The organism is Shewanella sp. N2AIL, from assembly GCF_022690845.1.
GTDB classification, from domain to species: Bacteria; Pseudomonadota; Gammaproteobacteria; order Enterobacterales; family Shewanellaceae; genus Shewanella; species Shewanella baltica.
This window is the reverse complement of sequence record NZ_JALBYT010000001.1, coordinates 1-57671: the sequence shown is the minus strand read 5'-3', so window position 1 is coordinate 57671 and position 57671 is coordinate 1. Positions and strand designations below refer to the sequence as shown.

The 57671-nt window shown below is 46.3% G+C and carries 54 protein-coding genes and 1 tRNA gene (1 of these 55 running past the window's edge); 28 read left to right on the top strand and 27 right to left on the bottom strand.

Features of this window, described 5'->3' with window-relative positions; genetic code table 11:
• The 3 genes in view from MO387_RS00275 to rpoE are tightly spaced (at most 41 nt apart) and all read right to left on the bottom strand, a layout consistent with a single transcriptional unit that may run on beyond the window.
• Positions 1-675, bottom strand: partial view of a MucB/RseB C-terminal domain-containing protein gene (locus tag MO387_RS00275; RefSeq protein WP_107946834.1) — the 5' portion only. It extends 258 nt beyond the left edge of the window; only the first 675 of its 933 coding nucleotides appear in the window; its start codon is at positions 673-675; its stop codon lies beyond the left edge, outside the window.
• A 12-nt stretch (positions 676-687) separates the two neighbouring features.
• Entirely contained in the window at positions 688-1302 is a 615-nt protein-coding gene (locus tag MO387_RS00270; RefSeq protein ID WP_107946833.1) for an RseA family anti-sigma factor, read from the bottom strand.
• Between the two features lie 41 nt (positions 1303-1343).
• Positions 1344-1922, bottom strand: coding sequence for an RNA polymerase sigma factor RpoE (gene rpoE / locus MO387_RS00265; protein ID WP_107946832.1), 579 nt, complete (start codon positions 1920-1922; stop codon positions 1344-1346).
• A 190-nt stretch (positions 1923-2112) separates the two neighbouring features.
• Between rpoE and nadB the strand changes: the two genes are divergently transcribed.
• On the top strand, positions 2113-3726 hold the full coding sequence (gene nadB, locus MO387_RS00260) for an L-aspartate oxidase (RefSeq protein ID WP_107946831.1): 1614 nt from the start codon (positions 2113-2115) through the stop codon (positions 3724-3726).
• A gap of 68 nt (positions 3727-3794) precedes the next feature.
• Here nadB and MO387_RS00255 read toward each other — a convergent pair whose 3' ends face one another.
• From MO387_RS00255 to rppH, 10 genes are all read right to left on the bottom strand, one after another.
• Positions 3795-4235, bottom strand: coding sequence for a protein YgfX (locus tag MO387_RS00255; protein WP_107946830.1), 441 nt, complete (start codon positions 4233-4235; stop codon positions 3795-3797).
• The gene (locus tag MO387_RS00250; RefSeq protein WP_006080770.1) at positions 4216-4464 is read right to left on the bottom strand and encodes a succinate dehydrogenase assembly factor 2; all 249 of its coding nucleotides are present in this window, start codon (positions 4462-4464) and stop codon (positions 4216-4218) included. Before MO387_RS00250 ends, MO387_RS00255 begins: the two co-directional genes overlap by 20 nt.
• Before the next feature lie 85 nt (positions 4465-4549).
• The gene (gene nhaR, locus MO387_RS00245; RefSeq protein ID WP_063884532.1) at positions 4550-5458 is read right to left on the bottom strand and encodes a transcriptional activator NhaR; all 909 of its coding nucleotides are present in this window, start codon (positions 5456-5458) and stop codon (positions 4550-4552) included.
• Between the two features lie 72 nt (positions 5459-5530).
• Complete coding sequence (locus MO387_RS00240) at positions 5531-5917, bottom strand: hypothetical protein (protein ID WP_063884531.1); 387 nt, start codon at positions 5915-5917, stop codon at positions 5531-5533.
• A 2-nt stretch (positions 5918-5919) separates the two neighbouring features.
• Positions 5920-7089, bottom strand: coding sequence for a Na+/H+ antiporter NhaA (nhaA, locus tag MO387_RS00235; RefSeq protein ID WP_006080767.1), 1170 nt, complete (start codon positions 7087-7089; stop codon positions 5920-5922).
• A 117-nt stretch (positions 7090-7206) separates the two neighbouring features.
• Positions 7207-8001 carry a thymidylate synthase gene (gene thyA / locus MO387_RS00230; protein ID WP_107946829.1) on the bottom strand — a complete coding sequence of 265 codons (795 nt, stop codon included), beginning with the start codon at positions 7999-8001 and terminating at the stop codon, positions 7207-7209.
• The gene (gene lgt / locus MO387_RS00225) at positions 7998-8807 is read right to left on the bottom strand and encodes a prolipoprotein diacylglyceryl transferase (RefSeq protein ID WP_107946828.1); all 810 of its coding nucleotides are present in this window, start codon (positions 8805-8807) and stop codon (positions 7998-8000) included. The genes thyA and lgt overlap by 4 nt, the downstream gene beginning before the upstream one ends.
• Before the next feature lie 42 nt (positions 8808-8849).
• Positions 8850-9650, bottom strand: coding sequence for a sulfite exporter TauE/SafE family protein (locus MO387_RS00220; protein ID WP_012588262.1), 801 nt, complete (start codon positions 9648-9650; stop codon positions 8850-8852).
• Positions 9651-9709: 59 nt separating this feature from the next.
• A complete protein-coding gene (gene ptsP / locus MO387_RS00215; RefSeq protein ID WP_107946827.1) occupies positions 9710-11944 on the bottom strand; it encodes a phosphoenolpyruvate--protein phosphotransferase in 2235 nt (744 codons plus the stop codon).
• A 23-nt stretch (positions 11945-11967) separates the two neighbouring features.
• Positions 11968-12492, bottom strand: coding sequence for an RNA pyrophosphohydrolase (gene rppH, locus MO387_RS00210; RefSeq protein WP_006080762.1), 525 nt, complete (start codon positions 12490-12492; stop codon positions 11968-11970).
• 689 nt (positions 12493-13181) lie between these two features.
• Between rppH and mutH the strand changes: the two genes are divergently transcribed.
• Together mutH and MO387_RS00200 are read left to right on the top strand one after the other, a co-directional pair.
• Entirely contained in the window at positions 13182-13853 is a 672-nt protein-coding gene (gene mutH / locus MO387_RS00205) for a DNA mismatch repair endonuclease MutH (RefSeq protein WP_107946826.1), read from the top strand.
• 122 nt (positions 13854-13975) lie between these two features.
• Positions 13976-15043 carry an adenylate/guanylate cyclase domain-containing protein gene (locus MO387_RS00200; protein WP_006080760.1) on the top strand — a complete coding sequence of 356 codons (1068 nt, stop codon included), beginning with the start codon at positions 13976-13978 and terminating at the stop codon, positions 15041-15043.
• 72 nt (positions 15044-15115) lie between these two features.
• On the opposite strand, the gene oxyR is transcribed toward MO387_RS00200, so the two are convergent.
• From oxyR to MO387_RS00185, 3 genes are all read right to left on the bottom strand, one after another.
• Positions 15116-16027: a hydrogen peroxide-inducible genes transcriptional activator OxyR gene (gene oxyR / locus MO387_RS00195; protein ID WP_087486463.1), complete on the bottom strand. Its 912-nt coding sequence runs from the start codon at positions 16025-16027 to the stop codon at positions 15116-15118.
• A 308-nt stretch (positions 16028-16335) separates the two neighbouring features.
• A complete protein-coding gene (locus MO387_RS00190) occupies positions 16336-16701 on the bottom strand; it encodes an Hpt domain-containing protein (protein ID WP_028760840.1) in 366 nt (121 codons plus the stop codon).
• Positions 16702-16905: 204 nt separating this feature from the next.
• On the bottom strand, positions 16906-17835 hold the full coding sequence (locus MO387_RS00185; protein ID WP_107946825.1) for a TIGR01212 family radical SAM protein: 930 nt from the start codon (positions 17833-17835) through the stop codon (positions 16906-16908).
• A gap of 587 nt (positions 17836-18422) precedes the next feature.
• Between MO387_RS00185 and gltB the strand changes: the two genes are divergently transcribed.
• From gltB to MO387_RS00145, 8 genes are all read left to right on the top strand, one after another.
• Positions 18423-22871, top strand: coding sequence for a glutamate synthase large subunit (gltB, locus tag MO387_RS00180; RefSeq protein WP_107946824.1), 4449 nt, complete (start codon positions 18423-18425; stop codon positions 22869-22871).
• A 6-nt stretch (positions 22872-22877) separates the two neighbouring features.
• Positions 22878-24284 (top strand): FAD-dependent oxidoreductase, encoded by a 1407-nt coding sequence (locus tag MO387_RS00175; protein WP_126492502.1) that lies wholly within the window; start codon positions 22878-22880, stop codon positions 24282-24284.
• Positions 24285-24631: 347 nt separating this feature from the next.
• On the top strand, positions 24632-25342 hold the full coding sequence (locus MO387_RS00170) for a 5'-methylthioadenosine/adenosylhomocysteine nucleosidase (RefSeq protein ID WP_006080754.1): 711 nt from the start codon (positions 24632-24634) through the stop codon (positions 25340-25342).
• A 23-nt stretch (positions 25343-25365) separates the two neighbouring features.
• The gene (locus MO387_RS00165) at positions 25366-26355 is read left to right on the top strand and encodes a cobalamin biosynthesis protein (RefSeq protein WP_242325930.1); all 990 of its coding nucleotides are present in this window, start codon (positions 25366-25368) and stop codon (positions 26353-26355) included.
• Between the two features lie 55 nt (positions 26356-26410).
• A complete protein-coding gene (locus MO387_RS00160) occupies positions 26411-26788 on the top strand; it encodes a DUF2721 domain-containing protein (RefSeq protein WP_006085052.1) in 378 nt (125 codons plus the stop codon).
• A complete protein-coding gene (locus MO387_RS00155; RefSeq protein WP_006080751.1) occupies positions 26785-27411 on the top strand; it encodes a trimeric intracellular cation channel family protein in 627 nt (208 codons plus the stop codon). The genes MO387_RS00160 and MO387_RS00155 overlap by 4 nt, the downstream gene beginning before the upstream one ends.
• A 1-nt stretch (position 27412) precedes the next feature.
• Positions 27413-27904, top strand: coding sequence for a nuclear transport factor 2 family protein (locus MO387_RS00150; RefSeq protein ID WP_006080750.1), 492 nt, complete (start codon positions 27413-27415; stop codon positions 27902-27904).
• Positions 27905-28030: 126 nt separating this feature from the next.
• The gene (locus MO387_RS00145) at positions 28031-28459 is read left to right on the top strand and encodes a hypothetical protein (protein ID WP_006085051.1); all 429 of its coding nucleotides are present in this window, start codon (positions 28031-28033) and stop codon (positions 28457-28459) included.
• A 195-nt stretch (positions 28460-28654) separates the two neighbouring features.
• Here MO387_RS00145 and tyrS read toward each other — a convergent pair whose 3' ends face one another.
• Entirely contained in the window at positions 28655-29848 is a 1194-nt protein-coding gene (gene tyrS / locus MO387_RS00140) for a tyrosine--tRNA ligase (protein WP_242325929.1), read from the bottom strand.
• Positions 29849-29974: 126 nt separating this feature from the next.
• Here tyrS and MO387_RS00135 point away from each other — a divergent pair, with 126 nt between their 5' ends.
• From MO387_RS00135 to MO387_RS00115, 5 genes are all read left to right on the top strand, one after another.
• Complete coding sequence (locus tag MO387_RS00135; protein ID WP_242325927.1) at positions 29975-31381, top strand: peptidoglycan DD-metalloendopeptidase family protein; 1407 nt, start codon at positions 29975-29977, stop codon at positions 31379-31381.
• 20 nt (positions 31382-31401) lie between these two features.
• Positions 31402-32511, top strand: coding sequence for an anhydro-N-acetylmuramic acid kinase (locus tag MO387_RS00130; protein WP_242325926.1), 1110 nt, complete (start codon positions 31402-31404; stop codon positions 32509-32511).
• 429 nt (positions 32512-32940) lie between these two features.
• A complete protein-coding gene (aqpZ, locus tag MO387_RS00125) occupies positions 32941-33636 on the top strand; it encodes an aquaporin Z (protein WP_242325925.1) in 696 nt (231 codons plus the stop codon).
• 164 nt (positions 33637-33800) lie between these two features.
• Positions 33801-34181 carry a DUF2750 domain-containing protein gene (locus MO387_RS00120; RefSeq protein ID WP_006080744.1) on the top strand — a complete coding sequence of 127 codons (381 nt, stop codon included), beginning with the start codon at positions 33801-33803 and terminating at the stop codon, positions 34179-34181.
• 25 nt (positions 34182-34206) lie between these two features.
• Entirely contained in the window at positions 34207-34656 is a 450-nt protein-coding gene (locus MO387_RS00115; protein WP_006080743.1) for a hypothetical protein, read from the top strand.
• A gap of 128 nt (positions 34657-34784) precedes the next feature.
• Here the strand turns inward: MO387_RS00115 and erpA are convergent, their stop codons facing one another.
• Both erpA and MO387_RS00105 read right to left on the bottom strand, forming a co-directional pair.
• A complete protein-coding gene (erpA, locus tag MO387_RS00110) occupies positions 34785-35135 on the bottom strand; it encodes an iron-sulfur cluster insertion protein ErpA (RefSeq protein ID WP_006080742.1) in 351 nt (116 codons plus the stop codon).
• Complete coding sequence (locus tag MO387_RS00105) at positions 35128-35931, bottom strand: DUF6776 family protein (protein ID WP_107946817.1); 804 nt, start codon at positions 35929-35931, stop codon at positions 35128-35130. The genes erpA and MO387_RS00105 overlap by 8 nt, the downstream gene beginning before the upstream one ends.
• A 74-nt stretch (positions 35932-36005) precedes the next feature.
• Between MO387_RS00105 and MO387_RS00100 the strand changes: the two genes are divergently transcribed.
• The 3 genes from MO387_RS00100 to hemL all read left to right on the top strand — a co-directional run bounded on the left by MO387_RS00100 (position 36006) and on the right by hemL (position 40345).
• Positions 36006-37730, top strand: coding sequence for a chloride channel protein (locus MO387_RS00100; RefSeq protein WP_006080740.1), 1725 nt, complete (start codon positions 36006-36008; stop codon positions 37728-37730).
• Between the two features lie 276 nt (positions 37731-38006).
• Positions 38007-39026, top strand: a complete 1020-nt coding sequence (locus MO387_RS00095) for an aspartate carbamoyltransferase (RefSeq protein ID WP_006080739.1) — start codon at positions 38007-38009, stop codon at positions 39024-39026.
• 26 nt (positions 39027-39052) lie between these two features.
• Complete coding sequence (hemL, locus tag MO387_RS00090; protein WP_006080738.1) at positions 39053-40345, top strand: glutamate-1-semialdehyde 2,1-aminomutase; 1293 nt, start codon at positions 39053-39055, stop codon at positions 40343-40345.
• 113 nt (positions 40346-40458) lie between these two features.
• On the opposite strand, the gene MO387_RS00085 is transcribed toward hemL, so the two are convergent.
• Positions 40459-40656 carry a hypothetical protein gene (locus MO387_RS00085; protein WP_107946816.1) on the bottom strand — a complete coding sequence of 66 codons (198 nt, stop codon included), beginning with the start codon at positions 40654-40656 and terminating at the stop codon, positions 40459-40461.
• Between the two features lie 551 nt (positions 40657-41207).
• On the opposite strand from MO387_RS00085, the gene nhaD reads away from it, so the two are divergent.
• The gene (nhaD, locus tag MO387_RS00080) at positions 41208-42455 is read left to right on the top strand and encodes a sodium:proton antiporter NhaD (RefSeq protein ID WP_107946815.1); all 1248 of its coding nucleotides are present in this window, start codon (positions 41208-41210) and stop codon (positions 42453-42455) included.
• Positions 42456-42563: 108 nt separating this feature from the next.
• Here nhaD and MO387_RS00075 read toward each other — a convergent pair whose 3' ends face one another.
• Complete coding sequence (locus tag MO387_RS00075; protein WP_107946814.1) at positions 42564-43682, bottom strand: general secretion pathway protein GspB; 1119 nt, start codon at positions 43680-43682, stop codon at positions 42564-42566.
• Positions 43682-45355: an ExeA family protein gene (locus MO387_RS00070; protein WP_107946813.1), complete on the bottom strand. Its 1674-nt coding sequence runs from the start codon at positions 45353-45355 to the stop codon at positions 43682-43684. The genes MO387_RS00075 and MO387_RS00070 overlap by 1 nt, the downstream gene beginning before the upstream one ends.
• Positions 45356-45533: 178 nt before the next feature.
• Here MO387_RS00070 and MO387_RS00065 point away from each other — a divergent pair, with 178 nt between their 5' ends.
• Positions 45534-46784 (top strand): multifunctional CCA addition/repair protein, encoded by a 1251-nt coding sequence (locus MO387_RS00065; RefSeq protein ID WP_107950152.1) that lies wholly within the window; start codon positions 45534-45536, stop codon positions 46782-46784.
• A 233-nt stretch (positions 46785-47017) separates the two neighbouring features.
• Complete coding sequence (locus MO387_RS00060) at positions 47018-47284, top strand: Lpp/OprI family alanine-zipper lipoprotein (RefSeq protein WP_006080732.1); 267 nt, start codon at positions 47018-47020, stop codon at positions 47282-47284.
• 621 nt (positions 47285-47905) lie between these two features.
• Here the strand turns inward: MO387_RS00060 and MO387_RS00055 are convergent.
• From MO387_RS00055 to folB, 4 genes are all read right to left on the bottom strand, one after another.
• On the bottom strand, positions 47906-48748 hold the full coding sequence (locus MO387_RS00055; RefSeq protein ID WP_107946812.1) for a putative RNA methyltransferase: 843 nt from the start codon (positions 48746-48748) through the stop codon (positions 47906-47908).
• 117 nt (positions 48749-48865) lie between these two features.
• Positions 48866-49666, bottom strand: coding sequence for an undecaprenyl-diphosphate phosphatase (locus tag MO387_RS00050; RefSeq protein ID WP_006080730.1), 801 nt, complete (start codon positions 49664-49666; stop codon positions 48866-48868).
• Between the two features lie 18 nt (positions 49667-49684).
• Positions 49685-50188 (bottom strand): 2-amino-4-hydroxy-6-hydroxymethyldihydropteridine diphosphokinase, encoded by a 504-nt coding sequence (folK, locus tag MO387_RS00045; RefSeq protein WP_107946811.1) that lies wholly within the window; start codon positions 50186-50188, stop codon positions 49685-49687.
• Between the two features lie 69 nt (positions 50189-50257).
• Positions 50258-50608: a dihydroneopterin aldolase gene (gene folB, locus MO387_RS00040; RefSeq protein ID WP_006085037.1), complete on the bottom strand. Its 351-nt coding sequence runs from the start codon at positions 50606-50608 to the stop codon at positions 50258-50260.
• Between the two features lie 268 nt (positions 50609-50876).
• On the opposite strand from folB, the gene plsY reads away from it, so the two are divergent.
• The gene (gene plsY, locus MO387_RS00035; protein WP_006080727.1) at positions 50877-51488 is read left to right on the top strand and encodes a glycerol-3-phosphate 1-O-acyltransferase PlsY; all 612 of its coding nucleotides are present in this window, start codon (positions 50877-50879) and stop codon (positions 51486-51488) included.
• Between the two features lie 93 nt (positions 51489-51581).
• On the opposite strand, the gene tsaD is transcribed toward plsY, so the two are convergent.
• Positions 51582-52598 carry a tRNA (adenosine(37)-N6)-threonylcarbamoyltransferase complex transferase subunit TsaD gene (gene tsaD, locus MO387_RS00030; RefSeq protein ID WP_106649813.1) on the bottom strand — a complete coding sequence of 339 codons (1017 nt, stop codon included), beginning with the start codon at positions 52596-52598 and terminating at the stop codon, positions 51582-51584.
• 215 nt (positions 52599-52813) lie between these two features.
• Between tsaD and rpsU the strand changes: the two genes are divergently transcribed.
• The 5 genes from rpsU to MO387_RS00005 all read left to right on the top strand — a co-directional run bounded on the left by rpsU (position 52814) and on the right by MO387_RS00005 (position 57590).
• Positions 52814-53029 carry a 30S ribosomal protein S21 gene (gene rpsU / locus MO387_RS00025; protein WP_006080725.1) on the top strand — a complete coding sequence of 72 codons (216 nt, stop codon included), beginning with the start codon at positions 52814-52816 and terminating at the stop codon, positions 53027-53029.
• A 6-nt stretch (positions 53030-53035) separates the two neighbouring features.
• The gene (locus MO387_RS00020; protein ID WP_006080724.1) at positions 53036-53479 is read left to right on the top strand and encodes a GatB/YqeY domain-containing protein; all 444 of its coding nucleotides are present in this window, start codon (positions 53036-53038) and stop codon (positions 53477-53479) included.
• An 83-nt stretch (positions 53480-53562) separates the two neighbouring features.
• Complete coding sequence (gene dnaG, locus MO387_RS00015) at positions 53563-55284, top strand: DNA primase (RefSeq protein ID WP_107946810.1); 1722 nt, start codon at positions 53563-53565, stop codon at positions 55282-55284.
• 135 nt (positions 55285-55419) lie between these two features.
• Positions 55420-57258 (top strand): RNA polymerase sigma factor RpoD, encoded by a 1839-nt coding sequence (gene rpoD / locus MO387_RS00010; protein WP_106649811.1) that lies wholly within the window; start codon positions 55420-55422, stop codon positions 57256-57258.
• A gap of 255 nt (positions 57259-57513) precedes the next feature.
• Positions 57514-57590: transfer RNA gene (locus MO387_RS00005), tRNA-Ile, on the top strand.
• The last annotated feature ends 81 nt before the right edge of the window (positions 57591-57671 follow it).

Sequence of the window (57671 nt, the reverse complement as noted above, 5' to 3'; positions counted from 1 at the left end):
ACCTGCAGGTAACCAAGCAAATTGCCAGTTTTGACCGTCTTGGCGCTCGGCTTGATCGATAACTGCCGGCCATTCTTGCTTATAGGCTTCTTGCAAGATAGCTGGCGGCTCGCTGAATTCGATGAGTTCAATCACCATGATCTGCTCAAGCAATTGCTTATCTTGAGTCAGCATGTCGTATCGCAGCGGCAGATAAGTTTCCATATCGAGCCAAATTTGAAAGCCATAACGGAATTCATCATTGGGCAACAGGCGGATCATTTGCCCCGGACGACCAGCAATACGGGTGCGACCACCAAGCACAAACTGATAACCCACTTCTAAATCCGCCATATTGGCAGAAAAAGCGGCAGGCCAAACACCTTGGATATGATTAGAAACAATACTGTATGCAGGTTCGTCGTGCTCAATAAAAGTGACACGATTGCCGACACGCACAGCATTTTTAGGTGGACCGTTAAGGTATTCTAGAAAGGCAACTTCTTGATTATTCACCTTACCGTGCAGGTAAACCAAAGGCCGAATATGATCGGCCTGAAGTTGAATAATCGATGCTTTAAACTCTTTCTCTCGTAAGGCCTGACTCATTTTCTCGAGCCAGACTTTGGCAGGCATATCTTCCTGCGCCATCGCAGGGAAGACCAAGGCTAATAAAGCCAACAGGATTAGACGCAAGCTAACTCCTCGTTATTGATTGACCGGAACGGGTACGACCTCGGTATTGTCCTCTACAACCGCACCGGTATTCAATCGTTGTTGCAACATATGATCTTGGATATAAGTATTAATTCGGCGACGCTGCTCGTTCACCTGATCATTGGTATAACCTTGATTCTGTTGAACTGGACCCGTTTGTAGACTCACAGGTGATGCGCTACCAATTAGCGGTCTGGTAATCAATACGGGCGATGGTGACGCAGCATCATCGGCGCTCTGATTGTAATTCTGCACACCGACAATCGCAAACATGGCAACTGTCGCAGCAATAGCATATTGACCAAATTGCTTAAACAAAGGTACGACGCGGCTTTGCTGCGCATTGGCGGCAATTTGCGGCGTAACAGGTGACGCCTGATGCTTAGGTGCAACTATCGCAGGCTCAAGCTCAATAGCGGCAGCAATGCTAGCAGAGAGATCTAACACAATATTCTGTGGCAATTCGCCACGCATGGCATCGCCTATCATATGATAGTTATGCCATTTATCATGTGAATGTGTATCAGCAGATAACTCCGCCATGGTCTGCGCATCAGTCTCTCCATCGACTGCGGCAGATACCCATTCTTGACCTAATTTATCCATTTTTCACCTGTCTAAATATAAGGGTTTCTTAAAATAAGAATTTAGGCTTCCAGCAACGGCTGGAGCTTTTTATCGATTGCTTCTCGAGCTCGGAAGATACGCGATCTTACGGTCCCTACGGGGCAATCCATGACTATGGCGATATCTTCGTAACTCATACCATCGAGTTCACGCAACGAGATAGCCATTCGTAATTCTTCAGGCAGTGTCTCTAAGGTATCGAAAATCACTTTTTTGATTTCATCCGATAACAATAGCCTTTCTGGGGAGGCGAACTCCTTCAGCGCATCACTACCTTCATAATATTCGGCATCTTCTGCATCAACATCATTAGCGGGCGTTCTGCGCCCCTGTGATACGAGATAATTCTTCGCAGTGTTTACTGCGATGCGGTACAACCAAGTATAAAATGCACTTTCACCGCGAAAGTTTGGCAAAGCTCGATAAGCTTTGATAAACGCTTCCTGTGCGACATCGGCAACGTCCGCTTGGTTCCGTACATAACGGGATATCAAGCTAATGACTTTACTTTGATATTTAAGCACTAACAGGTTAAAAGCGTTTTTATCACCTTGTTGTACGCGCTCAACTAATTGTTGATCACTTAATTGTCCACTCATCCGAGCCGACTTCTCCTAAATCTAAAATGCTGATTTCTCAGTCGCTCGAATCATATTCACTTATGTAGACTCGCGTACTTTGAAAAAGTTCTAAAAAATATACAAAAAAAGTAAGGTTAAAAGGAAAGTACCCATAATCCGTGAGTTGGTTTACCATAGTTGGCACTCTTTAGTCACATCATGATACCCGATGAAACAAGTAGTTGAACACCAATCTGACATATTAGTCATAGGTAGCGGTGCCGCAGGTCTGACACTAGCTTTGCATCTTGCTGAAAAAGCAAAAGTAATTCTGCTTTCAAAAGGCCCACTCTCGGAAGGGTCGACTTACTACGCCCAAGGCGGTATCGCGTCCGTCTTCGACGAAAGTGACACTATCGAATCCCATGTTGCAGACACATTAATCGCAGGTGCGGGTTTATGCGACAAAGACGTCGTCACTTTTACCGCTGAAAATGCTAAGAGTGCGATGCAATGGCTTATCGAATGTGGCGTTGCCTTCGATAAAGAAGAAACCACTGACGGTAATGCAAAAGACGCACCTTACCATTTAACCCGTGAAGGCGGCCATAGCCACAGACGTATTCTGCACGCTGCCGATGCCACAGGCAAAGAAGTGCAAACCACCTTACAGGAACGCGCACTCGCCCACCCCAATATTCAAGTTTTAGAACGCTATAACGCCATCGACCTCATCACCACCCGTAAGTTAAATCGCCCAGGTAATCGTGTGTTAGGCGCTTATGTGTGGAATCGCAACGAAGAACACGTCGAAACCGTTAAGGCCAAGTTTGTTGCGTTAGCGACCGGTGGTAGCTCTAAGGTTTATCAATATACTTCAAACCCCGATGTTGCTAGCGGCGATGGTATTGCAATGGCATGGCGTGCAGGTTGCCGCGTGGCGAATATGGAGTTCAACCAATTCCATCCGACATGTTTGTACCATGCCGATGCGCGCAACTTCTTACTCACCGAAGCCCTGCGTGGTGAAGGTGCTTATCTGCGTCGTCCAGACGGCAGCCGTTTTATGCCGGACTTTGATGAACGCGCTGAACTCGCACCCCGTGATATCGTTGCCCGCGCCATCGACTATGAGATGAAACGACTCGGTGCCGATTGCGTGTATCTGGATATCAGCCATAAAGATGCTGACTTTGTTATGAAGCATTTCCCGACCATCTATAGCCGTTGCTTAGAGCTGGGAATTGATATCACTAAAGATGCAATCCCTGTGGTCCCTGCCGCGCACTATACCTGTGGTGGTGTGATGACTGATATGCACGGTCAAACTGATCTCAATGGCCTCTATGCCATTGGCGAAGTGGCCTATACGGGCTTACATGGCGCGAATCGTCTGGCGAGTAACTCGCTACTCGAATGTTTAGTGTTTGCCCGTGCGGCGTCACAGGATATAGAGAGCCAGCTGTATAAAATTCAAATGCCGGGACAAATTCCCGCATGGGATGAAAGCAAAGTCTCTAACTCGGACGAAGAAGTGGTCATCGCCCATAACTGGCACGAACTGCGGTTATTCATGTGGGACTACGTCGGGATTGTGCGCTCGGATAAACGTCTGGAGCGTGCACTGCGCCGCTGCCTGATGTTACAGCAAGAAATTCAGGAATATTACAGTAACTTCAGAGTCAGCAATAACTTGCTCGAATTACGTAACTTAGTGCAAGTGGCCGAGTTGATTATTCGCTGTGCCATGGAACGTAAAGAAAGCCGTGGTCTGCATTTTAATATTGACCATCCAGAGAAATTAGACGCGCCGCGCCCGACTATATTACTACCAGAAAAGTAACCGCTTAAGTTCTTATGTGCTTAGGCTCTTATATACTTAAGTTCTTATGTGACTTAATGATAAACAGACTAAATCTCAGTATGAGGTTTAGTCTGTTGTATTTTAGCCCGCAGCAACAGCCGACATAAATGCCGATAGTCAGTATCGTCTAGCATATCCGCCCAAACCATCAAGAGCCGCAACTGAGTATCCACTTTGATATACATCAAGCAAACAAAGGGGGTCACCCAAGTTCGCTTTAATACCTGAAAGTGCTCCCCCGTTGACAAACGTCCCTCGCCTTTATCACTAAGCACAAAATCTAAACGCCAATGCTGCAGTCGCCACAACTGTGATAGCAAGAAAATACAAACTAGCAGGATAAACAGATATTTAAGCAGGGATAAGACGAGATTGTCGCTTTGAGGCCAGAGCAAAAATGAGCTAGAACAGACACAAATAAAAACGACCAACGAGAGTCGTTGGTCGAAGGAGGCTTTTACACTGAAACTATGGTGCCGGTCTTCCACGGACTTTCACTACCATGCGCGCAAGCTCAGCATCAGGGCACACTTCATGGCCCATAAACCAAGCAAACAATTCGGGATCTTCACATTCCAACAAACGGATAAACACGGTTTTATCTTCATCGGACATTTCTTGATAGAAATTTTCAACAAAAGGTTGAAACAAAACGTCTAATTCCAGCATCCCGCGGCGACATGCCCAGCGAACCCTTGCGATGTTCATTAATTCCAAGGTATTTCTCCCAACACAGATTTGGCATTAGTCTATCAGTTCAGTGACTAAAGTGTCGATTAACCCTTCACATTGGCTCACAAAATTAGCATTGTTTTACTTGCATATCGCGTCCCGCAAAGAGATCGCTGAAATCTGTATCTAACAAGCGCTTTACCGCAGGATGTTGGATCATACGTTCGGCAAACATCACATGGTATTCCTCTTTCACATCCGTGGTTTCACCGAGCAAATTCATCCCATGGGAAATCACTTCTTGGCGATAAATCGACGGCGTGACAAAAATCCCCCGTTTAAGGTAACCAAAGGCCTTCATCATCGCCGCATCGTCGAACTCACCCAAGATACTGACTTTAAGATTTTGTTCGTCAAACCAGCGATATAACTGCTGTCCAAGTGAGGTTCTGCGGCCGGGGATTAATAGCTGGCCTTGCTCTAAACAGGCGGGGAAATCAGCACTATAAGTATCAGCGGAGAAAAAACTCACACCACACTCACCCAACTTTTTAGATAAGATTTCGGGATACTTCAGTGATTCACCGGCGCAATCGGAGAGGATCATATCCAGTTTATGCTCACGCAAACGCGCCATCAGGCTTTCGTGGGTCGCCTCATAACAAGCTAAATGCATAGAACTGTCATTGGGGACGACGGATAACAAGACACGGCTAACTAAGGCTTTAGACAAGGCATCAGCAATGCCCACTTCAAAAAGCATGGCATCATCTTTTTGATAGTTAAGTAAATCGAGCATTTCATAGCTAAGACTAAACATCTTATCTGCGTAGCGAAATACCAACTCACCTAACTCAGTGGCTTCCAGTGTCCGCCCTACTCGCTTGAATAAACTGCCATTCAACCTGTCTTCTAGGGCACGAATTTGCCCCGTTATCGTTTGCGGCGTTAAACAGAGGGCTTCGGCAGCCTTAGCAACCGAGCCCTTTTTCTTAATCATCCAAAAATAATACAGGTGGTTGTAATTCAAGTGCAGCATGCTCATCCGTTGTGAATCGTCCCTCATACGCCCAAGGCGCAGAGGGATTAAAACCTATTGTTATAAATCAGTTTATTGCAAACGCTGGCAATCAAGCAAGTTAGTGACTATGCCTTGTAATTGCTCCAAATCAGTCGCATTACCCAGACTTACCGCTTCAGTGACACCTGACACTAAAACATGACGTTCAGGGATACGTTCAGCGCAATAGGTCCGATTCGCCTCTTGGAAACGTTTACCGCCGCGATATTTAAGCGCCCTTGATTCATAACCATTGGTTTCTAATCTCGCCCCTAAGGAATCAGATTTAAACATCAGAGCGCCATCGACTATCCCTTCAAGATAGCTTTGGCAAGTCTTCGAGTTCGCATCCTGATTACAGGCCGATATTTGCGATGCCGTCGCGGTTGTCGATAGACATAAGAGTGTTGCCATTCCCATTAATTTCAAATTTATCATAGTTATACTCCTTTATTAGGTAACACTTTTGATAACCAGAAATACCCGACTAATGCCGCCATAATCGAACCGATTAAGGTTCCTAGGCGCGCTAAGTCACCGTACATAGGGTCTGCATGTTCAAAGGCTAACGACGCAATAAACATAGACATAGTAAAACCAATGCCGCACATGGCCGCGACTGGGGCAATTTGCTTCCAACCTACGCCATCGGGTAACTGAGCCAATTTAAGTTTCACCGCAATATAGCTAAACACCATTACACCAATGGGCTTGCCTAACATCAGGCCCAGTGCAATACCGACAGGTACCGGAGAAATTAACGTCTCCAAATTCATATTGCCGACATAAACACCCGCATTGGCGAAAGCGAACACTGGCAGAATGAAGAAGGTGCTCCAAGGGTGCAAACTGTGCTCTAAGCCTTCCGAGGGTGAGCTGCCATCCTTTGCCCGTAATGGAATGCAGAAAGCGATGATGACGCCAGCCAGAGTCGCATGCACTCCAGACTTAAGTACGGCGACCCAAAGGATTAATCCTAAGATGCCATAGGGTAAAAGTGAGGTGACCCCTTTGCGGTTTAACCCAACTAGTCCCGCAATCGCTAAACTGGCAATCACTAAACTGATGGTTGATAGGTCGGTGCTGTAGAACAGCGCGATAATCACTATGACGCCTAAGTCATCGATAATCGCTAAAGCAAGTAAGAAGACTTTCAGTGAAACGGGAACGCGGCTCCCAAGCAGCGCCATAATACCTAAAGCAAACGCAATATCCGTCGCGGCAGGAATCGCCCAGCCCGCTTGTGTGACCGGATCGCCATAGTTAAACAGTAAGTACACCCCAGCAGGGACTAACATGCCGCCAATGGCCGCAAAGGTAGGCAGAGAGGCTTGAGCGACACTCGATAAGGCGCCTTCGAGTAACTCACGTTTAACTTCTAAACCAATAAGCAAAAAGAATACGGCCATCAGGCCATCGTTGATCCACAGAATTAACGGCTTATGAATATCGAGCTCGCCAATTTTAACTTGTACGTCAGTGCCTAAAAAGCCTTGATAAAGTCCAGATAAAGGGGAATTGGCCATCAGCATAGCTAAGGCAACAGCAACCAATAATAGGATACCGCCAGCCGATTCTTGGCTCAGAAAATTCCTAATTGCTTTTTCCATCGTGCACTCCTAAAAATCATAATGAATTGAGTGTAGACGAATTGTAACAACAAATATAATCGTAAGTTTCGACCTAACACCTCGGCTATTCCGAGGTATTGGTCGAAAAAATGCATGTTACACGGCGACAGGTGCTTTGATATGGGGATGTGGAGCGTAGTTTGTTAGCTCGAAATCGTCGAATTGATAATCAAAAATTGATTCAGGTTTACGTAAAATCGTCATGGTTGGCAATGGCATTGGCTCACGACTTAACTGCAATGCCGTTTGTTCCATATGGTTTGAATATAAATGGGTATCACCACCCGTCCACACGAAATCACCTAAGGCCAAGTCACATTGCTGGGCCACCATCATAGTTAACAAAGCATAACTGGCGATGTTAAATGGCAAACCTAGAAACACATCACAGCTGCGCTGATAAAGCTGACAAGATAATTTGCCATCAGCCACATAGAACTGGAAAAACGCATGGCACGGCGCCAAGGCCATTTTATCCAGCTCGCCCACGTTCCACGCAGAAACGATAAGGCGGCGAGAATCAGGCTGAGATTTTATCAGGGCAATCACTTGTGAAATCTGATCGATAGAATCGCCACTCTGGGTTGGCCAGCTACGCCACTGGGCACCATAAACCGGCCCTAAATCGCCATTTTCATCGGCCCATTCATCCCAAATACTGACCTTGTTTTCACGTAAATAGGCAACGTTAGTTTCACCCTTCAGGAACCACAGCAATTCGTGGATGATAGAGCGCATGTGGCATTTCTTGGTGCTTACCAAAGGAAAACCTTTGCTCAAATCGAAGCGCATTTGATAGCCAAATACTGAGCGAGTCCCCGTACCTGTGCGATCCGATTTATCCACACCTTCGGCTAAGATGTGCTTCATTAAGTCTAAATACTGTTTCATTGCTGCTTACCTTGCTTACGAAAAATCAAGTACAAACCGATTAACACCATAGGGATAGACAGTATCTGCCCCATAGTCATCAATCCCCAGTAGAGTCCCAACTGTGCATCGGGTTGTCTCACCGTTTCAACCATAATACGGAAAATACCGTAACCGACTAAGAACATACCAGAGACGGCACCGACTTTATCGGTACGTTTACTAAACCAGTAAAGCAATAGGAATAGCGCCACACCTTCAAGTGCAAATTGGTACAACTGGGAAGGATGACGCGGTTCGGGTCCTCCTGTTGGAAACACCATGCCCCATGGCACGTCTGTGGTTCTGCCCCAGAGTTCACCATTAATAAAGTTACCAATACGCCCTGCGCCTAAACCGATAGGCACCACAGGTGCCACCATATCGGCGACCGCAAAGAAGGTGCGCTTTTGTTTCCAGGCGATATAAATCATCGCCGTAATTACGCCCATCAAACCGCCGTGGAAGGACATGCCGCCTTCGGAGATTTTAAACAAATACATAGGGCTGGCGAGGAAATAATCGAAATGATAAAAAAGCACATAACCGACACGCCCGCCCAATATCACCCCAAGAAAACCATAAAAGAGTAAATCTGAAACTTGCTCCCGCGACCATACTCCCTTTGAGCGGTCGGCTTGTCGATTGAGCAACCACATTGCCGCGACAAATCCGACTAAATACGTAAAACCATACCAACGCAGCGCAGGTTCAAAGGTTTGTCCAAACAGATTAAACGGTCCAAATGATACGATCACGGGATCGATATTGGGGAAACTCAACGCCATAACACATCCATTAGCAGCCTCAAACAGAGGTAAACATAAAAACTAGGTCAGAATTAACTTAAGGCCGACACACAGAAGTAACAGTGCAAATATCTTTTTAAGTACCGATGTTGGCCAAGTGCTCGCCGCTTTAACACCCACAGGCGCCATCAAGACAGATGTGATCACTAAACCAAACAAGGCGGGTAAATAGATAAAACCTAAGGTGCCGTAGGGCAACTCGGGCGCATTAAAGCCCGCGATGATATAACCTAAACTGCCCGAGAGGGAGATCAACAAACCCGTCGCCGCCGAAAACCCAACGGCGTAACGCATCTGCAGACCAAAGAAGGTTAAAAACGGCACTAACAATACCCCGCCGCCGATGCCCATCAGTCCTGCGACCATCGCAACTAACGCGGCCACAACAAATAATATCGGCGCGCTGGGTAGCTCACGATTCGATTCAGCTTTAAAGGGATACGCCATCTGAATCGACATCAACACCACAAATATCGCAAAGCCCTGCTGCAAAGCGGCAGCGGAGATACGTTCGGCAATAAAACCTGAGGTTAATGCTCCAAGAATAATCCCAGGCAACATCGTCTTAAATAAATCCCAAGGAATATTTCCACGCTTATGGTGCGCTCGCGTCGATGAGATAGAAGTGAGAATAATGGCCGCCAGCGAAGTGGCAATCGCAATATGGGGTAACTGAGCAGAACTAATACCGACCGAGGGCAGAATATAGAGCAGTGCAGGCACTACAATCAAGCCGCCACCGATACCTAATAACCCTGCCATAAAGCCGACAAATGCGCCTAATGCTAAGCAAATAAAAAACACCGACAACAAACTATCCACACGAGTACCTACAGCGTGATAAATTGAGGGCCTTAGCTTAAAGCAAAAGACGACATTAGTTAATTAAGAATTGTTGAGAGACCTTGCAGGTTCAAATATTCTTTAACCAGCTCGCGCACTTGGAAGCCATTTGATAGGCTCAAGGCTTTAGCGAGCAATTGATCTAAATCGGCCCGTGCGACACGGCGCAATAGATAATTGATCCGCGCTAAACTGCCCTGATTCATACTCAATTGATCGTATCCCATGGCCACCAACAAAATGGCGCCCATAGGCTCGCCCGCTAACTCGCCACAAATACTGATATCGAGCTTATGATATCGACAATCTAAGTGAGCCTGATGCAAAGCCCGCAGTATCCCAGGATGATAACTGTCAAATAACGAGCTCACCCGCGGATTATTACGGTCAACCGCAAGCAAATACTGGGTTAAGTCATTACTACCAACGGAGACAAAATCCACCCGTTTTGCCACATCATCCAATTGATACAACATCGCCGGCACTTCGAGCATAATGCCGATGCGTGGCATCTCTATGTTGCTGTTTACATCGTTTTTAAGTTCAACATAGGCTTGCTGCAGATATTCTAAGGATTGATCGATTTCATCTAAGTTACTGACCATGGGCAGTAAAATACTTAATTGCTTACCATCGCCACCTGCCTGCAACATGGCCCGTAACTGCACCAAAAATAGCTCAGGATGATCCAGCGACAAACGGATCCCGCGCCAACCGAGGAAAGGATTATCTTCTTTAATTGGGAAATACGGCAAAGGTTTATCACCACCAACATCCAAAGTGCGCATCACCACAGGTCGACCAGACGCCGCCGACAAGACCTGTTGATACACTTTCACTTGCTCAGATTCACTTGGGAAACGTTGTTGCAGCATAAAAGGGATTTCGGTGCGATACAGCCCAATACCGTCGGCACCTTCGGCAATTTCAGAAGCCACGCCGCTGAGTAATCCCGCATTTAAATACAAACGAATACGTGAGCCGTCGAGGGTAACAGAAGGCAGTGCTAATTCTTGAGCATACTGGCGTTGCAGCGCTTTTTGCGCCGAAATTAAGCTGCGATACTCACCAACAATCGCAGGGGAAGGCGACACCAATAGCTGGCCACGGCTCGCGTTCACCACTAAAAGCTTCTGGTCAATATTGGCGGATAACAGTTGTTCTACACCGGTAATGGCCGGCACACCTAAGGCGCGGGCTAAAATAGCGGCATGGGAGTTTACGCCGCCAAGCTCAGTGACAATCCCCGCAAGTTTCTGCCTTGGGAACTCAGCCAGCATAGTCGCATCGGCTTCGCGGGTAATTAAAATTACAGGTTTATCGGGTTCAAGCTCTAAACGCTCTGGCTCAATCAGCTGGCGCAATACTTTTTGGCCTAAGTCGCGGATATCGCTTGCCCGCTCCTTAAGATAAGGATCTTCCATCGCCAAAAATTGCTGAATATAACGCAAGGACACTCGGCTTACCGCCGATTCAGCAGCCCAACCTAATTGCACCTCGCGGGCATACTCTCCGCCTAAACTGGCATCATCAAGTAATAGCTGTAATGCATTGAAAATAGAGACGACTTCGTCATCTTGCTCGCGATCAAACCGCTGAGATAAAGCGCCAATCGCTTCTTTACAACGCACCATAGCCGTCGTTAAGCGGCTGGACTCATAGGTAATGTCGTCAGAGCGCACGTCGGGCTGCTCAAGGGGGATTTCTCCACCGAGCACAAAGGCATACGCAATGGCGATACCGTTTGACGCCGACGTACCTTGAAATAGAATTTGTTGATGATGGGAACTGACTTGGGCTTTTTGTTTTAAGCCGCGCACCGCCATTGCTAACTGGGCGGCGAGCGTCATCAGGAAGGCTTCTTCACCTTCACTGAATTGGCGCGCACTCGCCTGCTGAACCACTATCACCCCGACCACGGCTTTCTGGTAGATGATAGGTACGGCTAGAAAGGCGCGGTATTCTTCTTCGGCGACTTCAGGGAAAAGTTTGAATCGAGGATGAAGCCGTGCATCCGCTAAGTTAACCGCCTCTTCTCGCTGGGCAGCGAGTCCCACTAAACCTTCGGTCAGTGGCATACGCACCCGACCAACGGCGCTTTTTTCAAGACCGTCGGTTGCAGATAACACCAGCTCTTGCTCTTCTAGGATATAGATGGAGCAACATTGGGTTTCCATCGCCGCTTTAGTCGATGAGACTAAGACTTCTAATGCGGTTTCCAAACTGTGGGCAGATGCCACAGCCTGAGTAATATCCCTAAGCGTATTTAACACTGTTTTCAATCCTCTTTTGAAAATCAGCCCGTTGTTTTTTGCCTTCCCCGTTTCCTAGGTATTTCTAGGGTCTGGAATGACAATGCCGTTACCGCAAACTCTTTCATCACCTTACGATAAACATCACGCTTAAATGACACGACTTGCCGCACAGGATACCAATAACTTACCCAGCGCCAATCGTCAAATTCAGGATGCCCAGAGGAACTCAAATTAATCGCACTATCTTGGCTTTTCAGTTGTAACAGAAACCACTTTTGTTTTTGCCCAATGCACACAGGTTTACTGTCTTGTCTGACTAAACGCTTTGGCAAACGATAGCGTAACCAAGAACGGGTCGAGGTTAGGATATGCACGTGTTCGGGTCTTAGGCCCACTTCTTCATATAGCTCACGGTACATTGCCTCTTCTGCTGTCTCGCCATCATCGACACCACCTTGAGGAAATTGCCATGAGTGTTGACCAAAGCGTCTGGCCCACATGACTTGGCCATATCTGTTACAAATTATAATGCCCACATTTGCGCGAAAGCCGTCGCTATCAATCACATGGACTCCAAATCACATTAAATTTTAATAAACTGATTGTTTCATAAAGCTAGTCTCTCAGCAAACCTCTATTTCACCCTAGGTCTTGGATAAAATCACACTTAAAAGACATTTATCAACAAAGCTAGGGGATGAAATGCGGGGATATCCACATTTTCTGTGGATATCTCTGTTTGAAACTCAGGTAAACTTGTTATAACGCTCAAAAAACATCTATTTAGCGCCATTTGATTAATTTAGAGTTAAAACTTTATCTAAAGTAAATTCAACAACTTGAATGGTAACTATAATTTATTAATGGCAAAAAAGCAATAAAGCTCATTATTTAACCAGCTAGAGCTATTTCTATGGTTCTCACGATATTACTCAACTTTATACACAAATAGTGTCCACAACTGTCCACAAAAGCCGGAATAAATGCCCTTTATTCGCATTGACTTGGGGTTTTTATTAGGTTAAGGGACGCATTTTACTGAGTTATCCATAATATCTGTGGATAAGTATGTGGGAAACGCAAGGGAAAGCAGAGAGTAACTTTGAACACTTTTTTGCAAAACGGGGGGTAACTCGGATATGAAATTTAAAATCAGTTACTTAGAATAAAAACATTCGGTACAAGTTTACTCAAATTGCAGAGTTCATTTTTTAACCGCCATTGCTAAGCGGTTATTTTTAAGTAAAATCCAGCCATGAATCGAATTATTCCCCCCGAAAATCTCCCTGAGCTACTCGAACGCGCCCATATGATGGCAGGCGTGAGTTTGGCGCAAATAGCAGCCCAAAGAGGCCTAAGGGTCCCCAAGGATCTTAAGCGGGATAAAGGCTGGGTCGGCCAGTTAATCGAAATGGAACTAGGCGCGACGGCAGGCTCTAAACCTGAGCAAGATTTTCTGCATCTAGGTGTCGAGCTTAAAACTATCCCCATCGATTCACAGGGACGACCATTGGAGACCACCTATGTTTGCGTGGCGCCGCTGTCGAATATCCAAGGGTTAACCTGGCAAAACAGCTTAGTCAGCCATAAGTTACAGCGAGTCCTTTGGGTACCCGTTGAAGGTGAGCGGCATATTCCTGTGGGTGAGCGCCGTATTGGCACCCCGATATTGTGGGAGCCTGATCCACAGGAGTTGCAATTGCTGCAACAGGATTGGGAAGAGATCATGGAGCTTATCGCCCTCGGCAAAGTCGAAAAACTCACCGCACGCCACGGCGAAGTACTGCAATTACGTCCCAAAGCCGCCAACAGTAAAGCATTAACGCAAAGCATTGCCGAAGATGGCAGCCTCAAAATGACCAACCCTAGGGGTTTTTATTTAAAGACCAGTTTCACCGCCATGATACTTAATAAGGTTTTTGGTTAATATTTAGTGACGATATAGACTTAGATTGATCCAGATCACAAATTTCACTGGCACTAAGGTGACTCTTTTCTATAAACTACGGCATTCTGAAATCACAGCCGTATTCGGATACCCATCACGCAGTGAGAGCACGTAGACAAGCGAAAAAACTCCTTTTTGCGATTTTAGCTTGGGCGATTGCCATGGCTGCATTCGTGTTTTTTCGATATGCCCAATCACCAGAACTGCCCCAATGGGCGGTAGGTTCGGCCGATCTCGCGACACTTGCTATCTATATGGGGATAATTTTTGGCAGCCTGCATTGGATGTCTAACGTTATTGCTGATTTCAGTGCTATCAATCGCCTCCCCTATGTGTTTTCTGTCATCTTTAAAGGCTTGTTTTTATTACTGGGGGCGACGACATTGGCTTACATGACCCAATTTTTGAATATGTGGGCCATCGAAAATCACATGTCGACCCTAAGACAAATGCTGACGGCGCACATTCTCTACAGTCCTTCATTCCAAGCATTGATTGTCTATTTGGTGGTCGTGCGGGTCAGTTTAGCCTTCGTCGAGCAAATGGCGCTGTTAGTTGGCCCACGTATTCTGCTCAACATTGGCCTCGGTAAATACCATAAGCCAAGGTACGAACAACGATTATTCCTTTACTTAGACATGGTAGCCTCGACCACACACGCCGAATCACTTGGGGATTACCGTTTTAGTCGCTTGATCCAAGATAGCTTTAGTTTGCTGTCGGATACTGTGACCAACAACGAAGCCGAGATTTATCGCTATATGGGCGATGCCGTGTTGATCCACTGGCCTTTAGAAGAAGGGATAGTCCACGACCGCTGCATGAATATCTATTTTGAATTTAGTCAGCAGCTTAATTGGCAAAGACGTTACTTTGAAGAACACTATGGCTTTGTGCCTAAGTTTAAAGCTGCGGCCCATTGTGGCCAAGTCGTAGCAGCGGTTGTTGGCGTGCAGAAACAGGAGATTAGTTTCTTTAGCGATGTACTCAATACCCTAGCGAGACTGCAAGATCAGTGTAATCCCTTGGGGCAACGCATGTTGATCTCGGGCGCACTCGCGGGACGTTTAGATAATCCCAACACGCAATATCACCTATCGAATCTAGGCCCAGTAAAACTCAAAGGGAAACAACACTCCATCGAAGTGTTTGGCGTTTCCCCACTCTAATTTCTCATCATATTTAAGCGTTGAGTTGCATTAACACTTTTTGCAGTGACACTTTGTGCTGTTGCAGCCAGCTTATTGTTCTTCTTTAGTTAATAACTTTTGGATCATTAAACCTAAGGTGCGGAAGGTTAAGATCCGACTGGTCGTTTGACGCCAGACAAGGCCGATATCACGGTAAGGCGCTTCACCCGGCGGCGTCATCACCACCAAATCTGTGTCATTCAAAATACCCGCATCGATTGCCATTTGCGGCAGAAATGTAGTGCCCAGCTTACTATTCACCATCTGCACTAAGGTATGCAAACTGGTGGCGGCAAACGGATTCACTTTCGCGCTATCCCCAAGCTGACAGGCTGTGATGGCATGACCCGTAATGCAATGCTCGCTTTGCAGCAGGAAAATACTCTCGTCTGGCAAGGCTTGGTAATCGATCGGCTGATGGATTTCTCCGGCTAAATCCTTATGGATCACCATTTTGAACGGATCTTTACCCACTTTCATACTGTGATAACCGCTGGTATCCACAGGCAAAGCAAGGATCAATAAATCCAGCTCACCTTTACCTAAGGCATCCAACAAACGCTCAGTGGTATCTTCTTTCAGTAATAAACTCATCGCTGGATAAGATTGCTGGCATTGACGAATAACACGGCTCAATAGGAAAGGCGCAATCGTAGGAATACACCCTAAACGAATATCGCCTGTCATCGGCTCGCCTTGGTTTTTCACCAATTCAACCAAATCATCCACATCGGTGAGAATTTTACGGGCGCGCTGCACCACTTCTTCACCAATAGCGGTAAACATAAACGACTTATGGTCTCGCTCAATCAACTGATGCCCTAACTGCTCTTCTAAGTTTTGGATCCCACTCGAAAGCGTCGATTGGCTGACAAAACACACCTTAGCCGCGCGGTTAAAATTCTGCTCTTGATGGAGATTCACCAAATAGAATAAGTTTTTTAAGCTAGGTAAACTTTTCATTTTCTCGATTGCCATTAAGGTTATGAATTAAGAAATTAAATCTACTCTAGCATAACTGAAAGCCAATAACGCGGCATTAGATTTCAAGAGTGTGAGCCGAATCGATATTCAACCGATTAGCTGTAAAACTTAAGTGGGAGTAACAAACAAAGAGGAGAAAAGCACTCGCGGGGAAACGTAAAAGGCAACAAACTCAGCCGTCAAACTAACGCAATATCTAACGCAACAATCTAACGCAATCATTCACTCAATTAAGCGCAACAATAGACATTATTGCTGCGCCTTAACTTACCTTAGCAAGTAATATTTTATGCTTTGGCTTGGAGGAATAACTTTAACTGTTGTAAATCTGCACTCGCGTGTTCAACGATGTCAGCAACCCAAGAGCCATGTTCAGCATCCCATCTTGCTTCTTCGCCATGCTGTAATAATTGGGCGATTTGCTGAATACGTTTTAACCCCACAGAACCTGCAGCACCTTTAAATTTATGTGCTTCTGAACATAAGGTATCTTTGTCTGCTGCGTCGTTAGCCTTCACTAGATTTCCAACATATTCAGGCATTAGCTGCTCAAATAACACCACACTCTTGAGTAAGGTACCGGCACCAATGGCGCTGCAGTACTGTTCGAGAGTATTGAGATCTAGGATTGCTTCTAATTCAACTGTGGCCATAAGGCCTCCCTTAAGTGGTTCAATGCTTAAAACGAATTTATCACATGATACCCACTAAAATTGTCAGTGCAACTTATAGCGATATTCATGGTCTAATTCAGATTAAAATTAACAAAAAACAAACTAATAGTCGTAAATAAACGCTTACGACATAATAGCGACGACATAACATTTAGGGAGTAAATTTATCCCACTAACTTGCCTCTATCGTTGCGCTAATGCGTGCCCTTGTCCACCATAAAGCTGCAAATTATCCACAATCGCCACCAATCCATCCCAACGATAGGCACACCAATCGGGTGCTAATAGCATAGGTTTTTTCGCATAAGCGGTGACACGGTGAAAAATAACTTCTAGGGGGGTATGGCGGATCATCTCTCCGACACTGTGGGCATAATCCTCAAGACTCAATAAAGGTAAGCGCCCACTTCGCCACGACTTAGCCATAGTGCTACCTTCGACGATATGCAAAGGATGTAGCTTCAAACCGTCAACACCCTGCTGCAATACAGCAGCTAAAGTCGCCATATAATCGTTATGGGTTTCATCGGGTAAGCCAAGAATAAGATGAGTGCACACCTTAAGACCGCGAGCTCTCGCCCTAGACACAGTGTCACAATAACAGGCGAAATCATGGCCACGGTTAATTCTACGCAGTGTTTCATCTTTGGCTGTTTGCAACCCGAGCTCTAACCACACATCGACACCATTTTCCTGATAGCGCGCCAGTAAATCCAGTACATTATTCGGTACACAATCGGGGCGAGTTCCTACACATAAACCGACTATCTCGCCATCTTTAACCGCTTCATCGTACTTAGCCATTAACACTTGATATTCATCGTAAGTGCTAGTGTAAGCTTGAAAATAAGCAATAAATTTATCGGCTTGTGCCTGAGGCTTCGCCTCACGATAGCGGCTCTTACCCTGTTCAAGTTGCTCAGTAATACTCAATACATCGGCGGTTTGATGGCTAAATGACGCCACATTACAGAAAGTGCAACCTCCACGCCCCAAAGTGCCGTCACGGTTAGGGCAAGTAAACTTAGCATCTATAGTGAGTTTTCGCAGTCGGGTGCCATATCGCGCCTTGCAAACGGCACCAAAGGTGTTCACATATGCATCAAGCCCCATCAGAGCACCCACCAAATTTCATATCGCTTCATTGAGAATAACCAAGATAAAATCACAAATAGAAAAGAAAATACGTGAACAAATAGAAGAAAAAGCTTAGTGTAAACAAGGTAGCGAGAGTTTTCTTAGCGCTACATCAAATTCCCGCCTGACTCATACCGTTATTATCATAAATGTGCGCATCCTCAAATTAGCCAGCTTACCGCTGAGATCTTGCTCACACCAAAATGAATAACAATTCAACAATTTTAATTTTTTATCTATTTACTGTGTTTGCAATAAAAATCACTATTTCTAAATCAAAAACAATCCCACCAGCATGTTACACCTTGGTAAATTTTGAGTTTGATAGTTTTTAAAATTCTTTTTATTCATAATGTTATACAGCACATTTTACTGTTAACGTTAACGTAAGCCAATTGTGGTTTGTGTATGAAACATGAATTAATACCCATGTTTTATGCAAATTTTTGGTTTGACCTTTATTGAATCTCAGGCTAATTTGGGTGGTTCGGGTGCATATCTATAGAAAGTCTTTACATTTTCTCCCCGAGTAGTAATCAGTTGAGGTCTAGGGAGGTTTTTGTATGAGCTTATATCATCCCAGTTTTGAGCGGGACAATTGTGGTTTTGGGTTGATAGCACAGATGGATGGCGAAGCCAGCCACCGCATAGTGCGCACGGCAATCCATGGTCTAGATCGCATGAAGCACCGCGGGGGCATTGCCTCCGACGGTCGCACTGGCGACGGCTGCGGTTTATTAATGCAATTACCCGTGCAATTTTTTGAAGCGATTGCCGCGGAAAATGATTGGCATTTGAGCAGAAAATTTGCCGTAGGTATGCTGTTTTTAAGTCAAGATGATGAACTGGCTGACCAAGCCAAGTTTATTCTTGAGCGCGAACTCGAGCGTGAAACCTTAAGTATTGCAGGCTGGCGCAAGGTGCCTGTCAATCCCGATGTGTTAGGTGAAATTGGCAAGGCTAGCCTGCCACAAATTTACCAAGTGCTGATCAACGCCCCCATTGGCTGGCGTGAAAAAGACTTGGAACGCCGCCTTTATATGGCGCGTCGCCGCTTAGAGCAGCAAATCACCGACGACAAAGACTTCTATGTCGCGAGTTTGTCTGGCCAAGTTATCGTCTATAAAGGCTTGATGATGCCTGTAGACTTGCCCGCGTTTTATCCCGATCTCGCGGACATTCGCTTAAAAAGCTCTATCTGCCTATTCCATCAACGTTTCTCAACGAATACTTCTCCTAAATGGCCATTAGCTCAGCCGTTTAGATATTTAGCCCATAACGGCGAAATCAATACGATTACGGGTAACCGTCAATGGGCTCGCGCCCGTGCCTATAAGTTTAATTCACCGCTACTGCCAGATTTGCAGCAGGCCGCTCCCTTTGTGAATGAAACAGGCTCAGACTCTTCTTCCTTAGATAACATGCTGGAAATGCTGTTATCCGGTGGCATGGACTTATACCGTGCCATGCGTCTATTGATCCCGCCTGCTTGGCAAAGTAATCCAGAAATGGATGACGAACTAAAAGCCTTCTACGACTTTAACTCCATGCACATGGAGCCTTGGGATGGTCCGGCAGGTATTGTGATGACCAACGGTCGCCATGCCGCCTGCGCCGTTGACCGTAATGGTCTGCGTCCATCGCGTTATGTGATCACAAAAGATCGTATTTTGACCTTGGCCTCCGAAGTCGGCATTTGGGATTACGCCGCCGATGAAGTGATTGAAAAAGGCAGAGTTGGGCCCGGTGAGCTGCTGGTACTCGATACCTTGAACGGCCGCCTGTACCAATCCTTTGAAATTGATAACGACTTGAAACGTCGCCACCCTTACAAAGAGTGGATGGCGAAGAACAGCCGTACTTTAACGCCCGCGGAAGATTTAGCCTCTGAACAACATGGTGCCAGCGAGTTAAGCCCTGAGCTTTTGTTGCAATACCAAAAACAATTTGGCTATACCCGTGAAGAATTAGAGCAAGTCATTTGGGTACTGGCAAAACAAGGTGAAGAAGCCACAGGTTCTATGGGCGACGATACGCCTATGGCGGTGTTGTCGAAAAAGTCACGTTCACTGTATGACTATTTTAGGCAAAAATTCGCTCAAGTGACTAACCCACCCATAGACCCATTACGTGAAAAACACGTTATGTCGTTGACCACTTGTATTGGCCGTGAGCAGAACCTCTTTAATGAAACGACTGGGCATGCTTACCGGGTGATGTTCAATTCACCTATTTTATTATTCAGTGATTTTAACCAGTTACTGGGATTAGATAGCACTTACTATCGCGCCAACATTGTGGATTTAAATTACGAACCACAGGAAGGATTAGAAAGTGCCATCCGCCGTATTACAGCCGAAGCCGAGCGTTTAGCCCGCAGCGGTACGACTTTACTTATCCTCTCGGACAGAGCCATAGGGAAAACGGCGCAAGTGATCCCTGCTGCCATGGCGGTTGGTTCTGTGCAACAAATGCTGGTGAATAAGAGTCTGCGCTGCGACACCAACATCATAGTTGAAACCGCATCGGCGCGAGATCCGCATCACTTTGCCGTATTGCTTGGCTTTGGTGCCACCGCGATTTATCCGTACTTAGTGTATGAATCAATCTCTGAACTGGCGAAACGTCATCAGTTAACCGACACCACAGCATTGATGCTGAACTTCCGTTACGGCATCGAAAAAGGCCTGCGTAAGATCATGTCCAAAATGGGCATCAGCACTGTCGGTTCCTACCGTTGTAGCCAACAGTTTGAAGCCATCGGCATAGCCAGCGACGTGATTGAACTGTGCTTTAAGGGCGTGATCAGCCGTATCGAAGGCGTCAGTTTTGCTGAAATCGCCCAAGACCAAGCGATTCTGCACAAAGCAGCCTACCGTGCCCATGTGCCATTACCGCAAGGTGGCCTACTGAAATACGTGGAAGGGGGTGAGTATCACTGTTTCAACCCTGATGTTGTCAACACTTTGCAGGCGTCATTGATCGACAAAAACTTCGCAACCTATAAAAAGTTTACCGACCTCGTCGACAATCGTCCAATAGCCACGCTACGTGACTTAATCGGTATCAAGGGTGCACAAGCATCGATTGATGTCGCTAACGTCGAAGGCGCAGCGGGCTTGTATCAACGCTTTGACAGCGCAGCCATGAGTATCGGCGCCCTCAGCCCCGAAGCCCATGAAGCGCTGGCTATTGCAATGAACCGCTTAGGCGGCCGCTCGAATTCAGGTGAAGGTGGTGAAGATGCACGCCGCTTTAATACTGAACGCAACTCTGCAATTAAACAGATTGCCTCGGCACGCTTTGGCGTTACGGCGCACTACTTAGTCAATGCCGATGTGTTACAGATTAAAGTCGCCCAAGGGGCAAAACCCGGTGAAGGTGGTCAGTTACCCGGCCATAAAGTGAGTGTTGAAATCGCCGGACTGCGTCATGCGCGCCCAGGTGTGACCTTGATTTCACCGCCGCCGCACCACGATATTTACTCTATCGAAGATTTAGCCCAGCTGATTTTCGACTTGAAGCAAATCAACACGAAAGCGCTGATTTCAGTCAAACTTGTGTCTGAACCCGGCGTGGGCACGATCGCCACCGGCGTAGCTAAAGCCTATGCGGATATGATCACCATTTCAGGGTACGACGGCGGCACAGGTGCCAGCCCAATCACCTCAGTGAAGTATGCGGGGAGTCCGTGGGAGCTAGGTTTAGCCGAAGTGCATCAATCGCTCGTGGAAAACGGTTTACGCCATAAAATTCGCCTGCAAGTCGATGGCGGCTTAAAAACCGGTACAGATGTGATTAAAGCCGCGTTGTTAGGCGCCGAAAGCTTTGGTTTTGGTACTGTGCCAATGATCGCCCTAGGCTGTAAATACCTGCGTATTTGCCACTTGAACAACTGCGCGACTGGCGTGGCGACGCAAGATAAAAACCTGCGTGACAACCATTACCATGGTCTGCCAGAGCGAGTGATGACGTACTTTGAGTTTGTCGCCGAGGAAGTCCGTGAATGGATGGCGACCTTAGGGGTGAGCAAGTTTGAAGACTTAGTCGGTCGCAGCGAATGGTTATATGCCCTCGAAGGCCAAACCGCTAAGCAACAAGGCTTAGATCTGTCACCGATTTTGTATCAACCTAAGGTGCCGGCAACCTCGTCACGCACTTGGCAAGAAACCAATCCACCAGCGGATTTAGGGTTGCTTAACCAACATTTATTAAACGAGTGCCAAAGCGCCGTCGATAAGGGCGAGTGTTTCGATGCCGCTTACAGCATCAACAACACCGACCGCTCCGTTGGCGCAACCTTGTCAGGCTATATCGCGAGCACGCTCGGCGTCAAAGGCACCAAAGCGCCGGTTAAACTGAGCTTTAACGGCAGTGCCGGCCAAAGCTTTGGCGTGTGGAACAGCCCAGGCCTGGAGCTAAAACTCTGCGGCGATGCTAACGACTATGTCGGTAAAGGCATGTCTGGCGGCCAGATAGTGATTTATCCGCCTATTGGCAGCCCGTTCCAGAGTGAGCGCAGCGCCATTGTCGGTAACACCTGCCTTTACGGCGCGACAGGCGGCAAGTTCTTCGCCGCGGGTCAAGCGGGCGAGCGTTTTGCGGTCCGTAACTCAGGGGCGATTGCCGTGGTCGAAGGACTCGGTGATAACGGCTGTGAATACATGACCAGCGGCATAGTAGTTGTCCTTGGTAAAACAGGGGTGAACTTCGGCGCAGGTATGACAGGCGGCTTTGCCTATGTATTCGATCAATTCGGCCGCTTCAATCGCCGAGTGAACACTGAGCTTGTCGATACTCAAAAACTCGAATCACCTATTCATCAACAACATTTGAAAGGTCTGATTGAAGCCCACGTGGCCGAAACGGGCAGTGAACATGCCAAGATGATCTTAAGTGATTTTGGTAACTGGTTAGATTGCTTCGTATTAGTGAAACCTAAAAATATTGCCGTGGCCGATCTGCTCAAGTTAGAGAAATCGAGCCCAGAATTAGTTGTAAAAGCGGGGTAGTGGCGCATGAGTAACGATTTTCAATTTATTGAAGTGGGTCGCAAAGACCCCACCAAACACCCTGCAGCTAAACGTGCGACTCAGTTTATTGAGATTTATCAGCCTTTTGCTCAACCAGAAGTGGCACAGCAAGCGGATCGCTGTTTAGATTGCGGCAATCCTTATTGTGAGTGGAAATGTCCGCTACACAATTATATTCCTAACTGGCTCAAGCTAGCGGAGCAAGGTCGCATTATGGAAGCGGCGGATTTAGTGCATGAGACCAACACTCTGCCCGAAATCTGCGGCCGTGTTTGTCCACAGGACAGACTCTGCGAAGGCGCTTGTACCCTTAACGACGACTTTGGTGCTGTCACTATCGGTAATGTCGAAAAATACATTACCGATACAGCAATCGCCCAAGGCTGGCGCCCCGATATGAGCAAGGTCACGCCGCGCGCTGAACGAGTGGCGATTGTCGGTGCGGGTCCTGCGGGTTTGGGCTGCGCGGATATTCTGTCTCGCAACGGTGTTAAAGCCGTGGTCTTTGATAAATATCCACAAATTGGTGGTCTACTCACCTACGGTATTCCGTCTTTTAAACTCGACAAGGCCGTCATGGCGACCCGTCGCAGTGTATTAGAAGGCATGGGCATTGAGTTCAAACTCGGGGTTACTGTCGGTAAAGACATCCCATTTACTAAACTGCTCGAAGAGTACGATGCCGTATTCCTTGGGATGGGCACCTATACCGCGATGAAAGCGGGCCTTGAGGGTGAAGATGCCCAAGGCGTATATCAAGCCCTGCCCTATTTGATTGGTAACACCCATCATTTAATGGGCACCCAGAATGACGAAACACCCTACCTGAACCTTGAAGGTAAACGTGTGGTGGTGTTAGGCGGTGGTGATACTGCGATGGATTGCGTGCGTACAGCCGTCAGACAAGGTGCCAGCAGCGTAGTCTGTGCTTACCGCCGTGACGAGGCCAACATGCCGGGTTCACGCCGCGAAGTGCAAAACGCGCGGGAGGAAGGCGTTAACTTCCTGTTTAACCGTCAACCTGTGGCGATTAAAACCCAAGATGGCAAAGTAGTCGGCATTGAATGCGTCGAAACCGCCATGGGCAAAGCCGATGCCAGCGGTCGTCAACGGGCCGAAGCGATTGCGGGTAGCGAACAGTTGCTCGAAGCCGATGCGATAATTATTGCTTTCGGTTTCCAACCTAGCCCAGCGCCTTGGTTTGCCGACCATGGTATCGAGCTCGATCAATGGGGCCGTGTTAAAGCGAGTAAGTTAGACGAAAATCCTTTCCAAACCACCAACCCAAAAGTGTTTGCCGGTGGTGATATGGTGCGCGGTTCTGACTTAGTCGTGACAGCCATTGCCGAAGGTCGCGATGCCGCCCAAGGTATTCTTAACTACTTAGATTAAGCGCTACAGCTTAAACGCCAATGTGTTGGTTTTATCGCTGAAAAACTGTTTTTCCGCTGTCGTTTAACAAGCACTGCAATGGCTAGACTTAGGCAAACGAGTCCAGCCATTTTTTGTGATTTGTCGCCATCGGTTGATGGAAAAATAGATAAGTAAAATAGACAGATGAAATAGATAGATAAAAGTGCACCTCTTAGGAGTGCACTTTTTTCTTTAACCCTTCCCGCTTTTTACCCTGCCATTATCAAGCAATCCTAATCTCACCATAACGACAGCACAAAACTGTGTGGTATATTAGCCAGCATTCTTGTGTCCCACTCTTAAGTGTTGAATCAAAAAGGTCTCCCATGAAAATTGGAATTATTGGCGCAATGGAGCCAGAAGTCGCTCACCTGATCGCCGCCATGACAAATGCGACATCGCAAACTATTGCTGGTATTGAATTTATTGCTGGCACTCTTGCGGGTAAAGACGTTGTCGTAACTCGCTCTGGCATAGGTAAAGTCGCCGCAAGTATTGCGACCACACTGCTCATCGAAAAATATGCGCCGGATGCCGTGATCAACACAGGTTCTGCCGGTGGTTTTGTCGATACGCTGGCCATTGGCGATATCGTGATTTCTTCTGAAGTGCGTCACCACGATGTGGATGTCACCGCCTTTGGTTATGAAATTGGCCAAATGGCACAGCAACCTGCTGCATTTATTCCAGCCGCTCATTTAGTTGAAGCCGCCAACAAGGCCATTGCGCAACTGGGTGAAGTCAAAGCGATTGAAGGGTTAATCTGTACTGGCGATAGCTTTATTTGCGATCCTATTCGCACCCAAGCCATGTTGAAAAACTTCCCAACGATGGCCGCCTGTGAAATGGAAGGCGCTGCAATAGCTCAAGTTTGTCATCAGTTTGATGTGCCATTTGTGGTGATCCGCTCTTTATCGGATAACGCCAACAATGACTCGCCAGTGGATTTTGATTCTTATATTGTCAAAGCGGGTTACCACTCGGCGCTGATGGTTATGCTGCTACTTGAGCAACTGAATCCTAGCGCAGTAAAATAATCACTTAGGCGGAAAAGTACCGAATGCACACCTCTTTTTATCAACAACTTGTCGAGATAGATGGCGCTTTGTTTGAAGGCTTTTTGGTACTTTTTTTTGCTTTGTTATTGGCGCGGTTAGCGCCATTGCCACGGGAAATGCAGCCGCTTATTTGGTTTGGCCATTTAGCTAAGCAACTCGCCGCCAAGGTAAATCGTCCAGAACGCTCCCCAAGCCAACAAGCCACTGCAGGCTTTTTAGCTATGATGCTATTACTGTTTCCGTTTTGGGCCATTATCACCTTTTTGCTCGAACTAGCCGCCTTTCCATGGTTTTTCGAATTTTTGGTGCTTTATCTATGTTTAACCGATGCAGGGTTTAGCCAAGTCGCCGATGAAATCGCTAAAGCCTTAAAACGTGGAGACAATGCCAGCGCAAAAAAGCTTTTACAGCCTTGGGTAGTGCGCGATACCGATAGCTTGTCGGAAATCGGCCTAGCCAAAGCTACCATAGAAAAACTCGCCACAGCGCCTATTTACGGCACAGCATTGACCATTTTCTTTTTCGCTATCGCCGGAGCACCGCTAGTGCTGGCGGTGCGAATGCTCAAACAACTCGAATTAAGCTGGCCGCCCATTCAGCCTAAGTATCAACATTTTTGCAGTACTGTGAATGGCGTATCGACCCTATTACTGGCGATCCCCGCTTGGCTGTGGAGTCTATCAATTGCCATTCAAGGCGGCCCTAAGGCATTCGCTAAGCTATTTCGTACGCCAAAAAATCATCCCGCGATTCGAGGCTATATCCTCAGTGTGAATCTGGTGGCGAGTATTTTACGCATCGAACTCGGTGGACCTCAAAAGTTTGCTGGCGTGCGTATCAATGTGGACAAACTAGGTTATGGTCCACAACCGACCAGTGAGGCCATCGCCCCAGCAATCAAGCTGACCTCCCGCGCCTGTGCCATCTGGTTTAGCTTTATCATTATCCTGCCCTTGTTATGGGCAGGTTTACGTTGGTTGCATAGCATGTGATATTATCCCCCTTCTCTTAGCATTAAGTTAAAGGCTGACTATCTTGCTCGAAAACATGCACGTTTCATTAACAACCCCTGCGTTGTTATTTCCTGCTATCTCATTGTTACTACTTGCTTATACCAATCGCTTTTTTGCCCTCGCGGCATTAATCCGAAACTTAAGCAGTGGTGAAAAACCCGTACATAAAGATCAAATCAAAAACCTGAGCCAGCGCATTACCATTATTCGTCGTATGCAAGAAGCGGGCGTATCGAGCTTTGCCCTGTGCGTACTGTGCATGATTTTCATCTATGTCGGCTTTAATAAAACTGGCTCAGTGATCTTCGGCGCTAGCCTGCTACTGCTGCTCTATTCACTGATTTTATCTGTGATTGAAATCCGCATCTCTGTTGACGCATTAAATATACATATCAAAGAGATGAGTAAATGAGCCAGTGGATCTACTTTTTTGATTTATGGGGTACCGCTGTATTTGCGCTATCAGGCGCGCTTGCAGCAGGGCGTCATAGAATGGACCCCTTTGGCGTCATAGTGCTCGCCTCGGTCACCGCTGTGGGCGGCGGCAGTATTCGGGATGCCTTAATTGGCGCAACACCTGTGTTTTGGATCCGCGATCCCAATTACATCATAGTGATTCTCGCAACTGTGCTCGCCTGTTTGCTGTTAGTGCGTCGGCCTCGTAAGGTGCCTGAATATATTTTGCCGGTCGCCGATGCCTTTGGATTAGCCTTGTTTACTGTGATTGGTGCCGAAAAAGCCCTCAATATGGGCTTGAGTGGCATGATTGCCGTGGTAATGGGCTTGATCACAGGCGTGGGAGGAGGCATTATTCGAGACTTACTGTGCAGACAAGTTCCTATGGTGTTACGTACAGAAGTCTATGCCACAGCTTCAATCATAGGTGGTATCGGCTATACCGTGAGTTTAGCCTACGGTATGGGCGAGAAAACGGCGCTGTTTCTGGCGATGACCAGTGCTCTATTTATCCGCTTAAGCGCCATCAAGTGGCATCTGTCGTTACCGGCCTTTGATCTCAAAACCAAGAGGGAATAGTTTGCGAATATTGTGTCTTATTTTGTGCCTCATTTTTGTTCCAGCCCTCAATCCTGCAGCGGCGCAAGCCAACTCAGGTGAAATGCCACAAGAACAGCAGTTAGCCGTAAAGTATATGAATGCGCTAACCGAACACGACTACAAGACACTCAGAAAATTCTATAACCGTGAAAGCGTCTTCTTCGACAAAACCGCCAACCGTAAATACACTGGCGGCCGCTTTATCATCGACTTTCTCGAGCGCGCCCACGAGGGCGTGCTCGAGTACGACTTCAACATAGAACATATGTATAACGCCGGTTCTTTAGTGGTGATGATAGGTAACTATCACTTCAAGGGACCCGGTGAACAATTCGGCAAACCTGGCAAAATCATCGACATAGCGATTCCTGGCGTCACGAGTCTTAAACTCGATATGCTCAACCATAGGGTGACTGAGCATGTGGATCTTATCGATTACCAGACCATGTCTGACCAATTAGCGATGCAGTAGTCACAATATTTAGCTGTCTTTGAAACTTGATCCCTAAAAACGGGTCGAAACTAACAATGAGTCAATACCACTGAGTGTTTCGCCTTCGATAGGTTGACTGAGTCGTTTCGTTTCAATGAGGTTTGTATGAAGTTTTTTGGATTGATAGCCCTACTCGCCCTTAATGGCTTAATGCTGGCTCCCAAAGCACAGGCCTTGCAGCCCATAATCGTGTCCTACGCCGTTCAACCAGTCAGTCATTTTAATCAGCAACTGCGTGTCGCTCAGGCACAACATCAACCTTGGTCGGAAGATCCAAGTCAGATCAGCAGCCAATACGCAGGCAACAAATTTACCTTAGTTCGAACCCAAACCAATAAAGACAGCATTTTGACCTATCAGGTGAGCGAGCTCTCCAAACAACATCCACAAATGCTGTTGATTATTTCCTTGAAGCAGAATGCTAAACAATGGCAGGTGAGTTCGGCGCAACTGGCGTGGAAATGCAGTGGTGGGCAACACTTTGGCACCGACAGATGTAATATCGCCGAGCACGAGGCCAACACAGCACCTTAATCTTATGGGGTAAAACAGACTTAAAAACAAAGAGCGCCCTAAGGCGCTCTTTTTGTTCGATTAACGACTTTTTCATTTAACAGACAATGGCTTAAACCATTGTAAGTCAAACTAGAGTCAGGTAAACCACTGTCATCTGAACTAAAGTGACTTAAACAAAGTCACTAAAACTAAAGCGACTTAAACTAAAGCTACTTACACTAAAGTCACTTTGGCAAACTTGCGTTTACCGACTTGGAATACCGCGACAGTACCAGCAGACAAGATCATACGGCTATCGTCCAGCTTTTCGCCGTCCATCTTCACCGCGCCTTGCTTGATCATCCGCATGGCTTCTGAAGTCGATGCCACTAAATCAGCGTCTTTCAACAGATTAGCAATCGCCAGACCTTCACCCGCCACTAACTCGACAGCGTCGATATCGTCAGGGAGCATGCCCTTAGCGCGATCAACAAAGGCTTGGTGCGCACTTTGTGCAGACGCTTCATCATGGAAACGTGTGATGATTTCTTTAGCCAAGGCAATTTTAATGTCACGTGGGTTAGACCCATTCGCCACATCTTGCTTAAACTGCTCAATTTCAGCCAGTGGGCGGAATGACAACAGCTCAAAGTAGCGCCACATTAAGTCGTCCGAAATAGACATCAGCTTGCCAAACATTTCGTTGGCAGGTTCGCTGACGCCAATATAGTTGTGCGCCGACTTAGACATTTTCTTCACGCCGTCTAAACCTTCGAGCAGCGGCATCATGATCACAGCTTGTGGCTTTTGGCCTTCCGCTTTTTGCAGTTCACGGCCCATTAACAGGTTGAACTTTTGATCTGTACCACCCAGCTCAACATCGGCCTGCAGCGCAACTGAGTCGTAACCTTGCAGTAATGGATACATAAACTCATGAATCGCAATAGATTGACCCGAGGCATAACGCTTCTTAAAGTCATCGCGCTCCATCATACGAGCCACAGTTTGCTTAGAAGCAAGGCGGATCATCCCCGCTGCGCCCAATGGCTCTAACCAGCTTGAGTTAAATTCGATACGGGTTTTAACTGGATCAAGTATCTTATAAACCTGTTCTTTATAGGTTTCTGCGTTCGCTAATACTTGTTCACGGGTTAACGGTGGACGCGTACTGTTTTTACCGCTTGGATCACCCACCATACCGGTAAAGTCACCGATCAAGAATATGACTTCATGACCTAACTCTTGGAATAACCTTAATTTATTTAAGATTACTGTGTGTCCAAGATGGATGTCCGGAGCGGTAGGATCGGCGCCTAACTTAATACGGAGTGGACGTCCTTCTTTGAGTTTTTCCAGCAGATCCGCTTCGAGTAAAATCTCATCGGTACCACGTCTAATTTCTGCTAATACTTGGTCTAAATCAGCCATCTCGGCAGGGACTCCTAAGGCCATGATCATAAAATGAAGAGACTTATGTTACTTGTTAGCCACCACAATTGAAAGTGTGTACACTAACGGGATTATTTAAGTCTCTGGTTATCGGTATCGGCGTCAATGGGAAAGGTTATAACGTTATTTAAATTGTTGCCTAAAAAGCATCAAATTCTCCTCAGCATTCTTTCAGTTATCACTATGATAACCATGCTACTACCTTCTGAAGAAGCGCAAGCTTCAAGACAAACCACCAGCATAGATGACCAAGCTCAAATCAACACCCGTTATGATGTGCCTTTAGCATTTCGCTCGCCTGAACGTCCTGAGTTATTAGAGGGCCAAACAGACAATGCGCCCACAAATGCTACGCCATTATCGTCAACCGACGCGCTTGCCGCAGGTGATGCCAATAATCCAGCCACTGAATCCTTAGAGAGTGCCCATCACAGGGACGTCGAACATTTTAACGTGAAAAATGGTGATACCTTAGCCGCGGTATTTGATCGCGCAGGTTTAACCAGCAAAGACGTGTATGAAATCACCCAACTCCCCTTAGCCAAGCAAAACTTACTTAAGATTATGCCGGGCGAAGAAATCGTGATTTCGAAAGATATAAATGGTGATTTGACCGAAGTGCGTTATCGCGTGAATGCAATTTCGACGCTCATCATCACCAAGAATCAAAATCAATACCAAGAAAAAATCTCCGAGAAGGATGTGGAAATTCGCAGCCATTTCACCAGCGCTAAGATTAAGAGCAACTTCTGGAACGCTGCCGTCGATGCAGGCATGAATGCAAACCAGATCATGCAGTTATCGACCGTATTCGGCTGGGATATCGACTTTGCCTTAGATTTACGCGAAGGCGACAGCTTTGCCATTATTTATGAGCAAGAATATGCCGATGGCGAATTTTTGCGTAACGGCAATATCTTAGCCGCAGAATTTGTAAACCAAGATGAGCGCTATACTGCCATTCGCTATACCGACGGTAACTATTATTCCGAGAATGGCACTAGCATGCGTAAAGCCTTCTTACGCTCGCCAGTCGATTTTAAATATGTCAGTTCAAACTTCAATCCAAGACGTTTGCACCCAGTAACAGGCCAAGTCAAAGCCCATCGCGGTGTGGACTACGTCGCCGCCATTGGCACGCCCATTAAAGCGGCGGGTAGCGGACGCGTCATCGAGGCGGGCTACAATCAATTCAACGGTAACTATGTGTTTATCAAACACAACGATACCTATACCACCAAATATCTTCACCTCACTAAGCGCAACGTCAGCAAAGGAGCCAGTGTTAAGCAAGGGCAAATCATAGGTACTTTAGGTAAAACGGGGCGCGTCACGGGTGCACATTTGCATTACGAATTTATCGTCAATGGCGTCCATCGCAACCCAAGAACTATAACGCTACCTAAAGCCGAATCGATTGCGAGAAAAGAAAAAAATCAATTCGATGCACTTAGCCAGCAATTGATGACTACACTTTCGCAAAACAAGCAAACGCAATTGGCAATGCAATAACGACGGACGGATTCCTCCCAATGAAAAACGCTTATTATATTGGACTTATGTCAGGCACCAGCATGGACGGTGTCGATGCCGTATTGGTCGACTTTTCTGGCGCGCAGCCGCAGCTTATCGCCAGCCATACCGAAGCCATACCGAGCCATTTGCTCAAAGGCCTACAGCGCCTTTGTTCACCCAGCACAGATGAAATTAACCGCCTCGGCCGTTTAGACCGTAATGTGGGTGAACTGTTTGCTTTAGCAGTGAATAATCTACTGACCAAATGCGCCATTGCCAAAGAAGAGGTTATCGCCATAGGTAGCCACGGCCAAACCGTGCGCCACATGCCAAACCTTGAAGTCGGCTTTACCCTGCAAATTGGCGACCCGAATACTATTGCGACCGAAACCGGTATTGATGTTATTGCCGATTTTCGCCGTAAAGATATTGCCCTAGGTGGCCAAGGCGCGCCCTTAGTGCCAGCATTCCACCAGCAAACCTTTGCTCAAGTCGGCAAAAAACGCATCATTTTAAATATTGGCGGCATAGCCAACATTACTTATTTACCGGGCAACAGTGACCAAGTACTGGGTTTCGACACGGGACCTGGCAATACCTTGATCGATGCTTGGATCCAGCAGGTGAAAAGTGAACCCTTCGATAGAGATGGCGAATGGGCCGCATCCGGCAAAACCGACCAAGGCCTGTTAACGCAACTGCTTTCGCACCCGTATTTCTCCCTTGCTTACCCTAAAAGCACCGGCCGCGAGCTATTTAACCAAGCTTGGTTAGAGCAGCAATTATCGCCCTTTAATCATTTAGATGAAGAAGATATCCAATCGACGTTATTGGATTTAACCTGCCACAGCATAGCCCGCGATATGATTAAATTATCGAATGAAGGGGAGTTGTACGTCTGTGGTGGCGGCGCGTTCAACGGCCAACTGATGCAGCGTCTTGCCACCCTATTGCCTGGTTATACCTTGAATACCACCTCAGCTCTTGGCGTCGACCCTAAATGGGCTGAAGGCATCGCCTTCGCGTGGCTCGCCATGCGTAACCACTTAGGCTTACCCGCCAACCTCCCTGCTGTCACAGGCGCCTCCCGCGAAGCCGTACTCGGCGGAAGATTTAGCGCTAAGTAATTTACCTTCTCAAAAGATCAAGCGATAACCTAACCAAGAGCTTCTACATGAAGCTCTTGCTGTATTTACGCCTCAACGTATCGATTTCTCCTCTTCCTGCCTAAATTAATCAAGAAAATCAGCAACCTATTTAAAGCCATCTATTATTAATGACTGATAGTGGTAGCAACAGAGTGTGAGTAAACAACTCCGTCACTGAAGCTTAATCAAATCTCACTATATTGAAGCTGATGCTGAATATTGCTCTAAAACAACTCAAACACTTGGTCATTGCCTCACAAGCGTTCGACAAAAACTGCTGTTAAGGGAACTCATGTCACGCGCGCGATTTTGCTCACTCAGACAAAATCCGTCAATAGACAGGTAAATAAGGAATAAAGACGCACTCGTTAACAAACAAGTGTCTTTAACATAATAGGAAACCAATCAATGAATATGTCACAAAAAATGGCGGCGGAATTTCTTGGCACCTTGTGGTTAGTCCTTGGAGGCTGTGGCAGTGCGGTACTTGCCGCTGCATTTCCCGAGGTGGGCATAGGCTTACTCGGTGTCGCGCTCGCGTTTGGCTTAACGGTTCTGACTATGGCATTTGCGATTGGCCATATTTCAGGTTGTCACCTTAACCCAGCGGTGTCATTCGGCCTTTGGGCTGGCGGACGTTTTCCCGCATCGGAGTTGTTGCCCTATATCATAGCCCAAGTCGCGGGCGGGATTGCAGGGGCGGGTATCTTGTATCTTATTGCTTCTGGGCAGGAAGGATTTTCACTCGCCGGCGGATTTGCCTCTAACGGTTTTGGTGAGCACTCCCCTGGCGGTTACAGCATGCTGTCGGTCATGATTTGCGAAGTTGTTATGGCACTGTTCTTCTTAATCATTATTTTAGGTGCCACCGATGAACGCGCCCAAAAAGGGTTTGCCCCGATTGCGATAGGTCTAGGCTTAACCTTGATCCACCTAATCAGTATTCCAGTGTCCAATACTTCGGTGAATCCTGCGCGCAGTACAGGTCCTGCGTTGTTTGTCGGTGACTGGGCGGTATCGCAGCTCTGGTTATTCTGGGTAGCCCCGATTGTCGGCGCCATTTTGGCAGGCTTTATCTATCGCTACTTCCGCGCGGCAGAATAAACATCGAAGATCTAACACAACAGCGCCCTCTTGGCGCTGTTGTTCTTTTTCTAATCCCGCTCTAATGTTACCATTTAGCCAACTGGTGAATTTTGCTGTGCCCTAGGTTTTTACATTAGAGACACAACAGGCTTCGCCCTATTCAAGCAAAAGAGATATTTTTCATGAGCAAGACTGTTAAAACCCTCGCTGAGACAGCAGCAATGACACCAGAAGCCCGTTACGATTACCTCGTTGAGCAAGTCAAAGAACATAAAGTTCTTTGGACATTACAAGACCAAGACGGTTGCGTAATGCTGACCACTGAAGAAGAAGATTGCATTCCAATGTGGCCAACCGAAGAAGCGGCTGAATCTTGGGCTGTGGATGAATGGAGCGATTGCCAAACATTAGCGATCCCATTTGATGAATTTCACGAAAGATGGGTGCCAGGCATGGAAGATGACGACCTGTTCGTTGCCGTGTTCCCAGTATTAGATGATTTAGGTGTGGTTATCCCACCTTATGAATTAGATCAACGATTAGCACCTAAGCAAAGCCATTAATCTCAATCGCTAAGCGAGAATGTCTATGAGCGAGCAAGAATCGGCGATACCGACACCTAAGGCTGACGCGGCCGTGAGTTCACGTTTACCCAAACGACTGATTGCCCTGCTGCTAGTGTATGTTGTTGCGTCCGTGAGCGGCTTAGTCGCTAAACAAGGCGTGTTATTTTGTCTACTGACACTCTTGATGGTGATTGCCATTATTGGTCGACAAAAGGCGGCGCTTATCATGCTGCGTGGCTACACAGTCGTGCAGCTTGGCTTGATTAGCATGTTGCCAGTGATCATGTACGATCCCGGCAATTTAGTGGTAGGCCCGACGACAGTGCATTTAGGTGAATGGCAGGGAAAACTACCTGACTATGTGATTTTTATCGCGTTAATCATCTTGTCATTACTGCAAGTCTGGGTCGCTTTTGATAAAAAGGTAAAGGCGTGGTTTAAACCTAAGCTTAACCTGAACATCATGAGTTAAGTTCGTAGCATACTGAATTTTGCCCAACAAAAAGCCGTCATTGCGACGGCTTTTTTGATCTCACTTCACACCTTAAAAGCGCTAAGTGAGCAGTCTTTATAGAGAAACTCTTTACACAGAGACAATCTTTATACAGAGAAACTGGCACCACAGCCACAGGTCGTGGTTGCGTTAGGGTTTTTCACAAAGAAGCGAGAACCTTCGAGTCCTGAAGTGTAATCCACTTCACCACCGACTAAATATTGTAGGCTCATAGGATCGACAACTAAGAGGACGCCTTGTTTTTCTATCGTAAAATCGCCGTCATTGACCTTTTCATCAAAGGTAAAGCCGTACTGAAATCCAGAACAACCACCACCAGTCACATAGACTCGTAGCTTAAGCGCAGGATTTTGCTCTTCTTCCAGCAAACCTTTCACCTTAGCGGCTGCCGCATCGGTAAATTGGATTGGCATTGCTGTATCAGCTTGATCAGTCATTACTACCTCTTACATCAGTTTTCTGGGGCAAATTATCCTTTACCTGACTGTTTTGTTCAAGTATTACCCGTGGTTCTTTTTCACCCTGTAATAACTCAGGGGCACTATAGACATGTTCTGTCTGCGAATTCTTGGTCCAGCGGCTCGAAGGCACCAGCACTTTGACTTTCACTTGCTGTAAACTAAAGCCAGCAGGAACAGTGACCTTGGTATCTATGACCTGAAAATAGCGAAAATCAAATTCCAACTTAGAACCCGTGAGTTTGTTCACACTCAAGCTAACGGATTTGCCATCTTGAACGCCAATTAATGTCAATTCGACTCGACCTTGAATCGCTTGCTTGCGCTTTTGCAGCTGAGTTAATACCAGTTTGAGATTGTACTCATCGGCTAAAACGCCCGGCGTCATTTCAAGTCCGTGGATGGCGACACCTTCGGCATTATCATCCGGTGTCATAATGCTACGGTAAAACGCCAGCTCATGTTCCAATTCTTTTTGCTTTTTCATCTGCTGGCCAAACATATCTTGCATTTGGGCGTTAGCCTCACGCTCGACGGACAGCTCTAGATTTCGGGTCGCTAGTAATTGGGTCTGTGTTTCTAATTCAGCACTCAAGCGTTGGGCTTTGCTGCTGATGTGTTTAACCACGGGCTCATCGCTGCTTAGTAGCAGAAAACTTATCCAAGCCCCAAAAATAATAGAAACTAACACTAAAAGCGATAAATACACTGAAGATGGACGATACTTGAGATCCATCACTTGCAGCCGATCTAGCCAACGATGATAATTTGGCATTAGGTAACAGCCCCTTATATAAAATACAATCAACTCAAGAACGAGTTCGATACAATACAACTCAGGCCAATGCAGTGCAATTAACGATAAATAAAGTCGCTATTCAACATGCCATAGTCACAGCCAAAAAGTATTTAACCAATGAGCTACGTGACCATTTATCCCAAGCGAGGATCAGTGCACAACTGTGCATACTGGCACTGCTGTTTGCCATTTTCGCATCCTGCGTGATCTTACTGTTTCGACTCTTGCTCGTTTGGGCCAACCATTACACCCAAATACAGGCGCTGGATTTTACGGGGAACGTCGCCGACTGGCGAGCCCTGTTACCACTTTTAGGCGCAATATTAATTTGGATTGTGGCTAAGCTAGGCTCTAAACGTTATAAGCGTATGGGAATAGCCTATGTGTTACATAGAGTTAAACTGCACTACGGTAAAATTCCGCTGCAATCTGCCGTAGGGCAATTTTTTCAAGCACTGTTCGCCCTCGGTACCAATTTCTCCGTCGGCCGCGAAGGTCCAGCCATTCATCTGGGTGCTGTCAGTGCCAGTTTTCTCGCCGAAAAATTCAATCTTCCCGATAACAGTGTGCGTATTATGTGCGCCAGTGGCATTGCCGCAGGGATTGCCGCGACCTTTAACGCGCCCTTGGCGGCAGTGATTTTTGTTCTCGAAGTAATTGTCCGTGAATATAAAGTGCATTACTTCTTCCCGATTATGCTCTCCGCAATTTGTGGCGCGGTTTCAAGCCAATTAGTGTTTGGTAATGTGCACGAATTTGACCGTATTCAAGTGATCCACATTCCCTTAGATCACTACCCTATTCTCGCCATCGGCGGCGTGGTATTGGGCTGCGCTGCGGCGCTGTTTAATTACTCACTCTTAAAAGTTACCGCGACGGGGCAAAACTGGCCACTGATTTACCGGCTATTATTGGCGGGCAGCGTCACCACGCTAATCGGTCTCGTGTTGCCGCAAGCCCTTGGCACGGGCGATCTCGCCATTAGCGAAGCCATTAGCCAACATCCAAGCCTGTTGCTGTTAATCGCCCTGTTATTTGCCAAAATCATTGCCACTATTGCGGCGATTGGCTTAGGTATTCCAGGTGGTTTGATTGGTCCACTCTATGGTATCGGCGCGCTGCTCGGCGCGATTTTGGCGCTGATCAGTGCCATCTTATTCCCGTCCATCGCCCCTTATGTAGGGCTTTACACTGTGATCGGCATGACGGCCATGATGGGCGTGTGCTTAAGCGCGCCGCTGGCGGCGTTAGTCGCCCTGCTAGAAATGACCAATGATGCCAGTATTATCCTGCCGGCGATGTTTGTGACTATTCCCGCATTTTTAATTGCCTATCAAGGTTTTAAGACTAACTCTATTTTCTTTAAACAATTAGAAATCATGGGGCTAGGCTATAAAGTTGCGCCAGTAAATTTAGCGCTGCAGAAAAAAGGCGTGCGAGCCTTGATGGATAAACGCTTTGTTATCGTCAATAACAACGATGAATTGTTACTCGAAGTGCTTAAACGGGCAGAAGGTCGACCTGTGCTGGTTCGCAATGCCGATGGCGTTATCGAAATGCTCAGCCTTGAAATGCAATCCTACGATGACAGTACCACGCTATCGCGCCATCCCATGCAAGGCTTAAGCGACAGCACTACACTCAATGAAGCCTATTTACTCTTGTCACCCAAGCGCAGCGGTGAGGTGTTTATCTATCAAGATACGCCCGATAACGTGGTCGGGGTGATCAGTTGGTCAAACCTGCAACAGGAAATTCGCTTAGGCCAAGCCTAACGTCAATTTAAAACATCGATTTAAAACCTGATATCAATTTAAAATCTGATAGTGATGCAAAACCTAATATCGATGCCAAACCTTGATACCAAACCTAAGGCGGCAGATTAAAAGCTTTGGGCTTCATCGCAAAAATCTAACACAGTGGCAATGTGGCTATTTCGTTGCCCCTGTGCTTCTGCTACAATCGCGCCTCAGCCACCCTACATAACATCAGGGCAGATAAGCGCGATACCGCAGCTTAAAATGCCCCCTAGCAAATTGGAAAACAGGCTGATGAATCAGTTCGAAGGATCCCATATCCTCTCCGTAAACCAGTTAGATCTTGACTCAATCCAAACTATTTTTAATGTCGCTAGCCGCATGATGCCCTATGCACTTCGAGAGAAGCGCAATAATGTGCTCGATGGCGCCATTTTAGGTAACCTGTTTTTCGAACCCAGTACCCGTACCCGCGTAAGTTTTGGCTGTGCCTTTAACTTACTTGGCGGCCATGTGCGTGAAACCACAGGTATGGCTTCATCGTCTTTATCTAAGGGTGAGTCCCTGTACGATACGGCGCGCGTGTTATCCACTTATTCCGATGTGATTGCCATGCGCCATCCAGACTCTTATTCAGTGAAAGAGTTTGCCGAAGGCAGCCGTGTCCCAGTGATCAACGGTGGCGATGGTTCGAACGAACATCCGACCCAAGCTCTACTCGATTTATACACTATCCAAAAAGAACTCAAATGTGCCGGCCGCGGTATCGATGGCATGCACATAGCAATGGTCGGCGACTTAAAATTTGGCCGTACCGTGCATTCACTATCACGCTTACTCTGCATGTATAAGAACATCAGTTTCACACTGATTTCACCTGCTGAATTAGCGATGCCTGATTATGTGATCTCCGACATTGAAAATGCTGGCCATAGCATCAAAATAACCGACCAGCTTGAAGGCCATTTAGATAAAGCAGATATTCTGTATCTCACTCGCATTCAGGAAGAGCGCTTCCCTTCACAGGAAGAAGCGAATAAGTATCGCGGCAAGTTCCGCTTAAATCGCAGTATTTACACTCAGCATTGCAAATCGAACACTGTCATTATGCATCCGCTTCCAAGGGATTCACGCGCGCAAGCCAATGAGTTAGATAATGATTTGAACAGCCACCCTAATCTCGCTATCTTCAGACAGGCGGATAATGGGCTGTTAATTCGCATGGCTTTGTTTGCATTGACACTCGGCGTTGATCATCAACTCGAAAAATATGAGTGTCCGGTTAATTGGTATTCACGTAAAGCCGATCGCTAGTTGGCTACAGACTTTAAGGACTAAACATGACCCGTTCCGAAGCGTTATTTGAACAGGCTAAAAAAACCATCCCCGGCGGCGTTAACTCTCCGGTTCGTGCATTTAATGGTGTAGGCGGTTCACCCCTGTTTATTGAAAAAGCAAACGGCGCTTATATTTACGATGCCGATGGCAAAGCTTATATCGACTATGTCGGTTCTTGGGGCCCGATGATCCTCGGCCACAATCACCCTAAAATCCGTGCTGCGGTATTAGCGGCAGTGGAAAATGGCCTGTCTTTTGGTGCGCCAACTGAGCTTGAAGTGCAAATGGCCGAGAAAGTCATCTCTATGGTGCCTTCTATCGAGCAAGTTCGTATGGTGAGCTCTGGTACAGAAGCTACGATGAGCGCCATTCGTTTAGCACGCGGTTTTACTAATCGTGACAAGATCTTAAAATTCGAAGGTTGTTACCACGGCCATGCGGATTGCCTGTTAGTTAAGGCTGGTTCTGGCGCACTAACTTTAGGCCAACCTAGCTCACCCGGTATTCCAGAAGATTTCGCCAAGCACACCTTAACGGCTGTGTATAACGACTTAGATTCTGTCAGAACCCTGTTCGAGCAGTATCCAACAGAGATTTCTTGCATCATTATCGAGCCCGTTGCTGGCAACATGAACTGTATTCCACCTATCCCAGGTTTCCTTCAAGGTCTGCGTGACATTTGTGACGAGTTCGGTGCCTTAATGATCATCGACGAAGTGATGACAGGGTTCCGCGTATCACAAAGCGGCGCTCAAGGTTACTACGGCGTCACACCTGACTTGACCACGCTTGGTAAAGTGATTGGTGGCGGTATGCCAGTAGGGGCCTTCGGTGGCCGTAAAGATGTGATGCAGTTTATCGCGCCTACGGGTCCGGTTTACCAAGCGGGAACGTTATCTGGTAACCCAATTGCGATGTCAGCTGGTTTGGCGCAAATGGAAGCCCTGTGTGAAGAAGGTCTGTACGAAGAGCTAAGCGCGAAAACCAAACGTATTGCAGAAGGTTTTAAAGCGGCAGCAGACAAGCACGGTATTCCAATGGCGATCAACTATGTTGGCGGCATGTTCGGTTTCTTCTTCACAGAACAACCGGAAATCACCCGTTTTGACCAAGTGACCCAATGTAATATTGAGCAGTTCCGTATTTTCTACCACGGCATGTTAGATGAAGGCGTGTACTTGGCACCTAGCGCTTATGAAGCCGGTTTCCTGTCTATGGCCCATGGCGAAGAAGAAATGCGCTTGACCTTAGAAGCGGCTGACCGCGTATTAGCGAGCATGAAAGCGGCAAGCTAAACCTAGATTTTAGGGTTGCTGCAGCTTAAAAATAACAAAGGGACGCAATAGCGTCCCTTTGCTTTACTGAGATTTAGCTAGCCTTACTTCGATTCAGTTAGCTTTGTTTAACGTTAGTAGCTATCAGACTTTTTAGAACCTAAAGCCGATTTAAATATTATCGCTGCCACGACCAGCTGTATGGTCAAATTGATATGCTCAATAGCCAGCTCAGGCTGACTCATCACGCCCAGCGCAATAAGCTGCTTGCCAGAATACGTTAACCAAACCACTGAGCCCAAAAGCAAAAGGCTCCGGATAACAAATGTCATTTACATCTACTCCAAAAACACAACATCCGGTGTTAACACAACATCCTGTGCCCAGATAAGAAAACAGCCACAAGATAGCGCTCACTTTGTATCCAGTCAAGATTTTGGCAAAGACATTTTTGTGACACGCGAATCAATTAAGCCATTGAGATCAATAACAGGGGAAAGAGTGGAAAAACGACTCCACTTTGGCCTCAGCATTCATGGATCTCTTCCTGAACAAAAATTAATTGAAGGATCGACAAACTGACTGCTTAGACTTTAATCGTAGATCTCACTTTTAACGCAGTAATCAAATCAAACAATATAGTCAATCACACTAACAAAAATCAAAGTTCCGATATATAAAACCAGTTTATCGCTAAAATGCATGGGATCAACATCACAAAGCAGCAGCAAATTGAGTCACAGCTAACAGTTGCGTTCTTTAGCCCATTATGTTCTGATCCGCACGCGCTAACACGGCTAGCTTAATTCAGCCTTGATATGCCCAATCTTTAGGTTGACTCAAGTCGCCCTACGACATTAAAACAGCAGTTGGAATTGCAGTTATGTTAAATACCTTTCTCATCATACTAGCCGTGCTCGCATTGCTCAGTATTATTTTCGAAGAAGTGACCCACCTTAATAAAGCAAAAACCACCTTATTCTTTGGTTGTATCTCTTGGATAGCGCTGTTTATGGCTGCTGGTGAACCGGCCCATGAGAAACTCGTTGCCCATCAACTCAATGAAAATTTGCTCGAAATTGCCACACTCTGGCTCTTTCTGATGTCGACCATGACCTTCGTCGCGTACTTGAACGCTAAAGGCATGATCCAAATCATGGTGCAAAAGCTGTTCCCGCAGAAAGTGTCGGTGCGCATGTTGATGATCCAAGTTGCCCTGTTCGCACTCGTGCTCTCGGCATTTTGTGATAACGTCACCGCGACGTTAGTGTCATTAGGCTTATTAACCACCTTTAAACTCGACAAGCAAATGCGCCGCAGAATGGCAGTGTTGATTATCTTCGCAGTGAACTCAGGCGGTGTCGCTTTGATCACCGGCGATGTGACAACATTGATGATCTTCTTAGGCGGCCATGTGCATATGTCCGAACTGCTGGTGTTGTTTATCCCATCGGCCGTGAGCGTGATTTTGTTGGCGACCCTGTTCTCACTCAAAGCCGAAGGCGTGGTGAGCACGACCCCCATCAAACACACCTATCAAACCGTTGATGTCATGATTGCCCTCGTGTTCTTCTGCACGATTTTAATGACCATGTTACTGAACATATTGTTTGGTATCCCGCCAGTGCTGACCTTCCTAACGGGTCTGTCAATCATGTTCCTGATTGGCCACACCACGCGTAGCGATAAAGAAGAAATCAAAATACTTGAGTATATTCGCCAAGTAGAATACGACACCCTGTTGTTCTTCTTAGGTATTTTACTGCTCGTGGGTATGCTTAAAGAAATCGGCACCTTAGACATGCTGACCGAAGCTTATACTATGTTTAATCCAAACATCTCTAACTTCGTCACAGGTATCGGCTCAGCCTTGATTGATAACGTGCCATTAACCGCGGCATTGTTAAAAGCAAGCCCTGTGCTTAATACCCCTGAATGGCTTGGCTTGACCTATAGCGTTGGCGTAGGTGGCTCACTGCTGATTATCGGTTCAGCATCGGGTATTGTAGCCATGAGTAAAGTGAAAGAACTGACGTTTGTGAGTTACTTAAAATACGTTCCAGCACTTTTCCTTTGCTACAGCGTCGGTTACGCACTGACCCTATTCTTAGCCTACAGACTGTTTGATTAAGTTGAGATTCATTAAGATCAAAAAAGGCGCCTAGGCGCCTTTTTCATTTCTACTCTTTAGCTATGACTTACACAGATAACCGCTAGCATTGCTCATCGTAAAGCCAGATTATATTGCAGGCACTTTAAACTGGGTACCTTGAATATCTAACACTATGTCCCTTGGACGAATGGAGATAATCTTCAGCTTACCCGCAATCATATCCCCTTCCTGCAATTCTGCACCGTCCACATTCAGCCACCTTTGGGTCGGATCGCTGGAATAAACATGGGCGACAATATTAAATTCTGGCACTTGTAATTGCAGCCCGGCAGGTAGTTGACCGTATTTCGGGATATCATCTGCAACCGTTTTAGGAATAGGATCTAATTTTGCTTCAGTGACATTTGTCTCCGCCGCATTGGTGTATTCCACATCCTTTAACGCACTTTGAAAGGAAGCCACTAACTTATCTTCATCGCGACTTTTGTTGGTTTCTAAACCGACATCTTCCGCCGCCGCACTCACTTGCTGACGCAGCGCCTCAAGACTCGCAAGACCCGACTCATTGGCATTAGCGCCTAACATCATAGGTTGCTGTGTTTGCGTGTCTGTAGACATAGACGCAACTTCGCGACTTGCTGCGTCCACTTGGGCTGACGTCGACATATAGTCTCCGTAGCTGGAATCGCTATTACTCGGATCGCTGTTGTTAGGAACACTATTTTTAGGAACACTGTAACTTTGAGCAGCATTGCTGTTCATATTCGCGCTAGAAGCCTGAGGCGAGTTTGATACTGCCCCGCCCTGATATTGCGATGATGCCGTTAACTCGGGCAAAGTCTGTGCCCGAGGCAGCGCCACTTTTCCTGCGAGTCGAACACCGGTATTATCACTGCCCTCAGATTGCGGCTGAGCAACCGATTCTGTCGAGACAGTCTGAAGCTCACTTTTAGCCACTGTCGAAGCTGGTAATGAAGATGCAGTTGGTGGCAATACCTTTGCCACTGCCACATTATTAGTTGAAGCATGCTCGGTTGAAATATGTCGAGTTTGGTCCCAAACACTTAATCCCCAAGCGACGCCAATTCCGGCGGCGACAGCGACGACAAGTAAGGACAACTTGCCTATCGGCACGCCTGATTTACGTGGCTGCGGGTAATTCGCCCTTGGCGTCATCACTGCATCGGGTAAAGGCGATTGTTGCTGTTGTTTATTGCGGGTCACGGCATCGAGTAAAATGGACATCAGCTGCGCGCCCCATTATCGGTTAAACGTGGACCTTGCTGACTTAAATACAAATTTAATCTCACTAATGTCTGATTTCCGGCAATACCATCGGCTTTTAAACCATGCTGACTTTGGAAGCTTTTAAGATCACTTTCCAGTTGCACATCGAATTGATTGACCCTGCGAGTATTGCGATTATTCACATGGGCTAAGGCATTCTCTAACCATTGCAGTTGACCTGGACTCGATTTTTGACTGATATCCATCATAGGCAAATTCGGTGCTTGCCACAGGATTTCGAAGGTGCCACTGAAATGTTGATTGAACCAAGCTCTATCAACCCACAGTTGTTGTTCACCTAACTGCATCAGCAACTGCTCACCATCCACTGCAATCACAGCGCCATAAAAATCCTGTTGGTTATCATCAACCAAATACACCACGGCTGGATAATTAAGCCGAGTCAGTGACATCCAGTTACCCTGCTGCTGATAACAAGCCAATCCTTGCTCAACCGCAGATTGGCAGGCGGTTAAACCTTTATAAGGTACTTTGCCCCACACGCTAAACAAACCCGCAAAGGCGGTATCGATATCGCGACTCTGATTAATCGCATCATTAAGTAAGCGCTGATTGGGATCTGGAATAGACCCCTGACTGCTTTGCTGATCTACGGGTTGTACTAACTTGCTGATCCCTTCGGTCGCACTCAAAGCTTGAATGTTTGATGCAGCAACATTTGCTGACGTTGACTCAAGGGCCATACTAGACGCTGACGCGGCATTGACAGGCTTGTCGGTAAATAGCCAATAGGAAACACCAAAAGCGACAAATAACGCCGCAGCGGTCGCTATCGGCCAAAGATACCTATTCTGAGTTGGCTCCTCTTCACCTAATACTTCAGCCGCAGCTTGCCGCACCATATGATGATCGATGGGCACCCGCGATTGCGCATAGCCCGCCATCAGCGAGCGTTCACATAAGAGGTTAATTAATCGAGGGATGCCGCCACTGTACTTTTGTAACACCTTAACGGCTTTGCGGGTAAACAAAGGTTCAAATCGTCCCGCGACTTGCAAGCGATGCAATACATAAAGGGCGATTTCATCTTCATTTAGCGGTAATAAATGGTAGCGTGCAGTGATCCGCTGGGCTAACTGGCGCAGCTCTTGGCGCTTCAATAACAACTGTAATTCTGGCTGACCGATTAAAATGACCTGCAGTAACTTCTTAGTGTCCGTCTCAAGATTGGTCAGAAGGCGCAGTTGCTCCAATACCTCAGGGCGTAAATGCTGCGCTTCATCGATAATGAGCACGGTATTACGACCTTTGCTGTGATTATCCAATAAAAACCGACTCAAGTGATCGGTCAACTGCTTGAGTGTGGGATTATCTCCGTAGGCAATCTTAAGTTCATCGCAAAGCGTGGCGAGCAACTCGAGCTCTGTAAGCGATGGATTAAGGATAAATGCGGTGTCAGTATTATCGGGCAATTGCCCAAGTAAACAGCGAGATACCGTCGTTTTACCCGTGCCAACTTCCCCTGTTAGCAACACAAAGCCGCCCGTTTCCCCTAACCCGTAGGTTAAATGGGCCAACGCCTCTCTATGCCTATCACTCAAAAACAAATAATGGGGATTGGGTGCAATCGAAAAAGGGTTATCGCTGAGTCCGTAAAAGGCCTTGTACATACCACCAATCATCCTAATTTAAAAATAACGCCCCACGTTAAAGCGTCCCAATGTTATTGTCAAAATATCCGCAACATCAATGTGACACATAAGTGCGCAAATATCTCGCGACGACTTTATCTATCACCTTAATTGGCATGATAAGCTATGTTTATGACACATTAGCCGAATCTTGCCTGTGAAAATATATCTCGTCGGCGGTGCTGTGCGTGACAGCCTGCTCAATCTCCCTATCAAGGACAAAGATTACCTCGTCGTTGGTGCGACTCCAGAACAAATGTTGCAACTGGGATACCGCCAAGTCGGTAAAGATTTCCCAGTATTTCTGCATCCTAAAAACCAACAAGAATATGCGTTAGCCCGAACAGAACGAAAAATTGGACTGGGTTATGGTGGTTTTAGCTGCCATGCAAGTCCCGATGTGACTTTAGAGCAAGACTTGTTGCGCCGAGATCTGACCATCAATGCTATCGCCCAAGATGAAAAGGGCAACTTATACGATCCTTTTAATGGCATTGAGGATATTAACGCGCGCCTATTGCGCCATGTGTCGGATGCTTTCGTTGAAGATCCGCTTCGCGTATTGCGTGTCGCCCGCTTTGCCGCAAGGTTTCATGCCTTAGGATTTCACATTGCCGCAGAAACTCTGGCACTGATGCGCCAAATTAGCGCAAGCGATGAGCTTAACTCGTTAACAGCGGAGCGAGTTTGGCAAGAAGTCGATAAAAGCTTAGGCGGACCTCACCCAGAGGTCTTTTTCGAGGTACTCCACCAATGCGGCGCCCTTGAAGTACTCTTTCCTGAGATCTTTGCCTTATTTGGCGTTCCTCAACCAGAAAAATGGCATCCTGAAATTGATACCGGTGTGCATACTTTAATGGTGCTCGCCCAAGCCGCTCTTCTCACTGAGGATAAAAGCGTTCGTTTTGCCGCTCTCGTACATGATTTAGGCAAAGCCCTCAGTCCAAAAGCGCATTTACCTAAACATCACGGTCACGGTCAAAAGGGCTTACCGCTGATAAAAGCGCTCTGCACCCGTTTACGAGTGCCGAACGAAACCCGCGATCTGGCGTTACTGGTCAGTGACCAACATCAGAACGTTCATCAGGCCTTCGAGCTTAGAGCCGAAACGATCGTAAAAATATTCGATAAAGCTGACTTTTGGCGTAAGCCAGAGCGCTTGACGCAGCTTATATTAGCCTGCATCGCCGATATGCGTGGTCGCACAGGATTTGAAAACAACCCCTACCATCAGGGTGAATATTTAACTCAATGCTTCCTTGCCGCCAATAATGTCGATATTGCCGCCATTATTGCCGCAGGTTTCCAAGGCGCAGAGATAAAGCAGGCGTTAAATTTACGTCGGATTGAAGCGGTCAGTCAGTTTAAACAAAAAATGCAAACTAAACTGCCGACGGATGAACGGTAATTTGTAAAGGATTTGTAAGTGGCGCATCACTTTATAGTGAAAAATACCCTCCTTTACGATTAGAAATGTCGATATAACTTATAAAAAAAGCTTTTAAAAAAAATTTATATGCCTATAGTGGTTAAACACATTAATATTCGTAGCAAATTAAAATAGCTATGTCATAATTAGGCAGTTTCGCTTACAAAGTAACGAAACATTCAAATCCAACCTATTTTAAGGGATTTTTTACAATGAACAAAAAAGTACTGATGATTGCTGGTTTAGCAATGACTGCCCTACTAGGTGGTTGCGCGAACACTACTGCTCTGGAAGAAAGCGTTGCAACTCTGGGCAACAAAGTTGATCAATTGTCAGCTGATGTTGGTTCTCTGAAATCAGAGCAAAGCAAACTGTCTGCAGACGTTAAAGATGCAAAAGCAGCATCTATGGACGCACAAGCAGAAGCTAAACGCGCAAACGACCGTTTAGACAACGTTGCTTCTCGTTACAAGAAGTAATGAAAGGTAATTTAGCTTACTGTTTAGTAAGTTAAGACAAAAGGCTTAAGAAAGATGAAAGCGATAAGCACATCAATCTAAGCCTTTTTTTATGCCTGTCATTCAAGGTATTGATACTCAAAATTGTCAATCCACTAATACAAAAACGCTAAATTGACTTTAAATTTCCAAACGCATCTTTAAAGGTTATCCCCCAATCTCCTTAAAAAGTTAACTTTTGTATGCGCCTGTATAAACGGATCCCATTCGTCTTTTAATTAAAACCTTCGTTATTAATCTAAGCTTCTCATTTAAACTTTTAAGTATTCTTAAAAGTCAGTCTCGTTTATCTTAAAAATGGTTTTTTATAAAATAATAATATTTCTCTTTTAAAGAAAAGCTATTGACAAAAATCGAGGCTACATGGGAAACAAAGACAATAAGTAGTCTGTATTTGTCACAGAACAAATAGGCCTAAAGTTAAAAATAATAACAGCTTCGGCCCATATAACATAAAAACAACATGAAAACGTCAAACAGAATCATAGACTTGAGTAATATAGCCTTTTAAAGCATCTAAAAACCATCGAACTAAGCCTATGAATTGGCTTAAAATTAACCGCATCAACTGCAGATTTTAACCTATAGCGATTCAACCACGCGTTTATGTGCTGAGACTAATACATAGTCAATTTCCAACGACTCAAAATGATTAGCTTGAATATCGTGCTTCATCTTGTCAGTTGCACGCCACGCATAAGGCGCCATATCCAATAGCGTTAATGCCTGCTCACCGGTAACAGATAAAGTGAAGCTCAGTGCCTGAGTGTCTTTTACCGATAATGCAGAGGGCAAATTCACTTTGAAAGGTTTTTCAGCCAAGTCAGGATAAATATATTCCCTGAGTTGCCATAGGTGTCGTGGCCCAGGCATAACCAGTAACATGGTCCCATCGTCTTTCAATATCCTAACAGACTCTTTTCCCTTTAACGGCCGATCAATAACAGTAATAAAATCCACACAATTATCGATAAAGGGTAATTTTTTAGAAGAGCTTAAACACAAGATCCCAGGAGTCTGCGCCTTCGCTGCAGCAAAAATAGCATTTTCTGCGTCCGCTACGCCCACGTACTGGACGTTTAGCGGATTTTCGACCTCAGCCAGCTTGGAAGCTAAAGCACGCAAGAAGAAGCCCTCAGCGCATTCATAATCCAATAAACAAGCATCAGGCTTGATAGATCCAGTGATTATCTCAGCCAGTTTATCGATCAAAGGCGAAAAGATGCCTGATTCGAGCAGAAAACGCTTAGCTCTAACTTGCTCGCGCGAATCACCAGTCGGCTTTTGGCGTTGTGGTTTAGTAAAAACCCAATAGCCTTGCTCATTCCGATCGAAGTGATGCTTATTGACACAATAAAAACCTTGGGAGGCTTTGTGTTGTTTTAACGCAAGTCCGCAGGTTGGACACTGATATTCGAGACCCATATAAAGCTCCAAAAATAAGTTAAGCTTCAGAAAATGAGGAAGCTCCAAAAACAAAAATCGGGTACATGACCCGATTCTATTATTTATTATCTCACTATGATGACTAAACTCGCGTGGCTAGAAGAAGATAAATCCACACAAGACTGCACCGAGTGCTAAACGATAGATCACAAACGGGGTCATTCCCATGCGGCTGATGATTTTTAAGAAGTAATGAATACAGGCATAAGCGGCAACAAACGAAATCAGAGTTCCTAGGATTAACGCTTGATAATCAATCGGAAGCTCACTTTTCGCCAGATCTTTACCCACTAAAATCGCCGCACCTAAACTCACAGGAACTGACATTAAGAATGAAAAGCGGGCCGCTGCATCACGACTTAAGCCTAACATTAGCGCCGCTGTCATAGTGGCACCAGAGCGCGAAGTCCCTGGGATCAAGGCCAATGCCTGCGCGAAACCAATTAACAAGGCTTTACGCCAGCCCGTCTGATAAACCGTTAAATCGCGGCGCGACATCTTATCGGCCCACCACAACAATAAACCAAATACGACGGTAGTGACCGCGATGACCTCAGCATTACGTAGGTGAGTCGCGATAAAATCCTTTGCCAGAAAACCAAAAAACACCGCTGGCAAGGTCGCCAGAATAATCCACCACGCCAGCTTGCTGTCTTCGGATTGTTGACCTCTGAAAATGCTCGCAATCCAAGCATTAAACATAGTCCATAACTCGTGTCTGAAATAAATTACCACAGCAAATAACGAACCTGTATTCACCGCCACATCGAAGGATAAACCTTGATCTTCCCAACCTAAAAGCTGTGCGGGTAAAATTAAGTGGGCAGAACTAGAAATAGGTAAAAACTCGGTTAGCCCTTGAATAAGCGCTAAAATAATGACCTGAAACGTATCCATGACAATCCTATCAATAAATTAAAACGTCAGCCCTGGGGGCCATTCAAACGTCACAGGCCAAAGTCGCTGTGAATCTTTGTCATACTCTTGCCACAAACTTGCATAGCTTTTATCTACCACGGGATGAATCAATTCCGGCGCTAACTCGGCTAATGGCCATAACACAAAGGCATTATTGACTATCTCAGCACGGGGTAGCACAACAGGCGTTTGGCATACCACATGGTCATAAAGCAGCAGATCTAAATCTAAGGTTCTTGGGCTAAATTTCTTCGCCCCGGCAAGCCGGCCGTGATTCTGCTCGATTTGCTTAAACTGTGCAACTACCGCCGCTATATTAAGATCCGTTTCAGCGCTAGCAACCATATTCAAAAAGTTAGTGCCACTGAAACCTACCGCTTCACTTTCATACATAGAAGAGAGGCGCAGCGGCCCGAAAAACGCTCGCAGCGATGTTAATCCTGCTTGCAGATGCTGTTCAGGCTCGATATTGCTACCCAGACTGATATAAATACGTGCCATGCTAATGTCCGATTTATCTGAAGATAAACACTATTTCTCAATCAACAGCGCAGTTGATCAAGTACTCATCTAACGTGAACGTTCAATCTCGACGCCAACCGAAGCTGCAGTTGCTACCGCACCTGGCTTCATCACGACAACTTTCACCCAAGTCACGTTAAATTCTTGAAGTAGGCAATCGGCCACTCGCTCGGCAACCGTTTCGATTAACTCGATTGGATGCTCAGTAACAAGTTGGGTTAATCGATTGGAAACTGTCTCATAGCACAGCGCATATTGATAATCATCCGTCGCTGCAGCAGGTTTGTTATCCCACGCCATGTCTAAGTCTAATAACAGGCTCTGATGGATTGTCTTTTCCCACTCATAGACACCAATCACAGTATCAATGCGCAATTGCCGTATAAGTACCTTATCCATGCTTTCTCCAACTAACTGACTACTATGAGGTCTGATAAGCTAAAATCGATCCTAGCTGTATAATCCGCAATCTTCTGACAGATAACTAATTTACTTTCTACTCGAGCCAATCCACAGTAGGATAACGCCCTAAAAGGATTTGCTCATTCAGAAAATATCTCAGCCCCAACTAGGCGAGTTATCGCACAAACCTATAGCGGGATTGACAACTGAGTCAGCTTTTTAAATTGTTGCGCGATAATACCTTAAGACGCGTAAGGAAACCAATGTGAGTCCATTAACACAGACACTTTTGATGATTTTGGCCGCCTATTTGGCTGGTTCAATCTCAAGTGCCGTGCTGGTTTGTAGGATGAGAGGTCTACCCGATCCAAGATTGCAAGGTTCAGGCAATCCAGGAGCCACCAATGTACTAAGAATTGGCGGCGCGAGTTCGGCTGCCATGGTGCTGTTTTTCGACATGCTCAAAGGTGCCGTGCCTTCTTATTTAGCTTATCTCATGGGCATAGATGCAGTGTCACTCGGACTCATCGCCATCGCCGCCTGTCTTGGGCATATTTATCCAGTATTTTTTGGATTCAAAGGTGGCAAAGGCGTTGCTACCGCCTTTGGTGCCATGGCTCCCATTGGTGATGATTTAGCGATTTGCTTAATGGCATCTTGGGTCGTCCTATTGTTAATTAGCCGCTACTCGTCCCTTGCCGCAATTCTTACCGCTTTACTGGCGCCCCTCTATACTTGGTGGCTAGACGACAGATTCACCATTCCAGTTGCCATGTTGTCGACACTTATCATCATTCGCCATAAAGACAATATTCAGCGCTTACTCAAGGGTGAAGAATCTAAAGTGTCACGTAAGAAGCGTCCTAAAAAATCTTAAGATGACATTAATCCCAATAAAATTACCCCAATAAAAAACTGCGCTAAAAGCGCAGTTTTTGTATCAATATTACGTATCAGCATTAACAACCTGTTATGCCACAGGTGGCAAGGTATCTAATGGCCATCGAGGTTGACCTTTTACCGCTAAATCTTCGTGTTGTCCCGCCTTTAAACGCTGTAATCCCGCAAAAGCGATCATGGCGCCGTTATCGGTACAAAACTCACCGCGGGGATAAAATACCTTTCCACCTAGAGAGCCCATCATTTCAGCCAAGGTTTCCCTTAAGCGCGTATTTGCACTCACGCCACCAGCAATCACTAAGCGGTTATAGCCAGTTTGCTTCAGCGCGCGGCGACATTTAATCGCTAGCGTATCGACCACGGCTTCTTCAAAGGCACGGGCAATATTGGCGCGCGTTTGCTCATCGTCAGGTTCGGCAGCAATGGTATTAGCGGTAAAGGTTTTTAACCCCGAAAAGCTAAAATCGAGTCCAGGTCTGTCGGTCATAGGTCGCGGGAATTTATACCCTGCAGGTAAACCTTTAGCAGCAAGCTTTGCTAAACGCGGACCACCGGGATAATCCAGCCCCATTAACTTGGCCGTTTTATCAAACGCTTCACCCGCAGCATCATCAACCGACTCGCCTAATACTTCATAACGACCAATCCCATCGACTTTAACCAACATAGAATGGCCACCAGAGACCAATAAGGCCACAAAGGGGAACTCAGGCGCGTCATCTTCGAGCATAGGCGCCAGTAGATGTCCTTCCATATGATGCACACCGATAGCAGGCTTGTCCCAAGCAAACGCCAGTGACCGCCCCACACAGGCGCCGACAAGTAAAGCACCAATTAAACCTGGGCCCTTGGTGTAGGCAATCCCGTCGAGATCAGCCATTTCAGTATTCGCATCTTTCAGCGCTTGACGAATAAGCGGCACAATTTTGCGCACATGGTCACGTGACGCCAGTTCAGGCACCACACCACCATAGTCAGCATGCAGCTTAACCTGACTGTATAAAGTGTGCGATAATAAGCCCAGCTCATCGTCATAGACGGCGATACCTGTCTCGTCACAGGATGTTTCAATACCTAGAACCCGCATGGTGTCTCATCAATTGCTAACAAAAGGGCGCTAATTCTACCTGCAAGCGCTCGATTACTCCAGTCGCACAGGCCATATTGAGTCCACTATAGGACTGAGCTCAGTTTTAGGGCTTTACAAGCCTAGGTGTCTCGGTATAAAATTCCGCACCATTTTAAATAGACTTGGTTCGAGTAATTGAACCAGAACAACCTACACCTAAGGGGTGATGGCGTATGCCAATTATTAAAGTACGTGAAAACGAACCATTCGACGTAGCTCTGCGTCGTTTCAAGCGCTCTTGTGAAAAAGCTGGTATTTTAGCCGACGTGCGTGCTCGTGAATTCTACGAGAAGCCAACTACTGCACGTAAGCGCGCAAAAGCAGCTGCAGTTAAACGTTTAGCTAAGAAGCTTTCTCGCGAAAACGCACGTCGCGTACGTTTATATTAATCTCATATGAGCCTAATTGATCAGCTAAAAGACCACATGAAGCAGGCCATGATCGCCAAAGAGAAGGCGCGCTTGAGCACTATTCGTATGGCATTAGCCGCCATCAAACAGATTGAAGTGGATACCCGCGAATCTCTGACTGATGAACAGGTTATAGCGGTCTTAACCAAAATGGTGAAACAACGTCGTGACTCGATTGCTCAATTTGAAGCAGCGGGTCGTAACGAGTTGGCCGACGTGGAAGCAGCAGAGATTCAAGTTATTGAAGCTTTCCTGCCTACCCCTCTTACAGAGGCGGAAGTCGCGGCGCTCATCGATGCAACTATTGTAGAAGTAGGTGCATCCGCCATGGCGGATATGGGCAAAGTAATGGGAGCATTGAAATCTAAAGTGCAAGGACGTGCAGACATGGGCGCTATCGGCGCTATGATCCGTGCAAAATTGCAATAATTAGCGTTTCACTGTATGAACAAGCCGTGCCTATGCGCGGCTTGTTTGTTTAAATTCGCGCAAGGCGGGATTTTAAGCACTCAATGGCAATACCTCGTGATTTTATCAATGAGCTAATCGCTCGCACTGACATAGTCGAACTTATCGATCGTAAGGTGCCCTTGAAAAAGGCGGGTAAGAACTACTCGGCCTGTTGTCCTTTTCATAGCGAAAAATCACCTTCGTTTACCGTCAGCCGTGATAAACAGTTCTATCATTGCTTTGGCTGCGGTGCTCACGGCAACGCCATCGATTTTGTGATGGAGTATGACCGACTCGATTTTATTGATGCCATTGAAGATTTGGCGGGCCAGCTTGGATTAGAGGTTCCCAGAGAACAAGGCACAGGCAAGCGACATGATGACGGTTTAAGTCGTGACTTATACCAACTCATGGAAGAAGCGAGCCTTTACTTTCAAAACCAACTTAGACAACACCAAGATAAACAAAAAGTTATCGATTATCTTGCCTATCGCGGTTTATCCGATGATGTAGTCGAACATTTTGGTATTGGCTTTGCGCCAGACGGTTGGGACGGCTTATTGGGCCGCTATCGTCAGAATCAGGATGCGCAGGATAAATTACTCACTGCGGGTATGTTAATTAGTAACGACAGTGGTAAACGTTACGACAGATTTCGTGACCGCCTGATGTTTCCTATCCGCGACAGGCGCGGACGAGTCATTGGTTTTGGCGGCAGAGTTTTAGGTGATGGCACACCCAAATACTTGAATTCTCCAGAAACGCCCATATTTCATAAGGGCAATGAGCTTTATGGTCTTTATGAACTAAAACAACGCCATCGCGATCCGGACAAAGTCTTGATCGTAGAAGGCTATATGGACGTGGTTGCACTGGCGCAGTTTGGCGTTGATTACGCGGTTGCTTCATTAGGCACCTCGACCACAACAGAACAGTTTCAGTTGTTGTTGCGCAGCGCAAAAGAAGTCATCTGTTGTTATGACGGAGATAAAGCTGGAAAAGCAGCTGCATGGCGCGCCTTGGATACTGCTCTGCCAATACTAAATCCTAACTCTCAAGTCAGGTTTATGTTTTTACCTGAAGGAGAAGACCCTGACTCATTAGTTCGTAAGATAGGGAAAGATGAGTTTGAGAGCCGCTATGCAGTAAGCAGTACAATAGAAGCTTTTCTATTCGACAATTTAGCATTAATGCATGGTGTCAATGAAGCTGCAATGACTCGAGATGCAATATCCTACATAGAAAAAGTTCAAGATAGTGTTTTGCAAGGTATTTTATTGAAAAACCTTGCATACAAAATGAAAAAAAACAATGTCACTGAATTAAGAAGAGACATTAAGATTAATGTTGCTACACAACCATTAGCAAACAAAGGATTAAAAGGACGCGGTACACCCTTGCGACTCGCCATCGCATTGCTAGTACAACATCCTAAACTGGGTATGGGTTTACCCCCACAACCCGCACTCGCCCACTTGCAGATGCCAGGCATAGAATTGCTGCCACTGTTATTGGAGATGACTCGAGAGCAAACGTTAAACAGCGCACAACTACTTGAACAATTCAGAGAGCACCCTTACAGCGGCACTCTGCATAAATTGGCCCAATGGGACCATCAAGTGGCGGATGAAAACTTGCTCGAAAAGTTTAAACAAACCCTGGTTTGGTTGAACAATCAATATATTGAACAACGATATCAGGAATTGAGTCTAAAACAGACTCATACTAAAGAAGAGAAGATGCAGCTCTCGAAGCTGATCTCAGTCATGAAAGGGTTGAACTGAGGCAAAAATGTCCTCATTCACTGTCCCAGTGACTAGCACAGACATGTGCACACGGCTATAATTGACGATTTGCGCGGCACTTAGCTTATGCTAAGTGTCCGTCGTTGTAACAGTTTCCCAACTTGGATGATATCTATGGATCATACTCCGCAGTCGCAACTTAAGCTGTTGCTTGCCAAAGGTAAAGAGCAAGGTTACTTAACCTATGCAGAAGTGAACGATCACTTACCTGCAGACATGGTCGATTCTGACCAGATCGAAGATATTATCCAGATGATAAATGACATGGGTATCCGGGTATTCGAAGAAGCCCCAGATGCCGATGACATGATGATGTCGGAAGACAACACAGACGAAGATGCCGCTGAAGAAGCCGCTGCCGCACTCGCAACAGTAGAAAGCGAACTTGGCCGCACAACCGATCCAGTGCGCATGTACATGCGTGAAATGGGTACCGTTGAGCTTCTGACCCGCGAAGGCGAAATTGTTATCGCCAAACGCATCGAAGAAGGCATCAACACAGTTCAAAGTTCAGTCGCCGAGTACCCGCAAGCGATCGCGATGATCCTTGAGCAATTCGACCAATTTGAAGCCGACGAACTGCGCCTATCTGATATTATCTCTGGATTTGTTAACCCGGACGAAGAAGACGTCGCACCGACAGCAACTCACATCGGCTCAGAATTATCTGAAGAAGAGCTGGACGATGAAGATGACGAAGATGATGACGAAGACAGTGAAGATGAAGAAGAAGGCAACAAAGGGCCTGATCCTGAAGAAGCACGCGAAAGATTCGCTCAACTGAGAACCGCCTACGAAAGTGCACTGAAAATTATCGAAGCTAAGGGCCGTGAACACCCAGAATCGGTAAAAGCACTATTCGAAATTGGTGAAATCTTCAAAGAATTCCGCTTAGTACCTAAACAGTTTGACCGTTTAGTAAAAAGCATGCGCACTATGATGGATCGCGTGCGTGTTCAAGAACGTTTAGTGTTAAAACTATGCGTTGAACAAGCCAAAATGCCGAAGAAAAATTTTGTTAAATTCTTCACTGGCAACGAAACCAACCTCGATTGGTTCAACACTGAAAAAGCCTCAACTAAACCTTATGCCGAAGGCCTAAGAATGGTTGAAGACGACGTGATCCGTTGTCGTACTAAGCTTGCAGCAGTTGAAGAAGAAACTGGCTTAGCGATTTCAGCCATTAAAGACATCAACCGTCGTATGTCAATCGGTGAAGCTAAAGCCCGCCGTGCGAAGAAAGAAATGGTTGAAGCAAACTTACGTCTGGTCATTTCTATCGCGAAGAAATACACCAACCGTGGTCTGCAATTCTTGGACTTAATCCAAGAAGGTAACATTGGCTTGATGAAGGCCGTGGATAAATTCGAATACCGTCGTGGTTACAAGTTCTCGACCTATGCAACTTGGTGGATCCGTCAGGCGATTACTCGTTCTATTGCCGACCAAGCGCGTACCATTCGAATTCCAGTACACATGATCGAAACGATCAACAAGCTGAACCGTATCTCTCGCCAAATGCTACAGGAAATGGGCCGCGAGCCTTCACCTGAAGAACTGGCTGAGCGTATGATGATGCCGGAAGATAAGATCCGTAAGGTACTGAAAATCGCCAAAGAACCTATCTCCATGGAAACTCCAATCGGTGACGATGAAGATTCGCATTTAGGTGATTTTATCGAGGATACGACCCTCGAACTACCACTGGACTCAGCGACCAGCGAAAGCTTGAAAAACGCCACACACGAAGTGTTAGCAGGTCTAACCGCCCGTGAAGCGAAAGTACTGCGTATGCGTTTTGGTATCGATATGAACACTGACCACACACTTGAAGAAGTGGGTAAGCAGTTCGACGTGACCCGTGAACGTATTCGTCAGATTGAAGCTAAGGCACTGCGCAAACTGCGTCACCCTTCACGCTCAGAAATCTTAAAATCATTCCTAGATGAATAGGCCGTTATAAGCCTAAAGTCAGCTAAGTAAGATTTGAAGCCCTGCCTATGCAGGGCTTTTTATTGCCTATCCGGCGGCAATATCCGCATAAGCACGCTATGGAAGCATTAAATTTAGCCGACGATGGCATTTAAGTTGATTAACAGATAACCAATTGAATCAGTTGCGTGAATTTCCAGCCAAAACACGGGTGACAAGCGTAAGTAAGCTTAGTATACTTCCTCCCGCTTCAGGTAATGACGATTACCTTAAGTCGGCCCCTTAGCTCAGTTGGTTAGAGCACACGACTCATAATCGTTAGGTCCACGGTTCAAGTCCGTGAGGGGCCACCAATTTTTTTGATTAGCCGCTTAAAGAAATTAAAGCGGCTTTTTCATATCTGAAATTCAGCATTAGCTAGCCCTGTCTATATC

Coding starts and splice junctions, on each gene's coding strand:
- nhaD (WP_107946815.1), top strand. CDS start 41,208: ATGTTAAATACCTTTCTCATCATACTAGCCGTGCTCGCATTGCTCAGT.
- gltB (WP_107946824.1), top strand. CDS start 18,423: ATGAGCTTATATCATCCCAGTTTTGAGCGGGACAATTGTGGTTTTGGG.
- nhaA (WP_006080767.1), bottom strand. CDS start 7,089: ATGGAAAAAGCAATTAGGAATTTTCTGAGCCAAGAATCGGCTGGCGGT.
- MO387_RS00055 (WP_107946812.1), bottom strand. CDS start 48,748: ATGGGTCTCGAATATCAGTGTCCAACCTGCGGACTTGCGTTAAAACAA.
- thyA (WP_107946829.1), bottom strand. CDS start 8,001: ATGAAACAGTATTTAGACTTAATGAAGCACATCTTAGCCGAAGGTGTG.
- tyrS (WP_242325929.1), bottom strand. CDS start 29,848: ATGGCTGATTTAGACCAAGTATTAGCAGAAATTAGACGTGGTACCGAT.
- MO387_RS00240 (WP_063884531.1), bottom strand. CDS start 5,917: ATGATAAATTTGAAATTAATGGGAATGGCAACACTCTTATGTCTATCG.
- MO387_RS00115 (WP_006080743.1), top strand. CDS start 34,207: ATGAGCGAGCAAGAATCGGCGATACCGACACCTAAGGCTGACGCGGCC.
- MO387_RS00270 (WP_107946833.1), bottom strand. CDS start 1,302: ATGGATAAATTAGGTCAAGAATGGGTATCTGCCGCAGTCGATGGAGAG.
- folB (WP_006085037.1), bottom strand. CDS start 50,608: ATGGATAAGGTACTTATACGGCAATTGCGCATTGATACTGTGATTGGT.
- MO387_RS00185 (WP_107946825.1), bottom strand. CDS start 17,835: ATGGGGCTTGATGCATATGTGAACACCTTTGGTGCCGTTTGCAAGGCG.
- MO387_RS00160 (WP_006085052.1), top strand. CDS start 26,411: ATGCACGTTTCATTAACAACCCCTGCGTTGTTATTTCCTGCTATCTCA.
- MO387_RS00135 (WP_242325927.1), top strand. CDS start 29,975: ATGGGAAAGGTTATAACGTTATTTAAATTGTTGCCTAAAAAGCATCAA.
- MO387_RS00120 (WP_006080744.1), top strand. CDS start 33,801: ATGAGCAAGACTGTTAAAACCCTCGCTGAGACAGCAGCAATGACACCA.
- MO387_RS00145 (WP_006085051.1), top strand. CDS start 28,031: ATGAAGTTTTTTGGATTGATAGCCCTACTCGCCCTTAATGGCTTAATG.
- dnaG (WP_107946810.1), top strand. CDS start 53,563: ATGGCAATACCTCGTGATTTTATCAATGAGCTAATCGCTCGCACTGAC.
- MO387_RS00165 (WP_242325930.1), top strand. CDS start 25,366: ATGCACACCTCTTTTTATCAACAACTTGTCGAGATAGATGGCGCTTTG.
- MO387_RS00095 (WP_006080739.1), top strand. CDS start 38,007: ATGAATCAGTTCGAAGGATCCCATATCCTCTCCGTAAACCAGTTAGAT.
- MO387_RS00130 (WP_242325926.1), top strand. CDS start 31,402: ATGAAAAACGCTTATTATATTGGACTTATGTCAGGCACCAGCATGGAC.
- MO387_RS00020 (WP_006080724.1), top strand. CDS start 53,036: ATGAGCCTAATTGATCAGCTAAAAGACCACATGAAGCAGGCCATGATC.
- nadB (WP_107946831.1), top strand. CDS start 2,113: ATGAAACAAGTAGTTGAACACCAATCTGACATATTAGTCATAGGTAGC.
- nhaR (WP_063884532.1), bottom strand. CDS start 5,458: ATGCTGCACTTGAATTACAACCACCTGTATTATTTTTGGATGATTAAG.
- MO387_RS00070 (WP_107946813.1), bottom strand. CDS start 45,355: ATGTACAAGGCCTTTTACGGACTCAGCGATAACCCTTTTTCGATTGCA.
- MO387_RS00075 (WP_107946814.1), bottom strand. CDS start 43,682: ATGTCCATTTTACTCGATGCCGTGACCCGCAATAAACAACAGCAACAA.
- MO387_RS00105 (WP_107946817.1), bottom strand. CDS start 35,931: ATGCCAAATTATCATCGTTGGCTAGATCGGCTGCAAGTGATGGATCTC.
- MO387_RS00190 (WP_028760840.1), bottom strand. CDS start 16,701: ATGGCCACAGTTGAATTAGAAGCAATCCTAGATCTCAATACTCTCGAA.
- MO387_RS00170 (WP_006080754.1), top strand. CDS start 24,632: ATGAAAATTGGAATTATTGGCGCAATGGAGCCAGAAGTCGCTCACCTG.
- aqpZ (WP_242325925.1), top strand. CDS start 32,941: ATGAATATGTCACAAAAAATGGCGGCGGAATTTCTTGGCACCTTGTGG.
- MO387_RS00085 (WP_107946816.1), bottom strand. CDS start 40,656: ATGACATTTGTTATCCGGAGCCTTTTGCTTTTGGGCTCAGTGGTTTGG.
- lgt (WP_107946828.1), bottom strand. CDS start 8,807: ATGGCGTTGAGTTTCCCCAATATCGATCCCGTGATCGTATCATTTGGA.
- oxyR (WP_087486463.1), bottom strand. CDS start 16,027: ATGAAAAGTTTACCTAGCTTAAAAAACTTATTCTATTTGGTGAATCTC.
- tsaD (WP_106649813.1), bottom strand. CDS start 52,598: ATGCGGGTTCTAGGTATTGAAACATCCTGTGACGAGACAGGTATCGCC.
- MO387_RS00060 (WP_006080732.1), top strand. CDS start 47,018: ATGAACAAAAAAGTACTGATGATTGCTGGTTTAGCAATGACTGCCCTA.
- rpsU (WP_006080725.1), top strand. CDS start 52,814: ATGCCAATTATTAAAGTACGTGAAAACGAACCATTCGACGTAGCTCTG.
- erpA (WP_006080742.1), bottom strand. CDS start 35,135: ATGACTGATCAAGCTGATACAGCAATGCCAATCCAATTTACCGATGCG.
- rpoE (WP_107946832.1), bottom strand. CDS start 1,922: ATGAGTGGACAATTAAGTGATCAACAATTAGTTGAGCGCGTACAACAA.
- MO387_RS00050 (WP_006080730.1), bottom strand. CDS start 49,666: ATGGATACGTTTCAGGTCATTATTTTAGCGCTTATTCAAGGGCTAACC.
- rpoD (WP_106649811.1), top strand. CDS start 55,420: ATGGATCATACTCCGCAGTCGCAACTTAAGCTGTTGCTTGCCAAAGGT.
- MO387_RS00155 (WP_006080751.1), top strand. CDS start 26,785: ATGAGCCAGTGGATCTACTTTTTTGATTTATGGGGTACCGCTGTATTT.
- hemL (WP_006080738.1), top strand. CDS start 39,053: ATGACCCGTTCCGAAGCGTTATTTGAACAGGCTAAAAAAACCATCCCC.
- folK (WP_107946811.1), bottom strand. CDS start 50,188: ATGGCACGTATTTATATCAGTCTGGGTAGCAATATCGAGCCTGAACAG.
- mutH (WP_107946826.1), top strand. CDS start 13,182: ATGAATCGAATTATTCCCCCCGAAAATCTCCCTGAGCTACTCGAACGC.
- MO387_RS00175 (WP_126492502.1), top strand. CDS start 22,878: ATGAGTAACGATTTTCAATTTATTGAAGTGGGTCGCAAAGACCCCACC.